The following is a 57,671-nucleotide window of genomic DNA, read 5'->3' as shown; positions in this document are numbered from 1 at the left end:
TTAATGGAAATTTTCGCATCTTGGCGGAAAAATTTAGAATTGAATAGTGATGTCAATGATGAAGAAGTAAAGGAGTTAATTATGAGTTTATCACCAGCATATCTTAAACAACGGGAAGAATGGAAACAAGAGGGAATAGAAGAAGGACAACAAGACGGACAGCGTTTGATGGTAGAGAGTTTGTTAGCAGTGCGTTTTGGTAATTTAGATGAGGAGTTATCTGCTATTGTTGCGAAGTTGATGGAACTTACTTTAACAGAGAGAACGCAGTTGTTACTGAATTTATCTAATCTTTCTCGTGAGGAATTATTAGCTAGGTTTAAAGTTGATTAGATGTTCTGGAAAAAAGAGGCGTTTTAGATTAACGTCTCTTTTAATCTTCATCATCAGAATCTTGTTGTAAAATACGACTGTTCAATCTTTCATATTCATCTTCTAGTAGCCACATTTTAGCGGCTTCATAATTGTCACTAGCAAAGATGATTTTATAGTTTTGTGCAGGGTTATGAATACAGAATTTTCCTGATTGTTCTTTGACTAACATCAGAATATAAGGAGGAGATATCAGAGTATCTACCCAGATTTCTGCAAATTCCCATTCAGTTTCTTGTTTTGATGTTTGTTGCAGCATTTTCAAAAGTTGGAAGTTGAAGAAATTACCTTAACCGTTTGCCATTTGTTGCACTCTTTTGATAATTCTCCTCACTGTCTCAGCATCGGGAGATTGAATACGCTGTAATATCTCCAAAGACTGCTGTAAATATTCTAATGCAGTAACAAAATCTCTTTTTTGATATGCTAACAACTGACCCAACATTGCTAATGTTCTTGCCTTTAGTGTGAAATTCTCATTATTTTCATGAAGTTCTAATGCTAATAATTGCTTAAATTGAGTGATTGCTTCTTCAGTGTTACCCTGTTTAGCATTAATAGATGCCATATTACCCAGTGTGGTAGCCTGAGCATTCACATCTTGAATATATTGTGCAATTTTAAAAGCCTCCTCAAAGCAAATTATTTTCTCATCAAATCCATCTTGTTTATCGTAGGTAAATGCCATACTATTTAATATTGCAGCCTGGATATACATAGCACCACTATCCTTTGCATTTTGCAGAGCTTGAGAAAGAATAACTCTTGCATACTTATGGTTTCCTTGTCTTTGATAGATATTGACTATGTTATGTAAAGCTGTAATCTGACCCTGAATGTCATTTTGATTTTTAAATATTGCAAAAGACTTCTGAAAATATTCGAGTGCTTTTTCAAATTGATCTTGTTCATAATAAATATTAGCTCTACTATTAAATGTTTTTGCTTTGCCCAAAAAATTATTCTGACTTTCATCAATTTGAATAATTTCATCAAGGTTTTGGATTGCTTCTTCAAAGTTCTTATTAGCTATATTAATATTAGATATATTGTGTAGAATCGCAGCTTGACCATTAAAATCACGGATACGCTTTGTGATTTCTAAAGATTGAGAAAAAAGATTAAGAGCTATGTTTACTCGACCTTGCTGAACGAAAATATTAGCCAAATTATTAATAATAGCAGCTTTTGTTTTTTCATCTGTTACTGGACAAAGTTTTAGTGCTTGTTGATAATGTTGTTCTGCTTGTTCAATTTCTCCAAGTTCTTGTTCAGATCGTGCTAGTTGATGCAAAATATGATAATCGTCAACAATATTTAAGGTAGATTTGCAAAGATACAAGGCTTCACGAAATCGGCTTTTCTTCCTCCAATTACTTGCCAAAACCGATCCAACTTTTGAGGCAATTTCTCCTTTTTTCGCAAGCAACGCTAACCGATGAATTTCTAACACTTCTTCTTCTGTTCTGGTTTCTCCTTCTTTCCACCACAGACGACATAACACCTCAGCCCCTTGTTGATGCAAGGTTTCTACATGAGTGGATAACGTCAACGGCAAAATTCTCGGTACTCGTAACGACTCATCAGGACTAACTTCCAACAATCCCAAGGCCACTGCGCGATTGATATAATTTTCCAAATTGGGGATATTTTCACAAACTGCGGTTAATGCTTCCCTGGGGACTGGTAACTCAAACACCAAACCCTGTGACAACATTTCCCCCATCGTTTCATCCATTTGTTGCAGCAAAGCTTCAGCTAAAACCTGTTCTCGCAACTCCACCGCATCAACTTCTAAACGATTGAGAATCACCACCACATCAACATCAAAACTCTTATCCCCCCTCCTCGCTTGCGGGGAGGGGGCTAGGGGGTGGGGTGAGTGGGGTGCTTGCAAAATCTTATCCAACCATTCCAGCAACCGGGGATTACCATCAGCTAACCTCCGTGCTTGAGATTTCAACGCCTCATCTACCTGAGATTTTGCCCCAAAAGCCTCAAGACGACTACACTTTTTTCTTAAATCTGCCCCCCGCATTCCTTCCAAGGGCTGTTTATAGAAATACCGCAACTGGCTAAATTCAAAATCATAACGACAGGTGAGAATTAAGCGATGATTGGTGTAAGTTTCCCGAATCGCCCAAACCAAAGCCGTTAAAACCTCTGCGGCTGCTGTTTTCAGGACAAAGCTATCCTGACGAGGTTCTAAATTATCCTCAAAATCATCCAACACCAACAAAAACGGCTTTTCCCCAGCGTCCGACAACTGCTGAAATACCCGCTTGAATCTAAATCTCAATTCCTCATCAGGATTTTGTAGTTGTTTGCGTTGTTCGTTATCATCCAACTTTTTCACTAACTCACTAACTAAACTCGGTTCATCAATTCTCCCCACCAACACAACACACTGAAAATGGGGGAGTCGGTCACATAGTCTAGCTGCTAAACTACTTTTACCTAAACCACCCATGCCATAAATTAATACCCCTATCTCTTCCGTTGATTGTGTCAGCGTCCTTAAACAACTTTGTAACTGACGACGACGACCAACAAAACTCTCACGGGTGGGGACTTTCACCCTTCCTGCAGGATCGAAAAATTCCGTACTCACAGAAAGCAGTGGTGCTGGTTTCCTTCCCGGAGTCCGCAATGGTGTCACCAATTCTCCTGGTAAACTATCGGCTGCATATAATCGCAACAAATGCCAATCCCGCGCCTTATTTTTGATTAATGTTTGATAGGTACTGGCAACTGCTTCGGTGATTTGCTTTCCGGCGGCTAATTCTTTATATAATGTCGCTGCTGCTTCCGTTGCATCAGATTCTAAAACTTTTTGTCCCCATCCCAAAACGGCTTTTGCACCTGCTTTGAGTAATTCTTCCGCCATTGAAGGCACAGAACCATAATTATCATCTTTACTACCAGCTTGTCCAGTGCGACAACCAGAAAGGAAAATCAGTTTGGGTAATCGGAATTGTAGTGCGGTAGCGATATCTTCTGCACTGGCATTATAAGCCGCGCCGGTTTCGGTTTCGGTAATAAATTCCGGTTGTCCGTTGGTAATTGTGGCATGACCGGTAATATGGAAAATATCAAAATAATCTTTACCGTAATAATCCACTAAATAGCGCAATTCTGATAAACAACCGCTTTCTTCCACTGTCAAAGCTAAAGGTTGTCTTCCCGTCGCTTCTAAAATTCGTGCTTCTTCTGCTTCATAATCTAATACAGGTTCTACTCCTTGGGGGGAAGTAGCCATAAATAAGACTTGCAAAGCGCGGTTTTCTGGGTTTTTTTCCACAGACAATGTTTTTACAGAGTCCGATGATACCCACCGTATAGGAATAATTGACCGTTGAACGAGAAAACTATTGTGATCGTGCAGAACTTCCCAAGGTAAATGGGCGAGTTTTTCGGCTGTTGCAATGGCTAAAATGATTCCTTGACGCTGATATTGATTGATGAGTTTTTGTAACCATCTGTCACTCCCATCTAACCAGTTATACAATCGAGATCCTGTAACTGCGTAATCTTCCGCAAAGGAGGAAACGTAATAATCTCTTTCTGCTATCTCGATTAAATCAGTAATTTCGCTCAGGGGGAGTGTGCGTTTTTCGTATTTGTTGTAATTATCGGTAAAGTAGCGTAACTCTACGTAATTACCTGCAACGGCTTTCAGGTCAAGGTAAAGAGTTATCATAGGAGATTGACTATAGCGGTTGTAAAAAATAAAAGTATTATCAAGTATCGTATCATCAAGCCAGGGAATCTAGCCAGGGAATAAATTCCCTGTCTGAAAGCTAAAGTCGGTTAAAACCGACTACTTTATGGAAAATTTTTTATAGCTGAAGCGACGCACTCCAGCAAAACCTAGTTATGATTCTAGAATTTGGCGAATTTGCTCAATTGTGGCATTTTCTAACAGTAGTCGTCTACCATTGCGGCCAACAATCAGGACTTTAGCAATTTTTTTACCAGATTGTTTTTGTTTATACTCTTGATACCATTTGCGAATTTGTTCTGCTATGGCAATTGTCCCACCCACAAGACCAACTATAGTACCAACAGTAGTAATGACTGGTTCTTTTTTGATTTCTTCTGAATTTATGGTATAGTTCCCAGTTATACCTTCAATTGCCAAAAATTCCTCTGTAGCGGTGATCGCCTCTTCACCCTCAATAGAAAATTTAATTTCTGTCATAATTTCATTTACAATTTATCTACAAAGACTTATTTTATAACTAAAGATGTCAATTTTAATTAGTTTATCAACATCTAACAAAACCAAAATTATAATAACAATTCTGCAATCAAACTACACAGATCAATATACTCACTTCCCTCTCACCCAAAATGCAAATTACCCAAAGTCTCCACACCGCCATCCTCATCACCAACTTAGAACGCTCAGAACACTTTTATGGAACAATCTTAGGACTATCAAAAATAGACCGCACCCTTAAATATCCCGGTGCATGGTATCAACTCGGTAACTATCAAATACACTTAATAGTATCCTCATCCGTCCCCACCGAAAACCAAAACAAAAAATGGGGACGTAACCCCCACATTGCATTTTCTGTTGTGGACTTAGAAGCAGCAAAAATAGAATTACAAAGTCATAATTACCCATTTCAAGCAAGTGCTTCCGGTCGTCCTGCTATCTTCACCAAAGACCCCGATGGAAATATTATTGAAATAAGTCAACAATAATTTAGGGATAAGGAATTGATTTGTTAGCTGCTAAAACCACCCGGAAATCAATTTCCGGGCTAATAGCTAAAGTGCGTTAAAACGCACTCTCGTTAACTGAAAATAAAATCACAAAATAAAATCAAAATTTATTCTTAGGTAGTGGTAATTCATGAATTATCCGTAAGTCCTGAATAGAAAAATAAAAGTAACATAGTCGGTTTTAACCGACTTTAACTTTGAGACAGGGAATTTATTCCCTGGCTTTGAAGATTGCTAAACTTATAACTGATAACTGTACAAACCAACATGATGTAAAATAATCATCTATTTGCAAACTTGTAGTCGAAAAGCAACAGGGGAACTATGACGCGTCTAGCATTGCTGAGTGTATCTAACAAAACTGGTATAATTGACCTAGCCCGCAGCTTGGTTGAAGAATTTGGCTTTGATATTATCAGCAGTGGGGGAACAGCCAAAACCCTGAAAGATGCGGGAATCCCTGTTACAAAGGTTTCAGATTATACAGGCTCACCAGAAATTTTAGGCGGTCGGGTGAAAACTCTCCATCCCCGCATACATGGCGGTATTTTAGCACGGCGCGACGTTGCCCAAGATGTCACAGATTTGGAAAATAACCAAATTCGTCCTATTGATTTAGTCGTAGTTAACCTTTATCCTTTTGAGGAAACCATTGCTAAAACCGGTGTCACCTTAGCAGACGCAGTAGAACAAATTGATATTGGTGGCCCTGCAATGTTACGCGCTTCATCAAAAAACTTTGCCCATCTGACTGTATTATGTAATCCTGATCAGTATGATGAGTATTTGCAAGAATTACGGCAAAATGGGTCAGCTTCTTTGGAGTTTCGCCAAAAATGCGCTTTAAAAGGATTTTTACACACTGCAAGTTATGATAACGCCATTGCAGCTTATCTCGCTGGTACACAAAGCGAAGGTTTACCAGAAACCTACACTGTTTCCGGTACACAAATTCAATCTTTGCGTTATGGAGAAAACCCCCATCAACCCGCAGCTTGGTATCAAACGGGAACTAAACCTACAGGTTGGGCAGCAGCAACAAAACTGCAAGGTAAGGAACTCAGCTATAATAATTTGGTAGATTTAGAAGCTGCACGGCGTATCATTGCTGAATTTACCGCAACTCCCGCAGCGACAATTATTAAACATACCAACCCCTGTGGAACTGCGGAAGCGGAAACAATTTTCGACGCTTATCAAAAAGCCTTCAATGCTGATTCTACCTCGGCTTTCGGTGGTATTGTAGCTTTAAACCGGGCTATTGATGCAGTCACAGCGACAGAATTAACGAAGACCTTTTTAGAATGCGTGGTTGCACCTGGTTGTGATGAAGAAGCGCAAGCAATTTTAACTAAGAAAGGTAATGTCAGAGTTTTGATTTTACCAGATTTGCTGACTGGACCAAAAGAAACGGTGAGAGCGGTCGCTGGTGGTTTCTTAGTGCAAACTGCGGATGATATCATTGCAGATACAGCTAAATGGCAAGTTGTCACCGAACGTCAACCCACCCCCAGCGAGTTAGCAGAATTATTGTTTGCTTGGAAAGTTTGTAAACACGTTAAATCTAATGCTATTGTCATCAGCAAAGATAGGACGACTTTAGGTGTCGGTGCTGGACAAATGAACCGCGTTGGTTCTACGAAAATAGCTGTAGAACAAGCAGGAGAAAAAGCTCAAGGTGCAGTTTTAGCTAGTGATGGTTTCTTCCCCTTTGATGATACCGTCAGAACCGCAGCCGCAGCGGGAATTACTGCTATTGTCCAACCAGGGGGAAGTCTGCGGGATAAAGACTCTATCAAAGCCGCTGATGAACTGGGTTTATTAATGGTTGTAACTGGTGTGCGGCATTTCTTACATTAAAGAATATCCCCCACTTGTTAGATCATTCAGGGTTCTAAAACACATTCTTAAATTATCATGCAATATACTTGCCATTTTCTAACTTGAGTGATATGGTTGTTTTGTGTGAGGAGCAATGTTGAATATAAGAAGCGTTTGGGGTGGAAACACGGTAACACTCCCAGGCGCTTTTTATTTTGGCAACAAATGACGTATTTAAATTACTAATATAAGATTTAAGGAAAACACTTGCTATTTAATTGAACCAGTGATATAGTCTATTTGTGTGTGAGGAGCAAAGTTCAAAAAGCGTTTGGGGTGGAAACACGGTAACACTCCCAGGCGCTTTTTGCTTGCATAGGTTTTCCGATATTACGCATTTCATTGTTCAACAAAGGCTTTGAGGTTTTCTAAGCAAATCATTTGGGCTTGTTGAAACATCTTCTTTATGGCTACGTTGAAAAATAAATATGCCAAATAATTTTTCATTTTAAATTCAAACTGCCAGATGATTTGTGTTTCTGAATTTACGTTTGAGTATAACCACTTTCCCGAAGCGGAACTGACTAACCAAGAAAAGGGTGGCTGAAAACCCCGCATTAATTCGTATTCTTGAATTGTGGGACGTTGTAGATTGATAATAATTTCTTCTATTTCTGAACTATCGCTATTTTTAACAATTCTCATGCTACCTTGATGGAGAGGCAAACCATCTGTAGTTTTCGCATGAATAATTGCAGGTATAGATTTATAACCAGTGAAAAATTTGGGTAAATTTTGAGACTCAATTGAGGAATCAAATACATCCTCTATTTTACCATTGATGATAATTTGGGCGGTAGTTTGGATTTGCATAATCAGTGATTTAATTATGGCTAGTTAGCAGTTGTTGAAAATTTCTAACCATTCATTTTCTGTAAGTGGACTAACTTCTACCTGCATATTAAAACATTCACAGGCCGCAACCACTAAAGCATTGATGATTGTTTGTTGGTTTAAATTTTCTGGTAGTTTGACGGGAGTAAAAGCATCTTTCCCGAAAACCTGTTTAAATAAATCTACATCTGGGTGTAAAATCATAGAACCATGTTGTAGGATTGCTTCGCCTTTTCGCAGTTGGGCGCTACCAATTAATTTACTACCATCTGCTAAAATTAAATCTGCACCTGTGGCCGTGCCAAAACAGTTAGGATTGTGGATATAACCCCGGCCAGCTTGACCGTAGTTTAAGTCTACACCGAGCGATCGCCAGCCTTGAATCAAAAACTCACAAATCTTTGCATACACCTGTAAACGACTTCCCGTTATTCCTGAAGTTATGACAGCATAAGTTAAATCACCTTGATGTAAAACTGCCCTTCCACCGCTAGGACGACGTACCAAATCAAGTTTATCATCATGCCAAGTTAAATTTGGCCAATATTCAGGATATCGTTTTTGATGATAACCCAGAGAAATGGCAGGAGGCGACCAAGTATAAAACCGCAGGGTGGGAGGATGCTTTCCTGACTCGTGCTGTTCCAGCAACCATCTATCAACTGCCATTTGGACATTACCAGCAGCTGCTAAACAAGGAATTAGTCGCCAAACCTGTTTTACCACAAAATCTAAAATCCAAAATCCAAAATCCAAAATTGCCTATGCTGCACCAAACTCCTCTACCAAAGCTTCATCATTATCATCAGCGATGGTAGCAACAATGGTAATTATGCGGGAAATTTCCCCTGGTGACAACTCTGCTAAAGTGCGTGAGGAAATGACAACAACCTGATTTTCACTAATGCCAAAACGAGCTTCAAAGGTACTGGTGCAGTTCAACTCTAACAGATGACGCATTAATTTGGGTTCATTTTTGGCGGGTAACTTCAGCACCACAGACCAAACCGTGATAGTATCTTCATCAGTAGAACCTGTGAGTTGTACGAATACTTCCACACTGCCATATTTAAACTTCCACAGATAAGCGCCCCCTGGGGTGTGGCTAACCATTGCGCTGTTATCTTGTTCTAGCGTACTGATAACGTTTTCAATTACTTCTATATGGTTGGGGCTTGATGTTTCGGAAATGAGTTCATCAACCAATTCATTGGGAGTTAGGGTTTCTTGGTAGCTTGTCATACAGACTTATTCCTCAATATAGTTACTGCTTTAATCTACAACTACTTTATCGTTTGTAGCCCAAATTGGCTTGAGTCAGAAGCTTAGAACCCGGACTTCTTAGGGAAGTCGAGGATATTGTTGTTCGAGGTTAAATAAAAGTAAAAAGCATTACTTTTAATAATTCTTATATTATATCTTTGAATATACCTAAATCTTCACATATTATGCAGCAAATCATACCTGAATCTACCTCCCCCATCTCTCCTACTCTACAAACTGGTGTCCGCAGATTGGGAATAAATCCTAATCATTGGTATGTGGTTGCACGGACTAGCGAGGTTATAAATAAGCCTTTGTCTGTAACGATTTGGAAAAAAGCGATCGCACTCTACAGAGATAGTACCGGAAAAGTTCACGCTTTAGAAGATCGTTGTCCCCACCGTCAAGTTAAACTTAGTCATGGGCAAGTGATAAACAATGAATTAGAATGTGCTTATCATGGTTGGCGCTTCAATAGTGAAGGTGAATGTGCAGCGGTTCCCTATTTAGCAGCTAATCAAAAATTGCCAACTTGTAAAATTCACCATTATCCAGTTAAAGAACAAGACGGTTTTATTTGGTTATTTCCCGCAGATGTAGAACCAAACATAGAACCATTGGGTTTACCCGAATGGGAACATTTAAATTATATTGCCACAGTTTCCGTCATTAATACTCAAGCTCATTATTCTTATTTAATTGAAAACCTGATGGATATGTATCACGGACATTTACATCAAGATCTGCAAGCTTGGGCTGAAGCCTCACTACAAAATATTGACGAAGACGAAAATAGTGTTCATGCCCATTATACAGCCCAAAGTTATTATAAAATAGATAAAATTTGGTCTATATCCCAGTTATTTTTTCCGGCTTTGCGACGCTTACATCCTGAACCTTTAGATGTAAGTTATGTTTATCCCCATTGGGTATCTACCTTGGGTAATGATTTTAAAATTTACTGTTTATTGTGTCCCGTGAATGAGACAGAAACAAAAGCCTATTTAATTCACTTTACCTCACTCAATGCCTTTTGGAGATTACACAAATTACCTGTATGGTTTCGCCGTTTTATCAAAGATAGCTTATTTGGTGCAGCGCAGAAATTACTTGATGGTTTGGTGATTCAAGATGTGAAAATGATTGAAGAAGAACAACAGGCTTATTTACAGAATTCACAAATACGGAATTATGAATTAAATCGAGCTTTGGTAAGTGTGCAGAAGCTGATGAAGACTCAAATTGAGAAATTGGGGTAAGTAAGCTTTGATAAGTAGTTGAGTAGCTGAGATATTAGGTAGTGCTGAGTTTTGGAAAATTTTGGCAACCAGGCAACAATCTCTAAAACTTTAGCGTCTACCTTGAGTATACTCAAGCAACCAGATACCCTACTTTTTCAAGAAGTCGGGTATCTCAATTCCGTAATGGTTATTTATTTGTTGTATGGCAATAGTAACCAATGATTTCTGAACATACCTTCAAGCAGTAATTTGTTTATGGTGAATATGAAAAACTTCTCTACCTTAAAAACCAATATCAATCCAAGGAAAATAGCAGCTTATTTGATGTTAACTGCCATTTTATCTATAAGTAGCGGCTTAACTATCATCAATAATAATGCTGCTTCTGCAAATTCCATCAATGCCCAAAATAGAAACATTAAAAATAGCAAAATCCAACCTGTAGCAATTCCTGAAAACGAATTACCACCACCTTTAGATCAAGGTATGGTATTCCGGGAAATTTCCACAGGTGGTTTTACTGGGGCAACCTATCAAACAGTTTTAATGAATGATGGGCTGTTGATGCGTGTGCGTATTGGTGATGCTAATGATTCTGAACGTAGCGTTCGCAGAGTTTCTTTGCAAGAGGTAACACAATTTGAAAAGATGTTGAATAAAAAGAACATTGCTAAATTCAAAAATCTCAGTTATCCAGCACCTAGCGGGGCGGCTGATTTTATTACCTATACTCTCACCAGTCAAGAAGGGACATTTCAGTATAACGACATTTCTCAAGATGGACTGCCAAAGAAATTACAGTCTGTAGTTTCCGCTTGGAATCAGATTAAAACTAACGCCCAATCATTATAAATTTGTTTGTTGAGAGGGATAACAATAAGATCCCTAATTTATTGAAGAAATTGGGGATCTGATAGGATAAATTTTGATATTGGGTTGTATAATAAATTTTTAATTTTTTATTCAAAACTGCCAGCGATAGATGAGTAATAAAACTGGAGAAACAAACCACAGTTGGGTGCAACCTCAAAATCCTGCCAAAGTAGAGTATCAACTGCAACAATCGCTACCAACAGAACCGACGTTTTATTATTTTGCCTATGGTTCGTGTATGTGTCCAGTCGATTTAAAGCGATCGCTTGGTGAAAACACCCACCCTTACGTCATCGGACCAGGAATATTAAAAGAATATCGACTAGGATTTTATGTTTATTCTCCTAATCGTAAATGTGGTGTTTTAGATGTGGTGAATGATAGTAAATCCATTGTCAAAGGTGTCCTTTATCAGCTACCTTGGCGACTGAGTGAACACTTAGATAAACGTGAAGGTGTTTCCCAAGGACTTTATCGTCATGAAATAGTAGACATTCACTGCCAAAACCAAATATACAAAAACGTTCGTACTTATGTAGTAGTGAACAAGCTAAAAGAAGAAGTTGCACCTAACGATTGGTACTTTAACGTTGTGCTACGGGGTGCGATTACCTGTGGATTACCAGAGGAATATTGTTGGCATTTGTTTAATCATATGTACCATTTACAACAGTATAATCAAAAACAAAAGAAACGCTCGGCTTAGTAATTGCAGATATCTAATCTAATTCTCGACGACCTTCTAAAGCTCTAGCCAGTGTCACCTCATCAGCATACTCTAAATCACCACCCACAGGTAATCCAAAGGCGATACGTGTGACTTTAGTAAATGGTTTCAGTAGCTGCCCTATATATAATGTTGTCGTTTCCCCTTCTACACTGGGACTAATTGCCATAATTACTTCTTGTGGTTTTTGTTGACTGACTCTGCGTACTAAAGCTTGAACTGTCAACTGTTCCGGGCCAATACCGTCCATTGGGGAAATTACTCCACCTAAAACGTGATACTTACCTTTATACTCGCGGGTTTTTTCCAGTGCAATCACATCACGAGAATCTGCAACTACACAGATAGTTTGATTATCTCGGTTGGGGTTGCGGCAGATTTCACATACAGGTTCAGATGAGAGGTGATAGCAGACTTGACACAAGCCTATCTGTTTTTTTGCGTCAATCAGTGCTTGTGCTAAGGCTTCTACTTCTGCTTCTGGACGCTTCAAAATGTGCAATGCTAGACGTTGAGCGGATTTAGGTCCTACTCCAGGAAGGCGTTGCAGTTGCTCAATTAACCGGGCTAAAGGGCGTGCGTAAACCGTGGTCTTGTCTCCAGTGTGTTTTTACCTTTACTATGATGACATTTTTAGGGAATTTTGGTCTTTGAAAATCCAAAATCTTATTCTGCTGGCTTTTGGGCTGTAACTCCTACAGTTGCGTATTAAATAGCCCATGTGTTGAGGTCATCTGCAAATAAACCTCTAATATGGATGAGAACTTAACGTGCATGAACAAAGTCAAAAGAGTGATGTTCCAGTGGAATATTTAGGATATAAGCTTCTATAACTTCAACATTCAATGATTTGACGCTGGAGAGAAAACGAGTATTTAAATCAACGGCCACAACTTTACCCCTTTCTCCCACAGTTGCTGCCATCCATTTTGTAATTGAACCTGCTCCTGCTCCCACTTCCAAACATCGCCACCCCGTTGTAAATTAAAGACGTATTGAGACTTTGACATTGATATCTCTAAGGGAATTCCAAATAAAAAATATCCCATCACTTTGCAAAGCCCAGAACCCCAACTTCTGACATCAATTCATAATTTATTTACGAGATAAAAAAGAAGTTGGGGATATTATTATATTGCTATAAGTAAGTCGGCGGGAAAAAACCGAAGTATGTAACAAAAAGTAAATTCACCAAAACCCTCTTCCCCGTTCCCCGTTCCCTCTTCCCTCTTCCCTTGTCATAACGACAATTTTTAACGCCCACTTACTTAGTTACCTAAACAGTCACGATTCCCAGCTATTTTGGCGACAAATTACCAAAAAAGTCATAGTGATCTAAAGCTTCCAAAATGCCCCAAGCATAATGACCTTCAGCAAAATAAATCTGCGGATAACCACGTAGTTTTTCAATTTCTTGGCTGTAATTCCCCACCACAACTCCCAAAGTTTGACCACCAAGCATGGTTTCATCATTACCTGATGCCCCTGCTACTAAAAAACGTTGCACAGGTAAACCCCATTTTAAAGCCACATAGCGAATCGCATCTCCTTTAGAAGCCCGGATAGGCACTAAGTCAAGATACATATTGTGGCTATAAATCCCTTTAACAGGAAGTTGATGACGACGCAAATGGCGGATAATTTCTCGGAAGTTTGGCGCTTTAGCTTCATCCACAAAATAGCTGATCTTAAACTTGCGTTGAGATTCTGGTGGTTGCAATTCCACACCAGGTATATTCTTCATTGCTTGCCGAATTGCTTGCGCTTGCCATTGATAGCCAATGTGTTTTTGCCAACTTGTATCTGTGACAATCTGCGGACCATAGTAGATTTCACTACCTGCTGATGTAATTAACAAATCTGGCATGGGGAAGCGCCATTCTTCCAACATACTCAAGGTACTTTCTAGACTGCGGCCTGTGGCAATCCCAACCCCGGTTGTATGCCCTTCACTGCGAATGCGATGAATCAATTTTTCTAGGGCTTCTTTATCACCCAACAGCGTGTTATCAATTTCACAAACTAGGAAACGATCAGCCGTTGGTAGACGGTTGGTATCAGGTATATTCCAGTCTGGATGATCAGCAGCTGGAGATGCGGGTAGAGGACTGAGTAAAGATTGAATTCGTCGTTGAGGAAATAGACGGATTTTTTCCAGATATTTTTCAACGTGACTAGTCCAGGAAAAATATTTGCGGACATTCACCAAGCCATTATTAGACCAATGTTGCCATTTTTCAGTATCCGTTAGGGTTGTGCGTAGAGCATCTTGTATTTCTTTAATATTCAGAGGATCAATCAGCAAACCATTCTGGCAAGCTGCCAAGATATCCCTTGGTCCGCCGTCAGCAGTAGCAATAATAGGCACTCCACAAGCACTAGCCTCTATTAAAGTTAACCCAAAAGGCTCGGTTAGTGCTGGATTAATAAAGACTCCTTTGGTTTTAGCCGTCAGTCGATATAAATCTGGAACATCATCAGAATTATGGTGTTTGGGGTAAGCCATAAGACCATAAAGGTCGTAGCGGTCTATTAATTGCAATATCTCGATAAATACCTGACGCGGACCTGATTCCATCGTCATGATGTCATCTCGTTTTCCCAGTATAATTACTAAGTTAGCCAGTTTCCGCAACTCAGGATCTGAGCCATAGGCTTTAATCAGACTACTGACGTTTTTCCGAATTGCTGGGCGAGAAATAGCCATGATCATCGGCTTTTGCGGATCTTTGAGGAAGCGATCTAATTCTTTTTGAATGGGTGGGTTGTGCCAATTATCTGCTGCTGAGTAAAATCGATCCAAGTCCACACCAGGAGGAATTACCACCATTCTTTCTGGTTGATAGCGATCATATACACTGTACTGTTGCTCAACTTCTTGATTCGTACTGGCTATAACTAAAGCTGCACCACCAAGGGTGATTTCTTCTGCTTCAATTCTGGTACTGATGTGAAAATGTTCTTCAATAGCTTCCTGCTTAGTTCCCTGTTCTAATAATCGTTGCTGTTTGACTCTTCCCAAGGAATGACCAGTATGCACAAGAGGCGTTCCTAACCAACCAGCAACCCGACTGCCAACATATCCAGCGTCGGCGTAGTGTGTATGAATTACATTGGGTATTCTTCCCACTTTGCGGATGTGTCGCAGCAATTCATCTGCAAAGGTATCTAAATGTGGCCAGAGAACTTCTTTGCGGATATAGCGACGTGGTCCGCAAGCAAGGCGAATAATTTGGGCTTTGTCTGAAAGTATTTCTATTGGTTGGGCATAGTCAGGACTAACTTTAGGATCATTGACCAACCGAGTCACTAAATCAACTCTTTCTACTTGCGAGTTTTTGGCTAATGTATTGGCAAGTTCGACCACATATTTTGTTTGTCCGCCAGTATCGGCATCTCTTCCTAACTCTAGATTATGACCTCTAATTAAACCGTGAACACTGACGAGTATAATGTACAGTCCAGGGCTGTGTGACATTTGTCTTCCTCGATAATTGACTGTATGGCAAGCTGTATCTAGCTTTTTTATACTAAATGGACTGTGCGGTTACAAGTTAAACACTTATGAATACAGGGAAGTGGAACAATTAATTTGCCAAATTTAGCTAGAATTTTTCTATTTTTTACTTCATAAGCTTAGTAACAATTAAACCAGATTGAACTGCTAGTATGAACTGGCCTAAAGTCAGATTTCCTTGATTTTATAGTTGAATATATATGTCTGCTATGTGATGAGAAGAGCCGTCGACTAGTTTATTTTCCATGTACAAAAGATGTCCTATTTGACACTCCCCGACCTAAAGGTGCGGGGATTCTTGGTTCAGAAATTTTTGTTTGTTCCAAAAAAAATGTTAAATTAATTTTGCTCAGGTACTTACCTGTGTAGGCAGGCAAGAGGATTTTAGAAAATTAAGATGTACCGATTTTTGAACAAAAATCAAATAAGAGTTTTATATCTATATTTCTATCTAAATTTTTACATAAGATAAACAGCGTGGGCAGTTGCAACCCAACGGCAGCTTTAATAATGTTGAGTTTCGTCAAGCCAACCTAAGTTTGTTTTTCTCGCCCAAAACAATAATACCCCCCATTTATGGGGGGTATCTTTTAATTATCTGAATCTTTCAGATTAGCCGTTGATTGCAGGAGCAGTCAAAGCAACAGGAGCAACTTCACCAGCAGCCAAGTCTAAGGGGAAGTTGTGAGCGTTGCGCTCGTGCATTACTTCCATACCCAAGTTAGCGCGGTTGATTACATCAGCCCAAGTACCGATTACACGACCTTGAGAATCAATGATGGATTGGTTGAAGTTGAAACCGTTCAAGTTGAACGCCATGGTGCTGATGCCCAAAGCGGTGAACCAGATACCAACTACTGGCCATGCAGCCAAGAAGAAGTGTAAGGAACGGCTGTTGTTGAATGAAGCGTATTGGAAAATCAAGCGACCGAAGTAACCGTGAGCAGCAACGATGTTGTAGGTTTCTTCTTCTTGACCGAATTTGTAACCGTAGTTTTGAGATTCGGTTTCGGTTGTTTCACGAACCAAGGAGGAAGTTACCAAAGAACCGTGCATTGCAGAGAACAAGGAACCACCGAATACACCAGCTACACCCAACATATGGAAGGGGTGCATCAAGATGTTGTGTTCAGCTTGGAACACGATCATGAAGTTGAATGTACCGGAGATACCCAAAGGCATACCGTCGGAGAATGAACCTTGACCGATTGGGTAGATCAAGAATACTGCGGTAGCAGATGCCAAAGGTGCAGAGTAAGCTACACAGATCCAAGGACGCATACCTAAGCGGTAAGACAATTCCCACTGACGACCTAAGTAGCAAGCGCAACCGATCAAGAAGTGGAAAATTACCAATTGGTAAGGACCGCCGTTGTACAACCACTCATCTAAGGAAGCTGCTTCCCAGATTGGGTAGAAGTGCAAACCAATAGCGTTAGAAGAAGGAACAACTGCACCAGAGATGATGTTGTTTCCGTATATTAAAGAACCTGCAACTGGCTCACGGATACCGTCGATGTCAACGGGAGGCGCAGCGATAAATGCAATTATGAAGCAGGTAGTAGCAGCTAACAGGGTAGGAATCATCAGTACGCCGAACCAACCGATGTAGATACGGTTTTCGGTGCTGGTGATCCACTCGCAAAAGCGATCCCATACGTTAGCGGTTGAACGCTGTTGAATGGTTGTGGTCATTTTATGAGTGCTTTATTTTCTTATGATGTTGATAGGTTTTTTTGCCTATCTGTATTTAACATTAAAATATAAGTTGATTTTTGTAAAGATAATTAAAATTAGTATTTATTATATCAGTTATATGTTTTACTAATGTATTCAGATTTACAGAAAATAAAACGCTAATCAAAATCACCTTCACCTCCACATCCCTTGGAGCGATCGCCAAAAGCTATAGATACAGCATATGGCAGGTAAATGAGCTACAAATTGTCATCAAAAAGCCTTGCACTAAAATGAAGGCTGCTGTAAATATTACTAAAAATCAAAATAGATATAAGGTAAACTGCCTTCAGGAGCTAGTAACCATACGGCGTAGAAGCATAAAGGGACAAAAACAAGTTTGATAGGCCAGCTAAACTCTAACTTCATCCCTCGCTTAAAGGCATAGGTTATACTCATAAATACAGCTAGAACTACCAATAACAAACATAGTTCCTGTTGGTTACTGTTCAACGCTTCAACATAGACTTTTTCGGCAAATTGTGCATCAGCAGTATGACCCCAAAGGTGCTGTACGACTAAAGCAGAATCTTGAAGGTTGGGAAGACGGAACCAAATCCAGGATGTGAAAACCATAAACTGGGTTAACAACCAAGCGAAAATAATACCTAGTGGGTTTTGCCAGAAGAGATTCAGGATTTTAAAGCGATCGCTCATGGCATCTGTCAGACGATGAACAGCTAAGGCTATACCATGCAACGCGCCCCAAATCACAAAACCCCAAGCGGAACCGTGCCAAATGCCAGCAACTAGCATCACAATTAATAAATTGATACAGGTAAGCATCAAACCCTTACGGGAACCGCCCAAAGGAAAGTATAGATAATTACGTAACCAGTCACCCAAGGTGATATGCCAACGTCGCCAAAAATCTGCAATGCTGGTGCTGAAGTAAGGAAAATCAAAATTTTCAGGCAGAACTAAACCAAAAAGTAAAGCACTACCACGGGCAATATCTACATAACCGTTAAAATCTAAATATAATTGCAAGCCGTAAGCAAAGGTAGCTAACCATAAATCTGTACTACCTGCTCTTTGCAAATTACCGAAACATAAATCAACAAAAATTCCCAGATTATCTGCCAGAATACCTTTTTTAACAGCACCTCTAGCAATTAACCACAACGCCTCTGCCCATCTATCAACATTAGGAAATGGTGCTGTATTGAATTGAACTGCTAAGTTATGGTAACGAGTAATTGGTCCGGAAATTAGTTTAGCGAAAAATAATTTGTAGGTAGCAAATTTCAAAAATTGCTCAGTAGCTGGCGCACCACGATAGACATCTATTAAATAAGCGATACACTCAAATGTAAAAAAGGAAATTCCCAAGGGTGTAATTAATTTAAAAGGTACATCTGGTGAGTTTAAAGGTATGTTAAAAATCCATTTTAATAAAATAGGTAGATACTTAAAACTTAATAGGAGTCCTACATTTAAGATTACACCAAACCACAAAAGCTTAAGACGGTTCAGATTCCAGTCAGATTGGGATATTTGCCACTCTTCATTAGAAATTTGCCAGTCTTGGGAATGTTTACCTGGTGAGGTATTTTTGCCAATTTCTAGACCTATACGAAAGTTAATAAAAGTAAGTACCAAAAGTAACGGCAAGTATTGAATATGCCAAGATGAGTAGAATACTATACTAGCTACAAGTAATGTCCATAATCGTAACTTTTGTTCGGCTACAGTCCAGTAAATTCCCAGAATACTCAGCAGAAAAAGCCCGTAAAAAATTGATATAAACTTCATCAGTTATCAGTTGTTAGTTGTTAGTTGCAAGAGGCAAGAGAAAGATAATAATTTATTTCCTGTTTCCCCTGCGCCCCTTCCTCTTCAGAGTCCCCATTTATTTAACAGTCCAGGGAATCATGGGGTCAGTAGCCAGCTTTTTAGAGACTTCATAAGCTCCGTAGCGGTTGAGGTGACTGGGGTCAGAAAAGTAGTCATTTGCTTTGAGCCAGATTTGACTTAAATCACGGTAGATCAAGTTGGTATGAGTAGTAGAAGTATCTAACATATATTTTTGAAATTCTTGCTCATATTTTGTCCGCATCGTGTCTAAGTAATCTGCTGTGAGGGGCATATTCACAAATACTAGGGCTATTTTTTGAGTATTAGTAAACTCTATAACTGATTGTAAAGCTGCATCTTGTTCACCTCCTAGTTGAAAAGATTTATAGTCATTGTCGTAACTTCCAGATACTTTGGGATGATTTTGATAGTATGTAGCAGGATTAAAACGAATAGATAAGGGCAAGAAGCCATCAAAATCAACCCCTTGTGCGGACTGATATTCTTTTAGGTCGCTAGTCAATTTAATGTTTGAGTTAACTTGCTGATAGTTATGAATAAAAGGTAAATATTTGAGTTGTTTTTGCAATAATGCTTTAATTTTGTCTCGATTCTCGTAGCTGGCAGACATACCAACTAAAGCCTGGTTTAACCATTCGTTAGCAACTTGATAGCTATTAAAATCTACTGTTTTATCTTGATCATTTTCATCTTTTACTGTGTTTAATTTTTGCGGGGATAAATTATTGTTATCGACAGGTTTTGTGGCTTTTTTTAAGACTTCTTGATACCCTTTGGAAGCAGCAATAGTATTAAAAGTGATATCTTCACGTCCATTATTGAAAGCTCTAGAACCATCTGCCCAAATAATAAGTTTTGGTAATTCTGAAGGTTCTAAAACTTGACGAATGATAAAGTTCACAACTTGGGCTGTAGCACCATTAATACCAAAGTTAAATATGTCAATTTTTGGATAACCTTGAGTTGCCAATGCTTTAGAAAGGGCGACGGGATCAACTCCTCTCAAGGCACGAGAAGAACCAATAATTAGCACATCTGGCGGTTTTTTAGTTGTTGCCAAACGCTGTTTATAAAGTGCTAATTGTTCATCTAATTGCCTGGCATTAAAACTGGGCATCTGTGACCGTGCGGCTAACAGAATAGCAGTGGCGTTAGCTTTTTGTTTCAATGGCGCAGCTGGCAAATTTTCTGATGGGCTATCATTTTGGGTAAAGCCAGAAGCATTAAAGGCCGAATTACCAAATTGAGAAGATTTTGTGTTATTGGTGCTAGTAAAAAAGGCTGATTTTTGATCTTGATTTTTTCCTGATGTTAAAGATGCCTGGGACTGTGAGGATGAGGAAGATAAAGCACTATTATCTGGGGGTGAATTTTGTATAGTACGAGTAATCACGTAACCTAACATCCAATCACTTTGGATTGTGAGTATTAATCCCAAGGCTACCCAGACTACACTTACCCATAGTCCTTGTTCATCATGGTTATGGTCAGCTGACTGGTTAGTTTCTGCAAACAGTTGTGTTGCTAAAAGTAGCTTTCTGACTTGTTTGTGAGCAGTTTCTACCCAGTCTTGTGCTACTTCAGTCACCAAATTTTGAACTTCCTGGGTTGTTAAGTCAGGGCGCAGAATTGGCTCGTTAGCTTCATTGTTATTAAGTAAATCGCTGACATATTCAGCTGTAGCAGCAAATTCTGGTGTAGCTTCTGGTACTAATCGGTGGCGTTGTCCAAAATCAACTCCGTGATGCCAAACAGGTTCATGATCTCCAGCACGACGACCATAAACTCTCACACCAGTAACGCCGACAATGTGGAGTTGGCGAATAAATTGAATGACTTTGATGGCTACTTGTTGGCGTGTGGGACAATTGGGTGCATCACACATAACGTGCAGTAAATCACCCTTATGTAGCAATAATACGCGGATACCGCCTGTTTTTAACCGCCAATCCATATCTTGATTGATCAGGCGCTCCAGTAAGAAAATGATAGCTGGTTCATCCCCAGTAGTACCTAGATCCAGGGTGGTTGTTGCCAAGGCGGGATGCTGTGCAGCTGGTAAAGACAACCAATCTACCCAAACAGGTTGCTTATCATCTGTTTTTTGTCCGTATACAGCTGCTGCCAGAATACCTTGGGGTGCAATCTTTTCTAACTGGGCCAGAATTACCGGGGAACACACCTCTTTATCTGGTGCGGGAGCAGTTTTTAGAGGGTCAAATGCAGGAGTGCAAAAGATATGTAGGGTAAATTCTTTGAGAGAAGCTTGAACAGCAATTTTTAAATCTGACAATACCTCAGTTAACAAGCGAGCGATCGCTTGCACATCCCCCCACCGCGCCCATTCTTTGAGCATGGTTTCCGGTGGGGTTAAATCTACCCGCAACCGCCAATCAGGCTCACTCTCACCCCGGACTTGGGATACAATAACAGCATCTTCATAGCCAGCCAGCTTGAGATGTCGCAACTGTTGGGCTACTGGTTCAGCCAGTAATGTAGCATCAGGGCTATAAGTTGATTGGCAGAATATCCAGAGACGATTACCTGTTTTTTGGGAGTTGGCTTTAGACTCGTAGGGCTTGCTTTTAACTTGTACAGCCACACCCAACTTACTCAGGTTTTCACTCAGATAACGAGCGATCGCATCGGGGTTGCCTTGACGTGCCAAACTTTCATTAGAGACAATCAGCGCCCCTCCAGGTAGTCTGGATTTTTTGGCTTCTGCTAACAGTGCTTGCTCTACCTGCTCTAGATGGCGATCTAATTGATTTAAGTAGACCCGATGACACCATTGAGGACGGTGTTCTCCTTTCTTCCGACCATAGACCAATACTTGGTATATTGAGGATTGTTCCTCATTTGTGAGGCTATCTAAATCTGTTTGCCCAAGTGCTTGTAGCAAGTCAGAAAGAGTTTGCCAACGTTGTGGGCAGTCTGTACCTTCACAAAGGATATGCAGTTCATTTCCCAGCAACCGGACTTTCACCCCGAAAGTGCTGATTCCTGTTGCTTGGCTTACCCATTGCACTAAGGTTTGCTGGCGATCTAGTAATAATGTTTTCATTATGAAGCTAATTTTAACAGGAAGCGAGTGTTGGGGGATTTTGCCTGTACTTGTAAACTAGAACCATAGATTTATCACATTTTGCAGTTTTTTTTTAACAATTTTGTTACCTTTGGAGCTTGCAAAATGGGCAAAGATAGTCTTATCAAGGTTACATATCCTCAGAAGATTGAGTTTTGCGTCAATACTTGTCGGTGCGTGGGAAAGAAAAAACCTTTACCCTTTACCCAAACCAATAATTTACAACTTTCAGACTCTTAAGCAAGCAGTATTGAGTTTTGCGTCTATTTTACTCATCTGGCCATCACTAAGAATTAGCAATGTCACCTGTAACCCAAAACCCCTTACCAAGCCCAGGATTAAATCTGATTTTGTTTAGTATTCCCCAATCTTGTCTCCTACAAATAGCTACAGCATCTATGCTACTGCTACTTGTAGCAGATAAAGCAACTGGTCAGGCACTGGAAGCTTTAGGATCAGCCAGTGAAGAAGTATTTAGAGGCGATCGCCTCCCCCTTCTCAACTTTCCAGATGAACAGGAACTAAACCAAAGCTGACAGTTATATATAACCATTTATTGGCTTCGGGTAATCCTATAAACCAACCAGCACAAAACTAAAATTGTAAACAGTAATTGGCTTTACTAGAGCGGAGAATATGGGTTCCCTTTTATACTCTTCATCGCCAGCAGCGAATATCTACCCTATGTCTGAATTATTCTTGCGTCATCGTCTACAGGTAGTAGAGGAATTGTGGGAGTCGGTTCTTCGGCAGGAATGCGGACAAAAAATGGTGGATCTATTGCGGCAGTTGCGCGATTTGTGTTCACCTGAAGGACAAGCTACAAATGATCATGCCTCCTCAGCAGTCGAATTGATCGAACAGCTAAATATCAACGAGGCTATTCGTGCTGCTCGTGCTTTTGCTCTTTATTTTCAGCTGATTAATATCATTGAGCAGGAATACGAACAAAAGCAGCAGCTAACCCGCTATTCTGATTCAGGCATCATAGATCAGGAACATCTCGCCAATATTATTTATTCGACTAACCAAAGGGAAGATGACTTACCTGTCACCAAGGAACTAGGAGCAGATTCATTATCACAAAGTTGGACAGACACAACGCCAGTTAAACAAAAGGGTACATTTGCAGCTTTATTTCCCCTGTTATTCAAACTGAATGTACCACCTCAGCAAATTCAACGTCTGATTTCTCAACTGGATATCCGCCTAGTTTTCACTGCACACCCCACGGAAATTGTTCGTCACACTATCCGCGATAAACAGCGACAGGTAGTAAACCTCTTACAACAGCTAGATAGTTTGGAAAATCGCTCTGGTGGTTATCCTTGGGAAGCAGCAGAGGTAAAAGAGCGATTATTGGAAGAAATTCGCCTCTGGTGGCGTACTGATGAACTGCATCAATTTAAACCAACTGTATTAGATGAAGTAGATTATGCGCTACACTACTTCCAGGAAGTTTTATTTGATGGTATTCCCCAACTTTATAAACGCCTCAAATATTCTCTAGCACAAACATTTCCTTGGTTAGAACCACCTAGTACAAATTTTTGCTCTTTTGGTTCTTGGGTAGGTTCAGACAGGGATGGAAATCCATCGGTGACACCAGAAGTAACTTGGAAAACTGCTTGTTATCAGCGCAAGATGGTGTTAGAGAGATATATTCACTCGGTGAAGCAGCTGATTGAATTATTAAGTGTGTCCATGCACTGGAGCGATGTGCTGCCAGATTTGCTGGAATCGCTAGAGTTAGATCAATCTACTTTGAGTGATGTATACGATGCGCTGGCCTTGCGTTATCGTCAGGAACCTTATCGACTTAAACTTTCTTATGTGCTAAGAAGGCTGGAAAATACACGCGATCGCAATCTGGCTTTATATAATCGGGAAACGCCAACAAATGAAGATTCCCCCATGTATCGTTCCGGGGCTGAATTTTTGGCAGAACTACGATTAATTCAGCGCAACTTGACAGAAACAGGTTTAAGTTGTCGAGAGTTAGAAAATCTCATTTGTCAAGTCGAAATTTTTGACTTTCACCTGACTCAGCTAGATATTCGTCAAGAATCATCTCGTCACTCTGATGCGCTCAATGAGATTCTTGAATACTTGCAAGTTTTACCCCAATCTTACAACGAACTATCAGAAGCTCAAAGGGTGGCTTGGTTAACTGGAGAACTGCAAACGAGACGGCCATTAATTCCCGCAGAATTACCATTTTCTGAAAAAACCAATGATGTAATTGAAACCTTCCGCGTCGTGCGATCGCTGCAACAAGAATTTGGCCTCAACATCTGCCAAACTTACATTATCAGTATGTGCCGCGAAGTCAGCGATGTTTTGGAAGTTTTGCTTTTAGCCAAAGAAGCGCGATTATTTGACCCCGCTATAGCTGTAGGTTCAATTCGAGTTGTACCGCTATTTGAGACTGTAGAAGACTTACAACGCTCTAGAAGCGTCATGCGGCAGCTGTTTGGACTCCCACTTTATCGCGCTTTCTTAGCGGGTGGTTATGAAGCAATTAATCTAGAAAATACCTCCCCATCTTTCCAATCCCCCAACTCCCCATCTTCCCCCATCCTCAACCCTAACTTGCAAGAAGTGATGCTGGGGTATTCTGACAGCAACAAAGACTCTGGTTTCTTAAGTAGCAACTGGGAAATTCATAAAGCTCAAAAATCACTGCAAAAAATCGCGGAAGAATACGGCTTAAACCTGCGAATTTTCCACGGACGAGGTGGCTCTGTCGGTCGGGGTGGTGGACCTGCTTATGAGGCGATTTTGGCTCAACCAGGACACAGTATTAATGGACGGATCAAGATTACTGAACAAGGGGAAGTTTTAGCTTCTAAATATTCTTTGCTGGACTTGGCCTTGTACCACGTAGAAACTATTACCAGTGCAGTAGTCCAAGCTAGTTTGCTGCGGACTGGGTTTGATGATATTGAACCCTGGAATGAGATTATGGAAGAATTAGCAGTGCGTTCTCGTCAGCATTATCGCGCTCTCATTTACGAACAACCCGATTTTATCGACTTCTTCCACCAAGTCACCCCCATCGAAGAAATTAGCCAGTTGCAAATTAGCTCTCGTCCAGCACGGCGACCATCTGGTAAGAAAGATTTAAGCAGTTTGCGAGCTATTCCTTGGGTATTTAGTTGGACACAAACTAGGTTTTTGTTGCCTTCCTGGTATGGTGTGGGTACAGCTTTACAAGAGTTTTTAAACGAACAACCAGAAGAACACTTGAAATTACTGCGTTACTTTTATGTCAAGTGGCCTTTCTTCAAAATGGTAATTTCTAAAGCAGAAATGACCTTGGCTAAAGTAGACATGGAAATGGCGCGTCATTACGTACAGGAATTGTCCAACCCAGAAGATAAACCCAGGTTTGAGAAAGTTTTTGAGCAAATTGCCAGTGAATTCTATCTCACCAGGGATTTTGTCTTAAAAATAACTGGGCATCAGCGACTTTTAGACGGTGATCCCATCTTGCAGCGTTCAGTACAGTTACGTAATGGCACAATTGTACCGCTGGGATTTATCCAAGTTTCTCTGCTCAAGCGCCTACGACAGTACAAGAACAGTAGCACACCAGGGGTAATTCACTCCCGTTACAGCAAAGGGGAGTTACTAAGAGGAGCATTGTTAACTATTAACGGTATTGCAGCAGGAATGAGGAATACAGGTTGAAGAAGGTGACAGGTGACAGGTGACAGGTGACAGGTGACAGGTGACAGATAGGGGTGTAGCAGAAGAGAAGATAAAAGATAGAAGATATTATTATTTCTCCTCTGCTCACCATCTCCCCGTATTCCGAATTACGATGACTAAGAAACGGATTCTAATTTGTACTTTTGTGGCACTATCATCCGGCTTTTTTGGTGGTTTGATTGGTGGACAAATCACCTCAATGCTTCATAATCAAAAATGTCAAAATCAAGCCTGGGGCTTGAAAATGATGTGTAATACTTTGGTAACACCTGGAGCAATTTGGCAAGGCAGCATAGCTGGAATGTGGACAGGTACAACATTAGGGGCGTTTGTTGGTGGGTCAATAACGCGCAAAAATTATTAGTAATTGGTGATTGGTGATTGGTGATTGGGAAAAATAGAATTGATTCCCCAGTCCCCAGTCCCCAGTCCCCAGTCCCCAGTCCCCAGTCCCCAGTCCCCAGTCCCCAGTCCCCAGTCCCTAGTCCCTTGGGGTAGTAGATGATTGCAACTTATTTAAAGATTGCCAAGTATTTGTGCTGGTATCAAAACAGCGCCAATTTCCTTTGCGTTCGTCTTTGTAGCAAAATAAAGTGCGATCGCTATCATCAAAGTTATCAGTTAAAAAGTATACCATTCCTCGAAACGGATAAGTTTTACGACTCAGGCGCTTTGCTACGGCTTGATTCGGACATTCAACGATAAAAACGGATTCTCCATTGATTTTAGCGAGGGAGAAAAAACACATCCGCAAAATTGCTCTCAGCCAACTTTCAGAATTCTCGAAATAATCATCGATAATTTTGTTAGTTAGAGCTTGTTCGAGGCTGCGGTCTTTGTTACGAGGAGTGTGGGCATCAGACATAGCATCACCTAAATTGCTATACCGCTGGTTTGAGATTAAACCAAAATTTCCAAAAGTGACAAGTGTAGGAGGCAGAAGGCAGCGAAGAGGCAGGGGAGCAGGGAGCAGGGGGAAGTTAATAACCCAATGTCCAATGACCTGGTAATATATACCTATAAATCTGAGAATATATTGCCATGACTACCGAAACTAATGTAGGGAATCAAACTACTACAGGTGCTGATGCTATTGATGTAGCGATCGCACAAGGAATTGATTTTGATGGTTCTCCTATTCCCTCCGCTAAGTTAGAACTGTATAACCAAGTCATGGGATTAGAAGCAGGTAGACAACGTAGTGGTGTATCTAATACCATGCGTTCTCGCATCGTCCGCATCGGTGCCAAGCATATCCCCCAAGCAGAACTAGACCAAAAGCTTGTTGATGCTGGTTTTGCTCCTTTGAAAGAAAAAGAAATTGCCTTTTTCTACGGCGGTAAGTAATTTTCTTATTATAGTCTCCGAACAAATGTAGAATCGTAGCGATCGCTTGACATCAAGATAGTCGCTACGTAAATGCATAACTTCAATTTTCCAAAGTTCTCACCGTCACCACCTGCGGAGGGGTAGAATCAGGCGGATAAATGACATCTAACTGGACCATGCGTTTAGTCCCCGGTTTTAACAAGACTTTCACTAAAGGATCTAAAACCTGACCAGTACGATGCCATAAATGCACATAGCGTGTTTGTTGCTTACCATCATCATCCGCATAACGTAGCCGTACAGTACCTCGGAAAAAGGGAAAATCTAAAGACGGTTTGCGGAAACGTACACCGTTTTGAGATAATTTATCTTCTTTCAACGGAGTTTCTAAGGTCACACTCACAGTTTGCTCTTTATTAGTATTATTACTTAAAGGTAAACTGAGACTGTATTCTACGCCATAATTGCCATGTGCTTCATAAGCCGTATCTGGATAACGTACCAACATTTTTGCAGTTTGGCTTTGTTCAGTTCCTAACCTACCACTCCGTAAAGTTGCTATGGGATAGGAAATAGCTTTACCAGGTTGGGGAATCATCAAAGTTTGGGTTTTTGGGTTATCCACCAGGTTTGCTTTCCAAGTCGCACCCTCAGATACACCAGCGACCCGTCCGTAAATTAACTGACCTCCTTTAGCATCGGGCGGTGTGGGAATTTTATCCCTGGGTCCTGCAAAATTACCGTTATTTAATAAATCTTGCCATTCGGCTAAAGTTGGCGCACGGTCAGTACCATCAGTATTTTTCTTAGCAAACATCGCTAAACTAGCCGTATAAACTTTCCCACTACTACGCAAACGGAAAAAGCTAGACCGACCATTTACAGGTTTTTCTAAATTTCGCACGGGGATAGGATGATTTAATAACATCCGACTTCCCCCAGCAGGAATTACCAATTTAGCCGGAAAATCCTTTTGACGTACTCCCCTCAGCACATCAGCTACTGCCCTATTTCCTGGACCGGCAAAGGCTTTACCATCGTTATTTTCTACATAGGGTGCTAAAGTTACAAAAGGTGCATCTACCATCAAATAACTTGCACCTTGTAAAATATCTACAGTAATAGGTTTTTTACCAGGGTTATGGAACATTACACCCAAATAAAGCGTTTGCAAATCTTTGGGAGTGTGGGTATAGTGGTGAGCAAATAAATCAAATCGTCCTTGAAAGGGGAAATTGAGATGTGCGGCTGGAACTTTTTTACCATCAGGTTTAAAAGTAGAAAGTAAAACGCCTTCAGTTTTAATCCATTCGGGACTGTTGCTGTTAAAAACGGGTATTTTATCTAAGCTACCAGGTAAAGGACGAACTTCTCCACCTTGAACAATTTCTTGGGGTGCTGGTTTAGGTGGTGTTTGGGCATCTGCTATATTTTCACTATTATTGGAATTGAATGTTGTACATCCAATGGTTTGAGTAATAGCAAGTCCTGATATGAGTATGAATACAGGTTTGATGAGTTGATTTCTGAGTTGACTAATTTGCATAAATCTGAATTTTCCAGAAAGCTATGGTGTTGAAGATGTGCAGTTATAGATACAAGTTCTGGAAAGTGGATTTCTGATGATCATAAATGCTATATTCAATTTTCTGGAATTAAGGTAAATTTAGAGTAATCTTGGACTTTCGACTCAGGAGTTAAATTGATGGATATACTCATTGAATCGACAAAGGATTTTGAAAAAGATTTAGAAAGATTTACAGATACGGAGAAGTTTAGAATTATTAAAGAAATGAATCGTAATTTTGAACTTCTCTCATCTGAAAATAATTCTTTTTATGAACATAGCGAACAACTGCGAAATATCAAACTTAATCATGACTATGATTCTACTATATATTGTCTAAAAATTAATGATGACCACAGAATAATTTTAACTATTGATGATGATCCAATTTTTGGTTGTATACTAATCACTTTATTTAGAATAGTTAATCATGAAAATGCTCAAAAAGCTTATAATGCTGTTGCAGAGATGATTTATCAAGATTTCACTGTGGAAGAAAATCAAGATTTACAAGTTAATTGTTGTTAATGGCACAAATTAAACCTCTGCTAGATGAATATGGTGTGATTCATGAAGCAATGAAAATGTTGCCCGATGATTTGAAAACTGATTTTCTGGAAGCTTTAGCTGAATTAGAAGATAATGAATGTCACAGAACAAGAACGTTTCCGAAAACGAGATTACATAAGGTAACGGGTATTAAACAAGCTATCTACCGTGCTGATATTGATAAAATATCAGGTTGGCGTATTCATTTACAGTATATTGATGGAAAAATTCACTTGAAAGATATTATCGGTGGTCAACATCACGATAATGTGATGCAAGTGATTAAATTAAAAAAAGATAGATATGATTAATTGGTAATTGGTAATTGGTAATTGGTAATTGGTAATTGGTAATTGGTAATTGATTTTATCCTAAAATACTCTCAACTGTTAAATTAATTCCAGGAAATGCTAAAATATCTACAATATCGCCCAAATGGAAAGTTTTGATTTCACTATAGCCATTTGCAGTAGGTTGGCGATAAACTATAATTAGTTGTTCATAAATATCGACTAACCAAACTTCTGAAATACCGCTACTAGCATAAAGAGGAATTTTGATTTTTCTATCATACTCAATGCTGCTATCTGCAACTTCTATTAATAAAAATGTATCCTGTGCTTGAGGAAGTCCAGATTCATAAAAATCTGCACGGGGTTTAAGTAATGATATGTCTGGTTGGGGTTCTGACAGATTATCTAAAATTATGGGATTTTGTACAGCAACAATTACTCTTTTACCTAGTAACTGTGAAAAAAGAAAATTTAAACGATTTACACAAGCTGCGTGTCTTCTACCAATTGGTGACATTTCAATAATTTCTCCGTTGATTAATTCCACTCTATCATCTTCTGTTAAAATACCAGCTTCATTCATTTGATGATATTGTTCAACTGTGAAACGTCTGGTTACTAATTGAATAGACATAATTCACTCTCTTTGTTGATGATATTTGTTAATTATAGCAATTCTCTTTATTTTCTGAGATAGTTCCCCGAATTATTGGATAATTCGCAATACTTGTCGGTTAAGCTCAGAACCATGAAATTATGTAGGTTGGGTTGAGGAACGTATCCCAACATTTACAACGGTTTGTTGGGTTTCACTTTGTTCAACCCAACCTACTAAAATTCTTAACCGAACAGTATTGGGATAATTCGGGGAATTGAGTTTACAAATAATCAAAAAATACTTCTGGTACTAATCTTAATTCTCCTGATTTAAATTTGGCAATTTCTACCCATAAAGCGCGATGTTTCTTTTCTGGTGTTTCGGAAAAGGTTAAACTTTCGATTTTGTAAAATTGTGGATCTGCAAAATCGCATTGATAAAGTTGGATAATTTCATGTCCTTGTTTACCATCGAAGCTAAACAGGTTTTCTATACAATTCAAGTAACGAATATTAGTTAAATCGGCTTGAATTTCTTCTTGAAATTCTCTTTCTAAGGCTATCCGACTGGTTTCACCAAATTCTATACCACCACCTAAAGCGCGGTAAAATGTTGATTGTTTAGTGGGGTCGTATCCTTCAGAAACAAAAATTCTGTCCCCATCTCGAATTAATGCTAAGACTATGACTCTAATTTCACCTGGGTTATTCATTTTGGCTGTTAGTTGTGATTAATTAAGTAGAAATGTGCAAAAAACAGAAGTATGTAACGAAAAGTAAAGTTGCCCACAAACATCTTCTTTTCTGCCTTTTGCCTTGTCATAACGAAAATTTTTAATGCCGACCTACGTATCGTAAATTGAGTAGGCACGAGTTTCACTATCTTCAACTGGCCAATCTTCGTTTTCACCACCGATATATAGGGCTTCAATGGTGACGTATTCTTCACTTAATTGAGTGAGGGCGTTGATGAGAATATCTAATGCGATCGCATCACTAGTTCCTAAATCAAACCAGCATCTTCCCCATTCTCCTTCATATTCAAACTCACCCATATTGTGCATCAAAGCCACCAGGCTTTTATCATAACCTTTTGCATCATAATCCATGTAACTGAGTTCTAAACCTGTTTCTTGCACTTGCAGATTTTCGGCATTGAATCCACCTAATTTACCTAGATAAAACCAGGAATTGAAAACTTCTTCTACATATTGTTTTTCACGTCCAGAGGGAAGGGTGCTGAACTTCAACCAAATCCAGACATCAAAAGGATTAACTTCGCGGAATTGAATGTACATTTTTGGAGATTGGGGAGATATATGAAGTCAAAAGTCAAAATTAGAAACCTAATGACTAATGACCAATGACTAACAACTAATTATCATAGATTATTCAGGCGCTGTTTAGCCTGGTTGCGTTCATATTCAATTTGTTTGACGAGACTAGCAGGAAGTTGGGATTTTTTAGCCAGGGCTTTGTCAAAATTAGCTATCGCATCCTTAACCAAGTTCTGGCTTTTTTCCTTTTTACCCTTTTCGTGCAGGATTTGTGCTTTGAGATAATAAATTTCTGGGTTGTCCGCAGTCGTTTTTAAGGCGCGATTGACATAATCTAACGCTTGAGGATATTTTTTCAAATCCCGGTATGCTAAAGCAATACCCCTATCTACCAAATACCCAGGTGCAGCATTTTGTTCTAGTTCTTCAATCGCTTGATCTGGACTAATAAAAGGCAAATTAACGGCTAACATTAAATTCATATAGCCCTTAATTAAGTTTAACTCTGGATCATTGGCATCAATAGCTTCTGCTTTGTCTAAATATTCATAGACTCTTGTCAATCGACTCAAGGCTTGTGAGACACCATTGACATTTCCTTTACGGGTAAGAATTACCGCACCTTCTAAAAAGTTGCCCACTCCAGTGTATAAATTACCACGCAAAGGGTCACTAGCAATCAGCTTTTGTCCAGCTTCTAAAGTTTTTTTGCTGTACTTCTCCAAGCTAACTAAATCTTGATTATTGTATGCTAAAGATGCCTTCAACGCATAAGCTAAAGGTTCATTTGCTTCATCCGAGATGGCTTTTTGCAGATACTCCTCTGCTGCTGGATAATTTCCCTGTTGGAAAATCGCCTTAAACGCTGCTTCCGTGCGATCGCCAATTTTATGGGGTTCGCTGCGGCGAAACGGATCACCAGCTAATGAGGGATTTACACACAAATTGAGGATAATGCTAGTAGCCAAAGCAACGTTGCAAACTACAGGAAATCGAAACAACATTGTTAATTGAGGAATCAAAAACAGTTTAGACATGGAAATCCTCAGAATAATTACGGTTGAATTTGTCGTATGTGTTACTTAAAATGCAAAAAAATGGTTAACTGAAAAATGCCTCTATATACTGCCAAAAAATCTACTTGATTAGGACTTACGCAAGATTGGACTAAAAACCTGATTCTTGCGTATGGGTAATTCATGAATTACTCCTACTTTCGTTCTGTTTTGCGTAAGTCTTGTTTATGTAGACTGTGGTAATTGATTCAGGTTTCCTCGCTTGTTGTAGCGATTTTTTCGTGTAAGTCTGCCACAATAGAAAAAAAGTGAATGATTCTTGCTGCTGGACTAGGTTGTGGTTACTTAACTTTGCGTCTAGTCCATCAGTTGTCTGCTGACTTTTTGGTAATTTTAACAAATGCTCTATCTCAGAAATCTAACTTATCACCCCACCGCTTGCCCGTCAGCAATTCTCAAATCCATTAACCTGGAATTACCTCCCCAGCAATTAGGTCTGATTATTGGTCCTAGTGGTTCCGGTAAAAGCACTTTATTAGAAATTTTATCAGGACTGGCTGAACCTACCTCTGGTGCGGCTTTTTGGAGAGAACAGGAACTGATAGCCGAACAGCTACAACAGTTGGCGGGGATAGTGTTTCAATTTCCAGAAAGGCACTTCTGCGGTGGTACAATTTTAGAAGAATTGCGTTTGGGTCATCCCGAATTAGGGACAGAGCGGGTTCACCAGGCATTAAGCGAAGTTGGATTAGAGCATTTATCCCTATCTACACCACCCCATGCTTTAAGCGGTGGACAACAAAGGCGTTTAGCTTTGGCGGTTCAATTAATTCGTCAACCGAATTTATTATTATTAGATGAACCTACAGCGGGTTTAGATTGGTCAATGCGCCGTCAGCTAGTAAATTTATTAGCGAAATTGAAAAAAGATTGGACATTGTTAGTTGTAACACATGACGCTGGGGATTTGTTGCCAATAGCAGACCGTTGTTGGACATTAAATCATGGTGTTTTAGAAGCGGTTGAGCCTAAAACATTAGAAAAGAAAATTGCGGAAACAGTCGTAAATTGAAAAGTTAAAATGTTTCACGCAGAGGCGCAGAGGCGCAGAAAGGAACGTAAAGAGTTTAAAATAATTTATTGAGTCAACATGAGTTTAGAATCTGTATCTAGTTTACCAGAAATGGTGCAATTTTGGCAAAAAACATTAAATTGGCAACCTACAAATCAGCAACAAAATCAATTTCAACAACTGTATGAATTAATTATTGAAGGCAATCGGCAATTTAATTTAACTCGAATTACTGAACCTGAAGAATTTTGGGAAAAACATCTTTGGGACTCTTTACGGGGAGTTGCACCAAAACAGCATTTTATTGATTCTCTTGATCAAGGTGCATCTGTAATTGATATTGGTACTGGTGCAGGTTTTCCTGGTGTACCAATTTCTATGATTTTTCCAAGTTGTCAAGTAAGTTTGTTAGATTCTACGCGCAAAAAAATTAATTTTATTGAGACGATATTAAGTAGTCTTTCTCTAACTAATGCTAAGACTATTGTAGGGAGAGCAGAAGAAATTGGACAGGAAAATAAATACAGACAAAGTTATGATTTAGCTTTAATTCGTGCTGTGGGTACAGCTTCTGCTTGTGCTGAATATAGTTTACCTTTGGTGAAAAAAGGCGGTTTAGCTGTAATTTATCGGGGAAGTTGGACTAAAGAAGAAAACCAAAGTTTAGAAAATGCAGTTAAGCAGTTAGGGGGAAGAGTTGAATTAATTGAAGAATTTACAACTCCTTTAAGTAATAGTATTCGGCATTGTTTATTTTTGCGAAAAGTAGGAAATACACCTGCTAGTTTTCCTCGTGCTGTGGGTGTACCGACGCAAAAGCCTTTGTAATTTATGAAAATAGGGATTTAAAAAAGGTGATTTCAAAACCTCTCTAGAAATAAAAGCTGCTCTTTTTTCCCTACCATTGTAGGGGAGAGGTTTTTCAAGTCCAAACAGCAACAGTTGATACTCCTACCCAATCACCACTATGGGTATTACCAATAGCGTATAGGTGATAAAGGGAATAGGACCCAATCACATATTCTCGTAAATTTGTGAGATTTAACTGCAACAGTTGATCTAAGGGATGGATGTAACGGAAAAATTCACGATCTTCATCTTCTGCTACTGAACCAAAGGGAGCAAAAGAACAAGTAATCACGAAATCAATTGCATCAAGCAACTGATAAATTGTTTGCTCTTGAGAATTAGCAGATGTTAAGTTAAATTCTCTATTACTAGTGCCTGGAGTGGTCGCAAACTCCAAGCCAGTTACTATAGATTGTAAGGTATTAATTAATGTTTGGTTGGTGGACACAGGAGTAAAGTTTGTGGAGATTTGGATGCGCTCAGTATCGGTTCTAATATCTTCAATAGAGCCAATTTGGGGAGCAATTCCCAACCAATTCCCATCATGATTTTCACCTACAATAATATGAAATTCATCGAATTTTTGTTCAGGTAAGATCGGATCAAAGTGCTTGATTTTATAAACAGAGATGTTTTTACACTGCATTCGCAATGTAGTTTCTAACATTTGACATTTATGAGCAATTTCTTCAGGATTCAGATTTGCTTCTAAAGCTAAATCGCTGGTGAGATTACTGCTATTAGTGATGACAGCCGCTAAAAAATCATCCCATGCAATCGACTGCATAAATCCCTCTGCTAAAAGCAGCTTGTCTATAGTAAATTCTCCTTGATTGTCTACTTTCCAAACAAATGTTTTAAAAGGATAGTCACTAGATTCACTCTCATAAATTTCTAAACCGGGTAGCACTACTGCTAAACGATTTACTAATTCATCTGTTGCTAAATTTTGTTCATGCAAATCGAAATCAAATGAAAGCGGTTCTAATTCTTCTTCCTCTTCCTCTTCCTCTTCCTCTTCCTCTATGAGTTCAGTAGGTGATGAATCTGTTGGCGGCTGATAACTAGGGTTTTCCCTGCGGATAGTTGTTTCATAAAATTCCAGCGCCTCGGTTTCGGTAGCCAATTCATGGGTTTCAAAAGAGTAGGCATTAAAACCAACACCGTCTGTTGTGATGCTGACTGTACAACCTGACAGAGTAATCGTCCTGATATAGTCGTATTTTCCATCATCAAACCTGATCTCATGACTAGGCATAAGTTTTAAATAAATCAATAGTTTCAATACTTTGGTAATAGTATTTTTGCACAGATCAACGACTATAGGTAAAAAATTTTATAAATGTAAATGTTATACTTGAACCCCATTTGGATAGATTGTCAACCAAACCTGATGGAATCTCAATCTATTAAATCTATAAATATAAGGTAGTTAGAAAGATAGCGATCGCCACCATCAAAGGACTAATTATACATATCAAAAACAGCCCCATACCCAACCATGCAACTCCACCCATTGAACCTGCTTCTGGAGGAGGAGAATTGCGATCATGCTGCCATGCTAGTATTCCAGTTAAAAAGATTGCGAAAATCGCGCCAATTATTAACCCTAAAAAACCAGCTATAACTAATAAACTCAACTTCCAGATCAAAGCCAATTTCACTACTGCTAAATAGTTCTTTTGGGTTAAAAATAAGATAGAGGCAAAAAGTTTCATATTTTGTAAATGTAGTTTTTAAAATTGAAATAGGGTTAGTTTATGGTCAGGATTCAGCATAGCATTTAGATCCCCGACTTCTGACAAGTATGAAGTTCTTATTGATAAAATTCAAATAGAAGTCGGGGATCTTACCCCACATAAATTACCCTATTTTACTTGCATCTGCAAAACGTTGATTAATTTCATCCCAGTTAACTACATTCCACCAAGCTTCTAAATAATCAGGTCGGCGGTTTTGATATTTGAGATAATAGGCGTGTTCCCATACATCATTACCAAAAATGGGATAATTACCTTCCATTAAAGGACTATCTTGATTTGCTGTAGTTGTAATTTCTAACTTACCATTTTTATTGCGAACTAACCAAACCCAACCGCTACCAAAACGGCTACCACCAGCTTCATTAAACTGCTTTTTAAAATCTGCAAAACTACCAAAATTATCTTTGATTGCGGTTGCTATTTCTCCGGTAGGTTCACCACCACCATTAGGTTTCATGATTTTCCAAAACATTGAGTGGTTAACATGACCACCACCATTATTTCTGACTGTAGTTCTAATATCTGCGGGTACATTATCAAGATTTTGCAACAGTTCTTCCACAGTTCTATTTTTCAGTTCTGGGTATTTGTCTAATGCTTTATTTAAGTTGTTCACATAGGCCGCATGATGTTTATCGTGATGGAACTGCATTGTTCTAGCGTCAATATGCGGTTCTAGTGCATCGTAAGCGTAGGGTAAAGGGGGTAGTTCAATAGCTGATGTTCTTGGGGGAGAGGTTTCTGCAGAAGCACAACCATCTAGAAGAAAAGCACCCGCACTAGCACCCAGTAAAACCAAGAAATGACGACGATTTAAACTCATAAGCCTTTTTGCAGTTAAGTTTTTGTAAATTTACGCACATTTTGCACTGTTTTAGATCATAACTGCAAAAGCTGATTTAGAAATGGTGAGTTTTATCCCTCCAAAGTATGAGGTGAGTTAGTAACGCTATAACCCACCCTAAATTCATTATTTGACTTGGGAAGTTTTCACAGTTGGATTTATGTGACTTGGAGATAATTTCAAAACAGCAATAGGTATTGCAGTTGCTATAATTACCACAGCAATGGCTAAAATCACAGCAACGGGTTTACCTCCAGATGTAACTAAAACCGTGAAAATGTTCTCTGTTGTTTTTGCTGCAACTTCACTTAATTCAACTGTTTCTGATTTAGTGATACTCTCAACTATCTTCTCCGCAGTGACTAAAATATTGGTGGTGTTGTCTGTTGGTTGTTGAGACATTGTTTTCACTCCTCAGATGTTTGTCTTTTGTTTACTTCTCTATCATCACCTGGAGTCTATGCTGAGTAGGTTGGGTGTTGTAGGTAATTTTTCTGAAAAATTTATGTAGGTAAATGCAGGCAGATGTAGGTTTGTAGGGTAGAATTTAAAATCATTAGCTAAGTGCTTAATTTAACCTGATCACTCAAAATATGCCTAATGGACTCTAAAGAAGCGTTAAATTTTATCAATCGTGTATTGTTAGAAAAGACAAACCAAGTCTTAAATGAGTTAGAACAAGATATTTTGGTAGGTAGTTGGGAAGGTTTAGATTATAAAACCATTGCTGCAAATACTTTTAAAGCTGAAACAACCGTGAGAGAAGTAGGTGCAGATTTGTGGAACAAAATCACACAAGAATTAAATATAAAAGTCAGTAAAAAACATTTAAAAAATCCAATACAACATTACAAAGATTCTTTAAGCATTTCATTACCTCCTGTAATACCCACTAGAGAAACAACTCAAATTAAAATCAGTCCACCACAAAATAATCAAAATCCTTTTGTTCCCACAACTGGAAGAATAGAGAACTTAGAAAAGTTTTTGGGTAGACAACAAGAAGTAAAGCAAATATTTGAACTTATCAATAACTCTAGTAGTGTTGCCATTATTGGTGAACCAGCAATTGGTAAATCATCTTTATTATATGCAGTTTACCAACAATCAGAAAAACTTTTACAATTACCACGACAACAAGTTTTTCTAGATATGAATCTTATTCATAATCAAGAAGATTTTTATTTTGCTATATGTGAAAAACTTGGTATACCAGACAGTAAAGGTTATAGATTTACAAGAAATTTGGAAAATAAAAAAGTCTTATTATTATTAGATAATGTTGGTAAACTCAATGGATCAGGATTTACAAGGGATATGAGGGATCATTTACGGGGTTTATCTGAAGGTGAAAATGCTTGTTTAAAATTAGTTGTCGCTGCCAATGAACCTTTAAGAACATTATTTAATGATAGTCAAAATAATGGTAACACATCACCATTAGAAGATATTTGTCAACAAATAGATATTCTTACTTGGAATGATAATATTATCCTTGATTTTATTGCCAAGCGGTTACAACCAACCAACATTAATTTTATAGACGCAGATATTCAAGAACTGATTCAAGAAAGCAGTGGACATCCACAAAAATTAACCCAACTTTGTTATAACTTGTATAAAAAATATTCTGAATCAAATAATTAAAAATATATTATGACTACAAAATCTCCTGTACCTCGTTTAGATTTAGCCCCAAAATTACGCCGTCCTCTGTCTTTGTGGAATCCTTTAGATTATCTACTGTTGCTGTATTGGGTATTTTACTTTCCCCAGGCTTTGCGGTGGTATGTGGATAATTTTGGCGGGGGTTATATTCCTGAAAAGGAAATGAATTGGAGTAAAGGACTGAAGATACTACGTCAAAATTCTATTCAGCGTCAACTGCTATTGCAAGGAGTTGTTTTAACAATAATTGCACCAGTATTGACCTGTTTATTTTTTGAAGCATTAGGCTTACGTATTAACTGGGGAGATGTGGCGTTCAATGTGGCTTCCTGTGTGGCGGTAGGTGTGGCGGTAGGTGTGGCTTCCGGTGTGGCTTCCGGTGTGGCGTTCAATGTGGCTTTCGGTGTGGCGGGAGGTGTAGCTTCCGGTGTGATGAGAGGTGTGGCGGTAGGTGTGGCTTTCGGCTTGGCTTTCGGTGTGGCGAGAGGTGCGGTGAGATGTATGGCGGGAGGTGTGGCGGTAGGTGTGGTATTCGCTGTGGCGTTAGGCGTGGCGTTAGGTGTGGTATTCGGTGTGGCGGTAGGTGTGGCGGTAGGTGTGGCGGTAGGTGTGGTATTCGGTGTGGCGGTAGGTATGGCAACCTTACGTTTAGAAAATCGGTTGTTTGGCTTGTCTTTTAACCTGCGTTACCTCATAAATGGTAGTTTTTTATTACCAAGAATTACTATTATTTCTCTACCTGATTTAGATGTTTGCTTAAAAACCTGGTTATTACAGGACTGGGAAAATGGCATACATAATGTTAATCAACTCTTAGCATATACCATGCAATTTATTCCTGTAGTGCAAACAGTGAATAAGGTATTGAATATACTACCATCAGAACAAATAATTTGGTCGGTTTCTCAGTTAGCAGAAACTACATATTATTGGGAATTAATACATTTTCTCTCTGCTTCTCTCAGTGAAAAACTTAAATCAGAAGCAATAAAAGGTTTTTTATTACGTTTCCCTGGTAAAAAAAGATTGCAGGAAAGTTTGAATACAGATACCCGTCTTGATACTCCTCCCCGTGCTGCTGCGGCTGGTTTTTGGTATCTGCATGAAAAACAACCTACTAAGGCAACAGAAGCGTTTGTGGTGGTGCGTTCTCTTCTCTATGGGGAAGAAATGTATATCCTTGCCCAAACTTTAGCAGCATTTAACGAAGCTAAAGAATTAAACTCTATTGCTAACCTACAATTACCTACATTCCCTACATCAGGTTTATTACGTCCTAACACTTGGCAAACATTAGATAGATTTTTGCGAGTAATTGAAGATGTGAAAATCATCAATCGCAGTGTCTCTCGTGTGTCTCGTTCTTCTGCTTTAAATCGCGCATTAGGTGAACTGACAACTATTTTAAATACAGCCGATACTTTACCCAAAGCAGAACAGGGATTAATTATAGATATTGCCGAGAATTGGCGAAAACAATTATTACAAATTGCTGGGGAAGTTGGGGAAGTTGTTATTAATAAAACTGTAAATAATCCTTATGTTATCGGCGATCCTGTAATGGGTAATTTATTTGTTGGCAGAGAAGATATTATTAGACAATTAGAAGAACTTTGGTTAAGAAGTCCTCAACTCCAGTCAGTAGTAATTTATGGTCATAGACGCATGGGTAAAACTTCGATTTTACGCAATGCTGCTAACTCTTTAGATAATCAGGTAAAAGTTGCTTATGTGAATTTACTCAAGTTAGGAGATGTAACCCAAGGTGTAGGGGAAGTATTAATGGCTATTAGTGATGAAATTTCCCAAGTTGTGAATATTCCCACTCCCAATGATGATGATTTATTAAAATTACCTGTTCCCACTTTTAACCGCTATTTTAAACAAGTAATTAAAAATTTATCTGGTGGTTTAATTATTGCCTTAGATGAATTTGAAAAAATTGAAGATTTAATCAAAGATAAAAAAATTCCTGCTAATTTTATGGATTTATTGAGAGGTTTATTACAAGAATCTCCTCAAGTTGCTTTTGCTTTTGCAGGGTTGCACACTTTAGATGAAATGACAGCAGATTATTTTCATCCCTTTTTTGGTAGTGTGATTAATATTCGTGTTGGTTTTCTAGGACGTGATGCAACTGGTCAAATTATCGCTAACCCAGCTATTGAAGATTTTTTATTAGACTACACACCAGAAGCACTGGATAAAATTTATGATTTAACCTACGGACAACCTTATTTAGTGCAGTTGATAGGTTTTCATTTAGTCCGACTATATAATGATTTTGTGTTTGAACAAGGAAGAAACCGCGACCCAGTTTTTACCGTGGAAGATGTAGAAACAGTTGTGAATAAACCAGAATTTTTTAATAATGGTAGTCGTTATTTTAATGGTGTTTGGGGTCAAGCTGGAGAGAATGGTAATACTCAACAAGTAATTTTAAGTCATCTGGCACAACATACCGAGGGATTAAGTGTAAATGAGTTAGTTGGGATTATAAAAATAAATGAAACCGATTTACAGACAGCTTTAGAAACTTTAAAACGTCATGATGTGATTGCAGAAAATCAGGGACACTGGAGAATAATAGTAGAACTATTTCGGCGTTGGGTTGTGAAATCACATTCTTAGAGGATATTTTCAAAGTTTGAAATATATAAATAAACCCCTCTCCAAACCTCTCCCCTACAAGGGGAGAGGCTTTAAAATCCCCCTTCCCTTGTAGGGAAGGGGGGTAGGGGGGTTAGGTCTCTGGAAATTATTAGTTTAATACTATACTTTTCAAAAAACCTCTCAAACACATCCTTAAATTGAATATATTAATAACAATCTAAACTCAAAGTAAATCCTGGTAATATGTCTTCACCTAATAATTCTGTGGGTAAATTGCGTAATTCCGCATCTTGTCCTAAACGATAAATTTCTACTTGTTGCTGTTGAGGATTTATCAACCATCCCAGTTTTACCCCTGCATTCATATATTCTTGCATTTTCTGACGCAGAGTTTCTAAACTATTTGTTGCTGACCTTAATTCAATGACAAAATCTGGTGCAATGGGGGGAAATTTTCGTTTTTGTTCAGGAGTTAATGCTTCCCAACGTTCTTTTTTAATCCAAGCTGCATCAGGAGAACGGTCAGCACCATTTGGTAATTTAAATATAGTAGAAGAACTAAAAGTATAACCGAGTTTTGTTTGCCGATTCCAGATACCTAAATCTATAATAAATTCTGCTTCTCTATTTCCGCTTTCCCCTTCCACTGGTGGCAGAATAATTAATTCTCCGGTAGATGTGCGTTCAAATTTTAGATTACTGTTTTTTTGACATAGTTGATAAAATTGTTCATCGGTTAAATTAACAGTGTCTAAGTTGAGTTTCAAAGGACTAATAACCATAAGAATATCTATTCTCCTGAATAGGATATATTACTATTATGACTCAGATAGGTTTTTTAGACAATTTCTCAATCCTGTTCATCCTTTAATCCTGGATATCCTGATTCTGACAATTGATAATATATCCCCGACTTCTTGAAGAAATCGGGGATCTGGATACTCTTTAGTTAATAGAAATTAACCAAAATTAACCGAAATATTTGATAATTGCGTCAGCAAATTCAGAACATTTCAAAGGTTCTACAGGTGGTTCAATCATCCGCGCTAGGTCGTATGTCACTTGACCATTGGCTATGGCTGCACTTAAACCTTTTTTAACCAAATCTGCGGCTTCTTGCCAACCCATAAACTCCAGCATCATCACACCGGAAAGGATCACAGAACCGGGGTTAATTTTATCCAACCCAGCGTGTTTTGGTGCTGTACCATGAGTAGCTTCAAAAACAGCGCAGGAATCGCCAATATTCGCCCCTGGACCCATGCCTAAACCGCCAACTATCGCCGCAGCAGCATCAGATAAATAGTCACCGTTCAGGTTCATTGTAGCCAGAATAGAATACTCATCTGGTCGAGTTTGAATTTGTTGAAAAATACTATCGGCAATGCGATCATTGACCATGATTTTCTCTTTCCATTTGCCATTTCCATGACTTGCCCAAATATCATTAAGAACTGTTTCCACTTCCTTGACAATTTGCGCTTTTTTCTCTGGAGTTAAAGCATCAAAACCAGGATCAATCATGCGGGCGTTTTCTTCTAAGGAAATGTTGGCGTTTTTCTCCTTATTTCCTAATATCCAAGATTCTCTTTCTGTGACGCACTGTTGCCGAAATTCGGTGGTTGCTAGTTCATAACCCCAATCTCTAAAAGCGCCTTCGGTGTATTTCATGATGTTGCCTTTATGCACCAAAGTCACTTGTTGTTTTTCTCTGGGCAACGTCAAAGCGTGTTTGATGGCACGTCTCACTAAACGCTGAGAACCGGTTTTACTGATGGGTTTAATTCCTATACCAGCATCAAGGGGAATTTGCTTTTTACCGTGTTCTGGGGTAGCGGGAATCAGTTCCTCGTTGAGAATTTTAATAAGGCGATCGCCTATTTCACTTCCCTGTTTCCATTCAATCCCCAAATAAATATCTTCCGTATTTTCCCGATACACAATTACATCCAATTTTTCAGGATTTTTGTGTGGAGATGGCGTACCAGCGTAATAACGACAAGGACGTACACAGGCGTAAAGGTCAAAAATTTGACGTAATGCCACATTTAAAGACCGAATCCCCCCACCAACGGGTGTAGTTAGCGGACCTTTAATAGCAACGCCATATTCTTTAATAGCCGTGAGAGTATCTTGGGGTAAATACTGGTATGTTCCATATAAATCACAGGCTTCATCACCAGCATAAACCTTAAACCAGCTAATTTTTCTTGTACCTTTGTATGCCTTAGCAACCGCAGCATCAAGCACTTTTTCAGTTGCAGGCCAAATATCTATACCTGTTCCATCACCGCGAATAAAGGGGATAATGGGATTTGCTGGAACAACAGGTTCACCATTTTTGAAGGTAATTTTTTCGCCAGTCGTCGGGGGGGTAATCTTTTCGTACATAGTTAACACATTCCAAATAGAATAAGTTCAGAAGGCATAAGGCAGGAGGCAGAAGGCATAAGGCAGGAGTCAGAAGGCATAAGTTCTTTAATTTTGACTTTTGACTTTTGACTTTTAATTTTCCTCCCCTGCTTCCCCTACTTCCCCTGCTTCCCCTTCCCTTTCTTTGAGGCGCAGATCATCCCCTGCTTTAGCTGGTAAATTATTGGTAGCTCAGACGTAGGTTTCAGTTAAATCGGCGCTACTTTGTCCGGTCAAAAATAGTAAACTACTTTTCGCTATCTGTGCTTCATTTTGTAGAATGCCCAATAGCTGATTCGTTTTTTCACTGTACCGCTAACACGAGTAATGGCATGACAGACCCAATGATTTTATCAGGCACTGCAAATGACATCGACTCCCTGCGCCAAAAGTTAATCGCTGGGTCTCAAAAAGTCCAACAACAAATCATCCCACAGTTAGCTGATTTGGGTAATGAGGGATTAGAGGTGTTGCAGGAATTTTTACTGAAACGTCGTGACACTCCAGCAACTTGGATTGATGGTAAAGCCTACCAAGTAATCTACAACTCTGATGCACCTACAGCCAAGGAATTTATAGAAAATAACTTTCCTGAAGGAATTGTACCTCTAAAATCAGACTGTGGGATCAGTTACAATTCTTTGCAACAATTACTCACCCGTCAAGAGTTCCAAGCAGCTGATCTGTTTACTATCCAAACAATGTGCGAAGTAGCAGGACCACAAGCGGTACAAAGGAAATGGTTGTACTTTACGGAAGTGGAAAATTTCCCAACTCAGGATTTACAAACTATTAATCATCTTTGGGTAGTTCACTCAGAAGGTAAATTTGGCTTTTCTGTACAGCGAGAAATTTGGTTGAGTTTGGGTAAGAACTGGGAAAGTTTATGGCCAAAAATCGGCTGGAAGGATGGCAATAAATGGACGCGCTACCCCAACGAATTTACATGGGATTTAAGCGCCCCTAGAGGTCATCTACCCCTTTCTAATCAGCTACGAGGGGTGAGGGTTATGTCTTCTCTCTTATCCCATCCTGCATGGACTTAGGGGAGCAGAGGAGCAGAGGAGCAGGGGCGCAGGGGAGCAGAGGAGCAGGGGCGCAGGGGAGAAATATTATCTTTTTTTTGCCTTTTGCCTTTTGCCTTTTGCCTCTTGCCTCTTGCCTCTTGCCTCTTCCCAATGACTAATGACCAATGACTAATAACTAAATATGGCTAAAGTTCTTTTAGAAAATATTAAGCGTAGATTTAACAATGTCACCGCTGTCGAGGATATCACCTTTGAAATTCCCGATGGTGAATTTTGGGTGTTGGTTGGTCCTTCGGGGTGCGGTAAGTCTACGATTTTACGGACTATCGCTGGTTTGGAAATGGCTACATCTGGTAATTTGTTTATAGGCGATCGCTTGGTCAATGATATCCCAGCAAGGGCGCGTGATGTGGCGATGGTATTTCAAAATTATGCCCTTTATCCCCATAAAACCGTCGCCCAAAATATCGCTTTTGGGTTAGAAATGCGAAAGGTGGACAGGAAAAAGATTCAAGAACGAGTTTTAACGGTTGCGCGATCGCTGTCTCTAGAACATCTATTAGACAGAAAACCTAAACAACTTTCTGGAGGACAGCAACAACGGGTAGCATTAGGAAGAGCGATCGCACGTGAACCACAATTATTTCTACTTGATGAACCTTTATCGAATTTAGATGCTCAATTACGAGATGATACCAGAGCAGAATTAAAACAACTACATCAACAATTGGGCATTACTACAATTTACGTCACCCATGACCAAGTTGAAGCCATGACTTTGGCTGATAAAATTGTGGTATTAAATCGGGGACGAATTCAACAAATTGGCGATCCTCAAAGTATTTATGCTTTACCTGCTAATGAAATGGTAGCAAGTTTTTTGGGTAATCCACCAATGAATATTTTACCCGCGATCTATAAGGGTGATAATTTTGATATTAGCGGACAGTTATTAGCTATTCCTGAAAATATCAAAGCAGGTTTAAATTTGCACCCTGAACAAATTTGTAATTTGGGGATTCGTCCTGAACATATTAGTATTGGAAATATTAACGAACCGCAGAGACGCAGAGAACGCAGAGAGGAGAATTTAGAAGGTTTATTTGTTGAGGTGAAGGTTGTTGAACCTTTGGGTAGAGAAACTTTGATTCGTGTTTCTTTACCCGGTTCTTCTGGTTTTATAAATGTGCAGGTTGGTGGGGGTGTGCGTTTACATCCTGGGGAAAATTTGCATTTGCATTTAGATTTAAATCATTTGTTTGTGTTTGAAACTGGTACTGGTGAAAGAATTTTTCCCGTTGTTTGAGGATAATTTAAAATTTAAAATGTAAGTTGGGTTGATGCAAGGAAACCCAACTGACAAAAAACTGTCACCTGTTAACTACTTTAATCCTGTAGCTTTGAGAATTTCACTATCACCTTTTCTCACGATGAGGGTTTGAGGAGCATTTCCATCTTCTGTAATGGGTTGTTCTAAAATGTAGACATAATCTCCATTTGTCCACCCTGTAACGCATATTCCATCACGACAAGAAACCCTACCTCCAGTTAATTCAATACATTTACCTTTTGCATCACATCCTTTATAAGTCAAGTTTCCTGTATTATTCACTCCTGTCCAAGAGTCATGATTACCTGTTGTAATTGTCCACTCACCATTACTGATAGTTTGGGTTTTACTTTGTGTTTTACTTTCTTGCGGTTTTGTTGCTGATTTATCTTCCAAAACTTCCATTTTGGTAATGATAGATTCTTGACGAGTTTTTCCACAAGGTTCTGCACTTTCGCAATCACTTACTGATTCTATTGTGGAAACAGCGCGTACTTTCTTGTTTAAGAATTTTCCTTCTTCTGCACAAATCTCAAAACTTGCACCAACGCGGTTTTCTTTACCTTGTTCATCTACTAAGGTGACATAACAGAGTAAATCACCATTTACTAATTCTTTGACTGTACCAATTTGTGGTTTTTTGGGTGTTTTGGTTTGTGGTGATTGACTTTTTTTGGTGGTGTTGCTGACAGTTTGAGGTACAGATTTTGTTTTAGCTTGAGTATCTGTTTTTGGTTTAGTTTCTGTTTCCGGTTCTGGGGAATTTTCCGGTTGAGATTGTGCAGTAGTAGCAGTATTATTAGTTAATGTTTCTGTGGTTGTATTAGTTGGTGAATTACTACAACTTGCAAAAGAGATGCAGGAAAGAATTAAATAAATTGTAGTAAGTAAATTTTTCATGGGGATTTTTTCTACTTTGTAAATGCTAGATTCAAGTTTTTGACAGAATTGAATAATTCTATTAGATTTATATATTTAAGATATTTAAGGTTACATCTAGCATCGAGTTGTATGGCACTAATGTAACCCCAAAGCATAATGGTAAAATTCTTCATTTTTAATGTAATCTCTAGATTCATAGAGCTTTTGCGCGGTTAAGTTAGAAATTTGAGTAGCTAAACTTACTCTAATAGCTCCACTTTTTTTTGCGTATTCTTCTGCAACATTCATCAATAAATTTGCAATTCCTCTCCGACGATACAATTCTTCCACATACAAATCGTTTAATATCCATACTCGTTTCATCGACACTGAAGAAAAGCTGGGATAAAGTTGAGTGAATCCCACTAATTTCCCATTGTCATTAGCTGCAAACACAACTGAGTCATTATTATTGAAACGTTCTTTGAGAAAGTCTTTGGCAGCTTCAATGTTTGATGGCTGATTGTAAAAAACACGATACTTATCAAATAGTACCGAAACACTTTCAAGATGATTAATATTAGCCAAGAAAACGTCCATTGATTGTCCTCATCAAGAATTTAACTATAAATTTGGTGCTGTTGTTTTAGTATCGTCTCCTGTTACTGAATAGACTATAACTAAAAAATGTCCAGAATTTATTGAATATTTATTGAGAAATAGTATGACACTTTACCAACTCACCAGGAGCAAAAGCACCATTTTCTGTAATAATGGCTGTAATTAATTCTGCGGGAGTTACATCAAAAGCAGGATTATAAAACTCTACTCCTGAAGGTGTGAGAATAGTATCACCAATCTGATATATTTCCGATGGATGACGTTCTTCAATGGGAATTTGACTACCATTAGATAAGGTAAAATCGATGGTAGAAATAGGTGCTGCAACGAAGAAAGGAATATTATGAGCTTTAGCAACAATTGCTAAACTGTAAGTACCGATTTTATTAGCAGTGTCCCCATTCGCGGCTATTCTATCAGCACCGACCACAACCGCATCAATTAAACCTTGTTTCATGCAATGGGCAGCCATATTATCAGTAATAACTGTAACGGGAATACCTTCTTGCACACATTCCCAAGCGGTGAGTTTTGCACCTTGTAAACGGGGACGAGTTTCATCTGCAAATACTCGTGTTAAACGTCCTTCTCTCCAAGCGGAACGCACTACACCTAAAGCTGTACCATAACCAGCAGTTGCTAAAGCACCGGCGTTACAGTGAGTCAGGATGATTAACTTTTCTGGGGTTTTGGGTAAAGCTGCTAAACCATGATCACCTATGGCTTGACAAGTTTGGATATCTTCAGCGTTGATAGTTTGGGCAGTTTCTAAAAGAATTTGTTTAATTTGTGCGATTGTTCCCAGAGTTTCATAGGCAGTTTGCATCATTCTACCTATAGCCCAAAATAAGTTTACTGCGGTGGGACGGGTAGAACGCAATAACTGGGCAACTTCTTCTAATTGGTGTAAAAATTCGGTGCGATCGCTGGTTTCAATTTCCCTTGCACCCAAATACATCCCGTAAGCAGCAGCGACACCAATAGCCGGCGCACCTCTAACAATCATAGTGCTTATCGCTTCGGCCATGTCTTCGCAGCGATGAATTTCTATTACAGCATACTCATTTGGTAAACGGGTTTGATCGATGAGTACAACTGAGTTATTTTGCCAAACAATAGGATAAAGCATAAATTGGTGATTGGTGATTGGTGATTGGTGATTGGGGAAAAGGTAATTTGTAATTTAGTAATGGGGAAAAATATTACCCAGTCCCCAGTCCCCAGTCCCCAGTCCCCAGTCCCCAGTCATCTATAACTGTGGTAAATAAACAATCATCATAGCAACTTTGGGGTGATTATGAGCGATCGCTTCGGGAACATGACCAAGTAGCGAAAATATCTGGCCTTTTTGGGCGACAGACCCATTTAACAACAATAAATCATTAGTTTTCAGTAAGCGTGACACTTCTTTAACAAAATTACCCCGCACTTTTTGTACAGGTGTATCCGCTGGTATGACACCCTCAGTTAAATCAATATCTATTCCTCTGGTGGGGACGACTTGTAATAGTTGTAAAGATGCTTTCAGTTCTGCTGCTAAAGTTTGGGCTAATTTGATGCTTTGTGCAAAGGAACTAGCTTTGGCTTGTTGACTGGTGAAAGCCAAAAATACTCTTGATGTATGTTCGATAGGTAAGGGAAAGCGAGTTACTAATACAGGTACAGAACTACGGTGGACAATTTTATCAATTACACCACCAAATAAATTTTCTTGGTAGGTAGAGTAACCTTTCCAACCACAGACTATCACACTGGCTTGCTTTTCTTCTGCTACTCTGGCAATTCCTTTATCAATGGATTCATCAATTCTGCCAATGGGTGTAACTTTGGTTACTGCTGCATGGGCAATCATTTCTGCGTTGGCAAGTAACTGATTTTGCCTAGCTTTGTCTGCTGGGGAAATTGGTTCGCCTTCTTCAATTAAAATGTGTAGAGGTAATAAAGTACCGGCTGCGGATTTTGCTAAGATCATTGCTAACTGTAACAGGTTATCTTCAGTGTTAGGGTTAGCAACAGGAACTAAAACGCGATCGCCTAATTTTCCTTCTGCACTTTTTTGGGTAGTAGTATCTTCTGGTTTGAGTTTTTGTCCCCACTTTGCTGTCACCCAAGGAGAAGCAATGCAGGTAACTAAAATCATGGCAATTGTCCCATTTACCGTTAATTGATCTACTAATTTGATATTATAAGCTACGGTAATTGCAGCTAAGGTAGAAGCAGCTTGTGCCACTGATAAGCCAAACATTAGCATGATATTGTTATGGTTGAAACCAAATAATTTACCCGCACCCCAAGCAGGTAAATATTTAGCGATAATAGCAACTGTCACCATCACACCAGATACTATTAATGATTTTGGTTCTTGGATCAAAATTTTGGGATTTACCAACATTCCTACAGAAATTAGGAAAAATGGCACAAATAGAGTATTACCAATAAATTGAATTCGATTCATTAAAGGGCTAAGTTGGGGGATTAATTGAGTAATAGCAACTCCCGCTAAAAAAGCGCCAATAATCGGTTCAATTTGAACTATATCTGCCCCATAGGAAACCACAAACAAAGTAGCGAGAACAAAAGTAAATTCTGCCCCTTCATCATGTCCAAATTTGCGAAAAAACCACTTTCCTAAGCGGGGAACACCCCAGAGGGTAAGGAAGGTGTAAATAATCAGGGAAGGAATTAAAAATAACCAAAACTGCAAGGTTAAATTACCTTGATGCGCCCTGACTACTACAGCTAATACTAATAGTGCCAAAATATTAGTAATTAATGTACCACCAAGAGTAGTAGTTAAAACTTGCGATCGCATTATTCCCAATTTACTCACCACAGGTAAAGCCAGCAGCGTATGGGAAGCGAAACAAGAAGCAACCAAAATAGCAGGTAAAAACCCATATCCTATCGCTAACATTGCCCCTGTACCCAATATCATCGGGACTGCAAATGTCAGTAAACCAAATATTACGGCCTTATCAGCGTTATATTTCATGTCCTCTAGGCTGGTTTCTAAACCTGCCATAAACATGAGAAACAATAAACCCACAGTTCCCAACAGGACAATAGTATTATCCCGTGCTAACAGTCCCAACCCATTTGGACCAACAACAACCCCAGCCAGAATTAACCCCACAATACCTGGTAGGCGGATTTTTTCAAATAATAGGGGTGCAATTAGCATTATCCCCAAAATTGTCAAAAATACGGGTACAGGTTCCTTAATGGGCGTAGAAACCATAGCAGGTAAGAGAAAGGCGATCGCATCAGCTTTCATAGATATTTATCAGGTAGTACGTTGGCACTCCACTAAAATATCTAGTACCTTCTCACAACACAAATGCCTTTGGTAAGTATTTTTAGATATATTTTCGGGAATTAAGCAAGTTCTTCCTTTAAAGACTCCACTAAGGCTGGTAAATATTCTGTGGCCTTACCCTCAAGAACATTAAACCCATCCAATACCTCATAATTAGGATTAGGATCTATAAAATATTTTGTAGGTACAGCTTGAAAAAACTTTAATAAATTAGCAGCGGGATAAACTTGTGCGGAAGTCCCCACCACAATAAACACCTCAACCTGAGATTGAATTTTATATAAATCATCAACTCGCATATCCACCGCTTCCCCAAACCAAACCACATCAGGACGTAAATGTTTACCGCATTTAGGACATAAATCACCCCATTGCACAGGTTTATTAATTTGCGCTTTATAATTACATTGCCATTGGGCATACATAGGAGGGATATCAAAATGCCATTCACATTTTTCATGATCTATTCTCCCGTGAATGTGCCAAACATCTTTTACTCCTGCTTTTTCTAACAGAGTATCAATATTTTGGGTAATGCAAACCACATTAAAATGATTGGCTAATTCAGCAATAGCAAAATGTGCAGCATTTGGTTGACATTGCTGCATTTTTTCAAAACCTTGGGTGTAAAAATCTAAAACCAACTTTTGATTTTGCATCCAACCCAAAGGGGTAGCGACTTCTTCTATTTTGTATCCTTCCCACAGTCCCCCAGCACCTCTGAAGGTGGGAATACCGCTTTCTGCGGAAAGTCCTGCACCACTAAAAACTACAATCATATTATTTCTGTTATCGTTCCCAGTCTGAGACTGGGAATGCAATTTTAGAGTCTCTGACTCTAGTGTAAGCGTTTTTTGTCTGAATCAAGATATCCAGGATTTTAGGATTTACAGGATGTTAAGTAGTCGTGCAAAATAAATTTTATATTTGGGAGAGGGAACTCTTAACAGGGAACTCTTAACAGTGAACAGATAAGGAATACAGAGATTTTTGTTTGTTCCAAAAATGTTAAATTAATTTTGCTCAGGTATGATGGTTGGTTACGCACAAGTCACTGAAGAATAAACCACGTTCCCCGAAGGTGTTCCCAAAGGGTAGACGCGAAGGATACGAAGGTAAAAGGTTTTAAAGAGATTTGACAATCTCATCCTGTACATCCTTTCATCCTGGTTATCCTGATTCAGACAAAAAAATTTTGACTTTTGACTTCCCGCAGGGGTGTCCTGATCCAGACTATTATGAATTAATGCTGATGGACTTTTTCTAACAACCACAGAGAAGCTACAGTACCGATAAAATGAGCGAAAATGCCATTAATATTCGCAACTTCTACAAACACATCCATTGCGCGAATAATTCTGTAAGGGTCAGTAATGGCGACTCCTGGAGGTTGAGATACAGATTTTGCAACCAGCACACCTACCGTTGCACCTGCACCTAAGATACTAATTAAAATCCCCACCAAACCCACCATTATTCCCAGTCTGATAGCTCTAACAGTATCAGCCTTGCTAGGATGTAGAGCAGTATTAGGATTTAGCAACTGTTTACCGAGGCGCGTGTAACTATAATTCCAATAAACACTGAACAACAGTGCTAAAATTCCGCAAAACCCCCAAAATATCCCAATTCCTAGACCAGCATTTGGTTGTTGAGCAAAATCACGACCAGTAGAAGCAAATAATAACGCCAACCCGCAAACGATCGCCAGTCCCAGTTGCACCCATAAAGTAATCCAACCTGTGAAACGAATAGTGTTCCCAATATCTTGTAGCTTAGGTGCAAGTGTTGGCTGCTGGTGGTGCAGTCGCACTTCAGATTCAGATTCCGTGTGCATAATAATTACTGCTGGTTACTTGGCATATTTCCCATTTATCAATCTTAGTTTCATCGACTAACCATATATCCCCATCTCAAGACATAATTACCACAAAATATTTCAGCATAAGATAGAGATTGGTAATTCGTAAATCTTAATTCTTAATTCTTAATTGGGATATTTTCCCCAATCCCTAAGCTGTATAATTAGTTATGAGAGTCAGCACCAAGGACAGGAAAGAATGATTAAATCTTGGATGGTAATCGGGGGTGTGGCTTTCTTAGTAGCCTTGGCCAGTAGCCTGATTACACCGAGCGATCGCCAATGGTTCAGACATTTACAAAGACCTAGATGGCTGACTTTTGAAGCAGCAATTCCCCTCATCTGGACAGTAATATTTATTTGTGGCGCTTGGTCAGCTTATATTATCTGGGAACATAACCCAGGAACAGGTATAACCTGGTTAATGATGGGTTTCTACCTACTGTTAGAGATATTTACTATTGCTTATACACCTGTAATGTTTCGGCTTCGCAGTCTCAAAGTAGGTACAATTATTGGTGGCACAGGTTTCATCATCTGTCTTTTAGTCACCTTCGCAGTTGTACCTATTTCTATTTGGGCTGCATTATTACTAATTCCTTATTTACTTTGGAGTCCTATCGGTACATATACAACTTGGGAAATGATTCGTCTCAACCCACAGGATGCTTGACATATTAGGAATTAAAACCAGCGAGTGATTTCATTCCACATCCTTAGTTGTCAGACTTGCAATGTACATCTGAACAAACTACACAGGGAGGGTGAACCATGATTCAATCTTGGATGATTATTGGGGGTATAACTTTACTAATTGCCCTTGGTAGTTTCTTCATCACACCAGGGGATGTAAAATGGTTCACGCGCTTAAGTCGTCCGCAGTGGTTAGTTTTTGAACCGCTTATTCCCTTGATTTGGACTGTGATTTTAACTTGTGGTGCAGTGTCAGCTAATATAGTTTGGCAAAAAAATCCGGGCAGCATAATTACCTGGATGCTGATGGGATTGTATCTTTTAGCAGAGATAATCACTGTCGCTTACATACCTGTGATGTTGAGGTTTCGCAGTCTCAAACTAGGGGAAAAAATCGGGTTAATGGGTTTGATTTCCGCTGTAGTGTTAGCAATCTGTGTCTTACCAATTTCTGTTACCGCAGCCTTATTGCTACTTCCCTATCTGGTTTGGAGTCCCATCGGTACTTACACCACTGACGAGTTGCGAGAACTCAATCCCCAAGACGCATAATGTTGCTTTTCTGAGTGGTCACTTTTAGATAGTCATCACCAGCGATCACTCAGAGACTCCATCATCTTTCAGGATTTTTGCAGATTTATCTTGCAATTTGAACGTCAAATTAAACGTCCATAACGTGCAGTTACAGGATGATCAGGATTTGATAGATTACACAACCAAGCCCACATTTGATCACCAAAAGAAAAATGCCACCATTCTCTAGGATTGCGTTTAAATCCTGCCTTTAACATGACATCTAGTAACAATTCTCGATGGTGATTGTATTCTTGATTTCTATTAATATAATAATCAGGGTGCGATCGCTCTGACATTTCATCAATAGGTGAACCCATATTTACAACTTCCCAATTTTCATCTACTAGGGTAATATCTACCGCAGCACCCGTACTATGAGGAGGAGGAGTATTCATATCTAAACTTGGTACAGCCCAAATTTCATAAACCGCTTTCCAAACTTCTTCCCTTTCTTCCACTGATAAATTAACCTCAATTAAACCCCTTTCCTGCAAAGCTTGTGCAAAGCTATAATCTACCATAAATTGCTGCACAGCCACAGGACGATAAGCATCAAATATCTGAATATACCAACCCGGACGCAACAATTTTAAATAATTCTGTGCCTCAATTAAATTTTTGATCACACTTTCACGCAGAAAATAAGGTGAGTATCCCCCATAGTTAGCACCTAACTTTTCATAAGGATGGGGAGTTTCCACCGCAAACAGTTCTAGAGGAATATTAACTAAAGGTTCACCACATTCAATAATTGGGATTTGGTGATATGGACGCATAATTTATCAAAGATATCTTTACTGAGTGCAAGAAATTGTCTGTTGACATCTGGCGTTTTTTCTAAGCTTTTACTTCTGAATTCTGAATTCTGAATTCTGACTCCTGCTATATTACTCCCGATGTTCGCAACAAGACTTTTCTGGTACAGGATCATAACCACCAGGATGGAACGGATGACAGCGTAAAATGCGCCAAATGGCCATCCAACCACCACGGAACACCCCAAAGCGTTCAATAGCTTGGATAGCATACATCGAACAAGTTGGTTGAAAGCGACAAGTCGGGGGAAACAGAGGAGAAATGAACAAGCGATAACCCTTAATTAACCAAATCAATAATATTTTCATACCCAAATCATTTAAAGTAGTATCAAAGTCCCAAAATTCTCAGTTGCATCATTGTTGACTACATTTCCCGGTTTAGAATCTATTCTCCCATTGTGGCTGCAAATTTCCACAGCTGCGGCTTGGGTATTACTTGTTATCCTCATCGCTTGGGGAGTCAGTCGCTTTACCAACAGCGAACCCGAAATCATCCGCAAAATCGTGCATATTGGCACAGGTAATGTAATTTTACTAGCTTGGTGGCTAAATATCCCCGCTATCGTTGGGATTACAGCTTCAATTTTAGGCAGTATCATTACCTTATTATCCTATATATTCCCCATTTTGCCCGGAATTAATAGCGTCGGCCGCCAAAGTTTAGGAACATTTTTTTATGCTGTCAGTATTGGTATTTTAGTTGCTTGGTTCTGGTATTTACAGCAACCCCAATATGCAGCATTAGGCATTTTAACTATGGCTTGGGGAGATGGACTAGCAGCTTTAATTGGGCAAAGATTTGGTAAACATAAATATAAAATTTTTGGTTCAAACAAAAGTTGGGAAGGTTCTTTAACAATGACTTTTATTAGTTTCCTGATTAGTATGTTTATTTTACTGGAAACACAAGGAAATACTTGGCAAACGTGGGCGATATCAATAGTCGTAGCCCTAGTAGCCACAGCCTTAGAAGCTTTTTCATTTTTGGGTATTGATAATTTAACAGTTCCTATCGGTAGTGCAGCCTTAGCTTACTTCTTAACTCAAATACTGGTGCTTAATTCAATAGCTAAATACTAAGTTGTATATTACTATATTCTCTCTAGCCTAGTATTTATAATATTAGTTATACCCTCAAAAAACGGAAAAATATATATAGATGTAGCAAATAAATTCAAAAATATCAAATATTCAATATACCCCCTCTAAGGGTATGAATATATCTGTAAAAATTAAAAGATTTTATATCTACTTTGAGAAGTAGAACTACCAAATTTGATTTCTACCCCTAGATTTATGAATTACCGAGCAAGAATGCTTATAGTTGGGTTGTTAGGTGGTGATTCACCTAATTTCGTAAGTGAGGCTAATAATTATGTCAAATCAAATAAATGCGTCCGCTTTGTTTGTTGTCTTATCTGATCACCAACAAGAGTTTGTAACTGGTGGTGCTGACTTTGAATTAGCTGGCAGTAACTACGCCAACAGAACAGCCAACCTGCAAGGTACCACAGCTTCTGGTCCTAATGGTAGCACCGGTAACTCCATCGGTACAAGTGCTGCTGTCAACACCGCAGCCCAAGACTTATTAGGATTGGGAGCGCCCATAGTTCCTCAAGTTGGTGCGTTGGGTGCTGCACCCGTTCTCAATGGACAAGCAGCACCTATTGCAGTCCCTGGTGGTCCTGCTGGTCCCGGTGGTCCCGGTGGTCCCGGTGGTCCCGGTGGTCCATTCGGTCCTGCTGGCGGACCATTTGGCTAAATCAGCCCTGCCTATTAAGCACTCCTACAGGTGGTCAAAAAATCAACTTTCACCACACCAGACCGCTTCGCCTATCTAGGCTGGTAATGGTGCGTGGGGTAATCAAAGAATCAAATGCCCAGGTTCTTCTTGATACCCCTCCTTAAAATCTGCAACTGTTATTCCCAATAACTAACTGATGATTGCAGAAGTAACATTATTCAGTATTCAGTTACATTAAGCAGCATCTCCATCTCTGCGGTACTGCTGGTACTGATTAATATCACGGGATCTGGGTTTCTTGTCCTTGGGAGTTAGTAATTAGCGGATTCTAGAAGCGATGATGTTTGTTTTCTTTTTGCCCAAAAGAAAACAGTAAGAAATCAGTTCATGTTCTGGAATCCTTTGTTTAAAAATTACGTAAGTGAGGCTAAAAATCATGTCCCATCAAATCATTTCGTCTGAATTGTTTGTTATCTTGTCTGATGAAGCACAAGAGTTTGTAACTGGTGGTGCTGACTTTGAGTTAGCTGGTAGTAATTACGCTAATAGACTAGCAAATTTACAAGGTACTACAGCTTCTGGTCCTAATGGTAGCACCGGTAACTCTATCGGTACAAGTTCTGCTGTCAACACCGCAGCCCAAGACTTCTTGGGATTGGGTGCGCCCATAGTTCCTGATGTTGCTGCGTTGGGTGCTGCACCAGTTCTTAATGGACTAGCAGCACCTACCCCCTTAGCTGGTGGTGCTGGTGGTGCTGGTGGTGCTGGTGGTGTTGGTGGTCTTGGTGATCTTGGTGTCTAAGGCAGCTTCAGTTCTGTGCTGGACAGCTGCGTTTTTTAAGCATTTCCACAGGTGACTAAAAATCAACTGTGACACCAGATGGTTTCATCCATCTATATTTGAGAATGGTGCTTGGGGGTAATTAAAGAATCGAATTATCTGGTTCTTCTTGATCCCCCTCACTAAAATCTGCATAGGAAGTTAGTTGGGCTACGCGCCGACAGCTTTGAACAAGGACTATTGAGAAGCCAAAAAAGTGAACAGCTTTAAAAGAGTCTGGGGACTGGGTTTTCAGAAAAAATTGCATCTATGATTTAGTCTCTGGATTCTTTTATGTTGGATATTACGTAAATCAGGCTAACAATCATGTCATATTATACCATCATATCAAATTTGT

General features: G+C 39.2%; 55 protein-coding genes and 1 pseudogene (2 of these 56 cut by a window edge). 24 read left to right on the top strand and 32 right to left on the bottom strand.

What is annotated here, in order from left to right; all coding sequences use genetic code 11:
- Positions 1-333, top strand: the end of a protein-coding gene (locus H6G06_RS12075; RefSeq protein ID WP_190560366.1) for an RpnC/YadD family protein. The gene continues 573 nt to the left of window position 1, outside the view; 333 of the gene's 906 nt are visible here — the last part of the coding sequence; its start codon lies off the left edge, out of view; its stop codon occupies positions 331-333.
- A 40-nt stretch (positions 334-373) separates the two neighbouring features.
- Here H6G06_RS12075 and H6G06_RS12070 read toward each other — a convergent pair whose 3' ends face one another.
- From H6G06_RS12070 to H6G06_RS12060, 3 genes are all read right to left on the bottom strand, one after another.
- On the bottom strand, positions 374-631 hold the full coding sequence (locus H6G06_RS12070) for a hypothetical protein (protein WP_190560364.1): 258 nt from the start codon (positions 629-631) through the stop codon (positions 374-376).
- Positions 632-661: 30 nt separating this feature from the next.
- Entirely contained in the window at positions 662-4,072 is a 3,411-nt protein-coding gene (locus H6G06_RS12065; protein ID WP_190560362.1) for a tetratricopeptide repeat protein, read from the bottom strand.
- Between the two features lie 174 nt (positions 4,073-4,246).
- Entirely contained in the window at positions 4,247-4,573 is a 327-nt protein-coding gene (locus tag H6G06_RS12060) for a hypothetical protein (protein ID WP_190560360.1), read from the bottom strand.
- Positions 4,574-4,725: 152 nt separating this feature from the next.
- On the opposite strand from H6G06_RS12060, the gene H6G06_RS12055 reads away from it, so the two are divergent.
- Together H6G06_RS12055 and purH are read left to right on the top strand one after the other, a co-directional pair.
- Positions 4,726-5,085, top strand: a complete 360-nt coding sequence (locus H6G06_RS12055; protein ID WP_190560357.1) for a VOC family protein — start codon at positions 4,726-4,728, stop codon at positions 5,083-5,085.
- 345 nt (positions 5,086-5,430) lie between these two features.
- Positions 5,431-6,966, top strand: coding sequence for a bifunctional phosphoribosylaminoimidazolecarboxamide formyltransferase/IMP cyclohydrolase (purH, locus tag H6G06_RS12050; protein WP_190560355.1), 1,536 nt, complete (start codon positions 5,431-5,433; stop codon positions 6,964-6,966).
- A 360-nt stretch (positions 6,967-7,326) separates the two neighbouring features.
- Here purH and H6G06_RS12045 read toward each other — a convergent pair whose 3' ends face one another.
- From H6G06_RS12045 to H6G06_RS12035, 3 genes are all read right to left on the bottom strand, one after another.
- Positions 7,327-7,800 (bottom strand): SRPBCC family protein, encoded by a 474-nt coding sequence (locus H6G06_RS12045; RefSeq protein ID WP_190560353.1) that lies wholly within the window; start codon positions 7,798-7,800, stop codon positions 7,327-7,329.
- Positions 7,801-7,824: 24 nt separating this feature from the next.
- Positions 7,825-8,490, bottom strand: coding sequence for a lipoate--protein ligase family protein (locus tag H6G06_RS12040; protein WP_190560439.1), 666 nt, complete (start codon positions 8,488-8,490; stop codon positions 7,825-7,827).
- A gap of 93 nt (positions 8,491-8,583) precedes the next feature.
- Positions 8,584-9,063 (bottom strand): YbjN domain-containing protein, encoded by a 480-nt coding sequence (locus H6G06_RS12035; protein ID WP_190560352.1) that lies wholly within the window; start codon positions 9,061-9,063, stop codon positions 8,584-8,586.
- 206 nt (positions 9,064-9,269) lie between these two features.
- On the opposite strand from H6G06_RS12035, the gene H6G06_RS12030 reads away from it, so the two are divergent.
- From H6G06_RS12030 to H6G06_RS12020, 3 genes are all read left to right on the top strand, one after another.
- On the top strand, positions 9,270-10,343 hold the full coding sequence (locus H6G06_RS12030; protein WP_190560350.1) for an aromatic ring-hydroxylating dioxygenase subunit alpha: 1,074 nt from the start codon (positions 9,270-9,272) through the stop codon (positions 10,341-10,343).
- 237 nt (positions 10,344-10,580) lie between these two features.
- Entirely contained in the window at positions 10,581-11,177 is a 597-nt protein-coding gene (locus H6G06_RS12025; protein WP_242039669.1) for a hypothetical protein, read from the top strand.
- Positions 11,178-11,307: 130 nt separating this feature from the next.
- Entirely contained in the window at positions 11,308-11,904 is a 597-nt protein-coding gene (locus H6G06_RS12020; protein ID WP_190560348.1) for a gamma-glutamylcyclotransferase family protein, read from the top strand.
- A 13-nt stretch (positions 11,905-11,917) separates the two neighbouring features.
- Here H6G06_RS12020 and recR read toward each other — a convergent pair whose 3' ends face one another.
- The 6 genes and pseudogenes from recR to H6G06_RS11990 all read right to left on the bottom strand — a co-directional run bounded on the left by recR (position 11,918) and on the right by H6G06_RS11990 (position 22,061).
- Positions 11,918-12,475: a recombination mediator RecR gene (gene recR, locus H6G06_RS12015; RefSeq protein WP_199306677.1), complete on the bottom strand. Its 558-nt coding sequence runs from the start codon at positions 12,473-12,475 to the stop codon at positions 11,918-11,920.
- A gap of 215 nt (positions 12,476-12,690) precedes the next feature.
- A pseudogene (locus tag H6G06_RS12010) lies at positions 12,691-12,891 on the bottom strand (class I SAM-dependent methyltransferase); the annotation flags it as partial.
- 331 nt (positions 12,892-13,222) lie between these two features.
- Positions 13,223-15,403, bottom strand: coding sequence for an HAD-IIB family hydrolase (locus tag H6G06_RS12005; RefSeq protein ID WP_190560344.1), 2,181 nt, complete (start codon positions 15,401-15,403; stop codon positions 13,223-13,225).
- Positions 15,404-16,054: 651 nt separating this feature from the next.
- Entirely contained in the window at positions 16,055-17,137 is a 1,083-nt protein-coding gene (gene psbA, locus H6G06_RS12000) for a photosystem II q(b) protein (RefSeq protein ID WP_190560342.1), read from the bottom strand.
- Positions 17,138-17,434: 297 nt separating this feature from the next.
- Positions 17,435-18,934: an MBOAT family O-acyltransferase gene (locus tag H6G06_RS11995; protein ID WP_190560340.1), complete on the bottom strand. Its 1,500-nt coding sequence runs from the start codon at positions 18,932-18,934 to the stop codon at positions 17,435-17,437.
- A gap of 97 nt (positions 18,935-19,031) precedes the next feature.
- Entirely contained in the window at positions 19,032-22,061 is a 3,030-nt protein-coding gene (locus H6G06_RS11990; RefSeq protein ID WP_190560338.1) for a DUF1574 domain-containing protein, read from the bottom strand.
- 320 nt (positions 22,062-22,381) lie between these two features.
- Between H6G06_RS11990 and H6G06_RS11985 the strand changes: the two genes are divergently transcribed.
- The 3 genes from H6G06_RS11985 (at position 22,382) to H6G06_RS11975 (ending at position 26,160) form a co-directional block, all read left to right on the top strand.
- Complete coding sequence (locus tag H6G06_RS11985; RefSeq protein ID WP_190560336.1) at positions 22,382-22,618, top strand: hypothetical protein; 237 nt, start codon at positions 22,382-22,384, stop codon at positions 22,616-22,618.
- 100 nt (positions 22,619-22,718) lie between these two features.
- On the top strand, positions 22,719-25,775 hold the full coding sequence (gene ppc / locus H6G06_RS11980; RefSeq protein ID WP_190560334.1) for a phosphoenolpyruvate carboxylase: 3,057 nt from the start codon (positions 22,719-22,721) through the stop codon (positions 25,773-25,775).
- Between the two features lie 133 nt (positions 25,776-25,908).
- Complete coding sequence (locus tag H6G06_RS11975) at positions 25,909-26,160, top strand: hypothetical protein (RefSeq protein ID WP_190560332.1); 252 nt, start codon at positions 25,909-25,911, stop codon at positions 26,158-26,160.
- A 117-nt stretch (positions 26,161-26,277) separates the two neighbouring features.
- Here H6G06_RS11975 and H6G06_RS11970 read toward each other — a convergent pair whose 3' ends face one another.
- Positions 26,278-26,661 carry a hypothetical protein gene (locus H6G06_RS11970; RefSeq protein ID WP_190560330.1) on the bottom strand — a complete coding sequence of 128 codons (384 nt, stop codon included), beginning with the start codon at positions 26,659-26,661 and terminating at the stop codon, positions 26,278-26,280.
- A gap of 176 nt (positions 26,662-26,837) precedes the next feature.
- Here H6G06_RS11970 and H6G06_RS11965 point away from each other — a divergent pair, with 176 nt between their 5' ends.
- Positions 26,838-27,143: a small RNA NsiR4-regulated ssr1528 family protein gene (locus tag H6G06_RS11965; protein WP_190560328.1), complete on the top strand. Its 306-nt coding sequence runs from the start codon at positions 26,838-26,840 to the stop codon at positions 27,141-27,143.
- Positions 27,144-27,225: 82 nt separating this feature from the next.
- Here H6G06_RS11965 and H6G06_RS11960 read toward each other — a convergent pair whose 3' ends face one another.
- Positions 27,226-28,671, bottom strand: a complete 1,446-nt coding sequence (locus tag H6G06_RS11960; RefSeq protein WP_190560326.1) for a DUF3370 domain-containing protein — start codon at positions 28,669-28,671, stop codon at positions 27,226-27,228.
- Between the two features lie 159 nt (positions 28,672-28,830).
- Between H6G06_RS11960 and H6G06_RS11955 the strand changes: the two genes are divergently transcribed.
- A complete protein-coding gene (locus H6G06_RS11955) occupies positions 28,831-29,220 on the top strand; it encodes a hypothetical protein (RefSeq protein ID WP_190560324.1) in 390 nt (129 codons plus the stop codon).
- Complete coding sequence (locus H6G06_RS11950) at positions 29,220-29,552, top strand: hypothetical protein (RefSeq protein ID WP_190560433.1); 333 nt, start codon at positions 29,220-29,222, stop codon at positions 29,550-29,552. The genes H6G06_RS11955 and H6G06_RS11950 overlap by 1 nt, the downstream gene beginning before the upstream one ends.
- A gap of 55 nt (positions 29,553-29,607) precedes the next feature.
- Here the strand turns inward: H6G06_RS11950 and H6G06_RS11945 are convergent, their stop codons facing one another.
- The 4 genes from H6G06_RS11945 to H6G06_RS11930 form a co-directional block, all read right to left on the bottom strand.
- Positions 29,608-30,168 carry a Uma2 family endonuclease gene (locus H6G06_RS11945; protein WP_190560322.1) on the bottom strand — a complete coding sequence of 187 codons (561 nt, stop codon included), beginning with the start codon at positions 30,166-30,168 and terminating at the stop codon, positions 29,608-29,610.
- A 244-nt stretch (positions 30,169-30,412) separates the two neighbouring features.
- Positions 30,413-30,844: an NUDIX hydrolase gene (locus H6G06_RS11940; protein WP_190560320.1), complete on the bottom strand. Its 432-nt coding sequence runs from the start codon at positions 30,842-30,844 to the stop codon at positions 30,413-30,415.
- 132 nt (positions 30,845-30,976) lie between these two features.
- The gene (locus H6G06_RS11935; RefSeq protein WP_190560318.1) at positions 30,977-31,429 is read right to left on the bottom strand and encodes a DUF3531 family protein; all 453 of its coding nucleotides are present in this window, start codon (positions 31,427-31,429) and stop codon (positions 30,977-30,979) included.
- Between the two features lie 83 nt (positions 31,430-31,512).
- On the bottom strand, positions 31,513-32,445 hold the full coding sequence (locus H6G06_RS11930) for a Sll0314/Alr1548 family TPR repeat-containing protein (protein ID WP_190560316.1): 933 nt from the start codon (positions 32,443-32,445) through the stop codon (positions 31,513-31,515).
- Positions 32,446-32,824: 379 nt separating this feature from the next.
- On the opposite strand from H6G06_RS11930, the gene H6G06_RS11925 reads away from it, so the two are divergent.
- Together H6G06_RS11925 and rsmG are read left to right on the top strand one after the other, a co-directional pair.
- Positions 32,825-33,496, top strand: coding sequence for an ABC transporter ATP-binding protein (locus H6G06_RS11925; RefSeq protein WP_190560314.1), 672 nt, complete (start codon positions 32,825-32,827; stop codon positions 33,494-33,496).
- Between the two features lie 78 nt (positions 33,497-33,574).
- Positions 33,575-34,324: a 16S rRNA (guanine(527)-N(7))-methyltransferase RsmG gene (rsmG, locus tag H6G06_RS11920; RefSeq protein ID WP_190560312.1), complete on the top strand. Its 750-nt coding sequence runs from the start codon at positions 33,575-33,577 to the stop codon at positions 34,322-34,324.
- A 94-nt stretch (positions 34,325-34,418) separates the two neighbouring features.
- Here the strand turns inward: rsmG and H6G06_RS11915 are convergent, their stop codons facing one another.
- From H6G06_RS11915 to H6G06_RS11900, 4 genes are all read right to left on the bottom strand, one after another.
- On the bottom strand, positions 34,419-35,603 hold the full coding sequence (locus tag H6G06_RS11915) for a nuclease A inhibitor family protein (protein ID WP_190560310.1): 1,185 nt from the start codon (positions 35,601-35,603) through the stop codon (positions 34,419-34,421).
- Between the two features lie 157 nt (positions 35,604-35,760).
- On the bottom strand, positions 35,761-36,063 hold the full coding sequence (locus H6G06_RS11910) for a hypothetical protein (RefSeq protein WP_190560309.1): 303 nt from the start codon (positions 36,061-36,063) through the stop codon (positions 35,761-35,763).
- A 145-nt stretch (positions 36,064-36,208) separates the two neighbouring features.
- On the bottom strand, positions 36,209-36,931 hold the full coding sequence (locus tag H6G06_RS11905; protein WP_190560307.1) for a superoxide dismutase: 723 nt from the start codon (positions 36,929-36,931) through the stop codon (positions 36,209-36,211).
- A gap of 147 nt (positions 36,932-37,078) precedes the next feature.
- Positions 37,079-37,354, bottom strand: coding sequence for a hypothetical protein (locus H6G06_RS11900; RefSeq protein WP_190560305.1), 276 nt, complete (start codon positions 37,352-37,354; stop codon positions 37,079-37,081).
- Positions 37,355-37,552: 198 nt separating this feature from the next.
- On the opposite strand from H6G06_RS11900, the gene H6G06_RS11895 reads away from it, so the two are divergent.
- Entirely contained in the window at positions 37,553-38,599 is a 1,047-nt protein-coding gene (locus tag H6G06_RS11895; RefSeq protein WP_190560303.1) for a helix-turn-helix domain-containing protein, read from the top strand.
- A 9-nt stretch (positions 38,600-38,608) separates the two neighbouring features.
- The gene (locus tag H6G06_RS11890; protein WP_190560301.1) at positions 38,609-41,251 is read left to right on the top strand and encodes an AAA family ATPase; all 2,643 of its coding nucleotides are present in this window, start codon (positions 38,609-38,611) and stop codon (positions 41,249-41,251) included.
- 188 nt (positions 41,252-41,439) lie between these two features.
- Here H6G06_RS11890 and H6G06_RS11885 read toward each other — a convergent pair whose 3' ends face one another.
- Positions 41,440-42,015: a Uma2 family endonuclease gene (locus H6G06_RS11885; RefSeq protein WP_190560299.1), complete on the bottom strand. Its 576-nt coding sequence runs from the start codon at positions 42,013-42,015 to the stop codon at positions 41,440-41,442.
- Positions 42,016-42,202: 187 nt separating this feature from the next.
- On the bottom strand, positions 42,203-43,624 hold the full coding sequence (locus H6G06_RS11880; protein ID WP_190560297.1) for an NADP-dependent isocitrate dehydrogenase: 1,422 nt from the start codon (positions 43,622-43,624) through the stop codon (positions 42,203-42,205).
- Positions 43,625-43,977: 353 nt separating this feature from the next.
- Here H6G06_RS11880 and H6G06_RS11875 point away from each other — a divergent pair, with 353 nt between their 5' ends.
- Positions 43,978-44,691, top strand: a complete 714-nt coding sequence (locus tag H6G06_RS11875) for a GUN4 domain-containing protein (RefSeq protein ID WP_190560295.1) — start codon at positions 43,978-43,980, stop codon at positions 44,689-44,691.
- Positions 44,692-44,854: 163 nt separating this feature from the next.
- Complete coding sequence (locus H6G06_RS11870; RefSeq protein ID WP_190560293.1) at positions 44,855-45,979, top strand: ABC transporter ATP-binding protein; 1,125 nt, start codon at positions 44,855-44,857, stop codon at positions 45,977-45,979.
- Between the two features lie 75 nt (positions 45,980-46,054).
- Here the strand turns inward: H6G06_RS11870 and H6G06_RS11865 are convergent, their stop codons facing one another.
- The 6 genes from H6G06_RS11865 to H6G06_RS11840 all read right to left on the bottom strand — a co-directional run bounded on the left by H6G06_RS11865 (position 46,055) and on the right by H6G06_RS11840 (position 52,638).
- Positions 46,055-46,903, bottom strand: coding sequence for a hypothetical protein (locus H6G06_RS11865; protein ID WP_190560291.1), 849 nt, complete (start codon positions 46,901-46,903; stop codon positions 46,055-46,057).
- Positions 46,904-47,020: 117 nt separating this feature from the next.
- Positions 47,021-47,464 carry a GNAT family N-acetyltransferase gene (locus H6G06_RS11860; RefSeq protein ID WP_190560289.1) on the bottom strand — a complete coding sequence of 148 codons (444 nt, stop codon included), beginning with the start codon at positions 47,462-47,464 and terminating at the stop codon, positions 47,021-47,023.
- Between the two features lie 109 nt (positions 47,465-47,573).
- Entirely contained in the window at positions 47,574-48,614 is a 1,041-nt protein-coding gene (gene mtnA, locus H6G06_RS11855; protein ID WP_190560287.1) for an S-methyl-5-thioribose-1-phosphate isomerase, read from the bottom strand.
- 120 nt (positions 48,615-48,734) lie between these two features.
- Positions 48,735-50,759: a cation:proton antiporter domain-containing protein gene (locus tag H6G06_RS11850; RefSeq protein WP_190560285.1), complete on the bottom strand. Its 2,025-nt coding sequence runs from the start codon at positions 50,757-50,759 to the stop codon at positions 48,735-48,737.
- 101 nt (positions 50,760-50,860) lie between these two features.
- Complete coding sequence (locus tag H6G06_RS11845) at positions 50,861-51,580, bottom strand: SIR2 family NAD-dependent protein deacylase (protein ID WP_190560284.1); 720 nt, start codon at positions 51,578-51,580, stop codon at positions 50,861-50,863.
- A 464-nt stretch (positions 51,581-52,044) separates the two neighbouring features.
- Positions 52,045-52,638: a DUF3611 family protein gene (locus H6G06_RS11840; RefSeq protein WP_190560282.1), complete on the bottom strand. Its 594-nt coding sequence runs from the start codon at positions 52,636-52,638 to the stop codon at positions 52,045-52,047.
- 223 nt (positions 52,639-52,861) lie between these two features.
- On the opposite strand from H6G06_RS11840, the gene H6G06_RS11835 reads away from it, so the two are divergent.
- Together H6G06_RS11835 and H6G06_RS11830 are read left to right on the top strand one after the other, a co-directional pair.
- A complete protein-coding gene (locus H6G06_RS11835; protein ID WP_190560280.1) occupies positions 52,862-53,335 on the top strand; it encodes a TspO/MBR family protein in 474 nt (157 codons plus the stop codon).
- 98 nt (positions 53,336-53,433) lie between these two features.
- Entirely contained in the window at positions 53,434-53,907 is a 474-nt protein-coding gene (locus H6G06_RS11830) for a TspO/MBR family protein (RefSeq protein WP_190560278.1), read from the top strand.
- Positions 53,908-54,011: 104 nt separating this feature from the next.
- On the opposite strand, the gene H6G06_RS11825 is transcribed toward H6G06_RS11830, so the two are convergent.
- Both H6G06_RS11825 and yidD read right to left on the bottom strand, forming a co-directional pair.
- On the bottom strand, positions 54,012-54,707 hold the full coding sequence (locus H6G06_RS11825) for a M15 family metallopeptidase (RefSeq protein ID WP_190560276.1): 696 nt from the start codon (positions 54,705-54,707) through the stop codon (positions 54,012-54,014).
- Positions 54,708-54,818: 111 nt separating this feature from the next.
- Positions 54,819-55,055 (bottom strand): membrane protein insertion efficiency factor YidD, encoded by a 237-nt coding sequence (gene yidD, locus H6G06_RS11820; protein ID WP_190560274.1) that lies wholly within the window; start codon positions 55,053-55,055, stop codon positions 54,819-54,821.
- 51 nt (positions 55,056-55,106) lie between these two features.
- Here yidD and H6G06_RS11815 point away from each other — a divergent pair, with 51 nt between their 5' ends.
- The 4 genes from H6G06_RS11815 to H6G06_RS11800 form a co-directional block, all read left to right on the top strand.
- Positions 55,107-55,829 (top strand): diacylglycerol/polyprenol kinase family protein, encoded by a 723-nt coding sequence (locus tag H6G06_RS11815; RefSeq protein ID WP_190560272.1) that lies wholly within the window; start codon positions 55,107-55,109, stop codon positions 55,827-55,829.
- 295 nt (positions 55,830-56,124) lie between these two features.
- Positions 56,125-56,511, top strand: coding sequence for a CTB family bacteriocin (locus tag H6G06_RS11810; RefSeq protein WP_190560270.1), 387 nt, complete (start codon positions 56,125-56,127; stop codon positions 56,509-56,511).
- A gap of 418 nt (positions 56,512-56,929) precedes the next feature.
- Positions 56,930-57,295, top strand: a complete 366-nt coding sequence (locus tag H6G06_RS11805; protein ID WP_190560268.1) for a CTB family bacteriocin — start codon at positions 56,930-56,932, stop codon at positions 57,293-57,295.
- A 345-nt stretch (positions 57,296-57,640) separates the two neighbouring features.
- A protein-coding gene (locus tag H6G06_RS11800; RefSeq protein ID WP_190560266.1) for a CTB family bacteriocin crosses the window boundary here: on the top strand, positions 57,641-57,671 show its 5' portion. The gene runs 320 nt beyond the window's last position; the window shows 31 of its 351 coding nt (coding positions 1-31); it begins with the start codon at positions 57,641-57,643; its stop codon lies off the right edge, out of view.

This window comes from Anabaena sphaerica FACHB-251, assembly GCF_014696825.1.
Classification (GTDB): Bacteria; Cyanobacteriota; Cyanobacteriia; order Cyanobacteriales; family Nostocaceae; genus RDYJ01.
The sequence above is the reverse complement of the archived record's forward strand: the minus strand, read 5'-3'. Positions and strand labels throughout refer to the sequence as shown.

Coding starts and splice junctions, on each gene's coding strand:
- H6G06_RS12030 (WP_190560350.1), top strand. CDS start 9,270: ATGCAGCAAATCATACCTGAATCTACCTCCCCCATCTCTCCTACTCTA.
- H6G06_RS11880 (WP_190560297.1), bottom strand. CDS start 43,624: ATGTACGAAAAGATTACCCCCCCGACGACTGGCGAAAAAATTACCTTC.
- ppc (WP_190560334.1), top strand. CDS start 22,719: ATGGGTTCCCTTTTATACTCTTCATCGCCAGCAGCGAATATCTACCCT.
- purH (WP_190560355.1), top strand. CDS start 5,431: ATGACGCGTCTAGCATTGCTGAGTGTATCTAACAAAACTGGTATAATT.
- H6G06_RS11905 (WP_190560307.1), bottom strand. CDS start 36,931: ATGAGTTTAAATCGTCGTCATTTCTTGGTTTTACTGGGTGCTAGTGCG.
- H6G06_RS12025 (WP_242039669.1), top strand. CDS start 10,581: ATGGTGAATATGAAAAACTTCTCTACCTTAAAAACCAATATCAATCCA.
- H6G06_RS11870 (WP_190560293.1), top strand. CDS start 44,855: ATGGCTAAAGTTCTTTTAGAAAATATTAAGCGTAGATTTAACAATGTC.
- H6G06_RS11985 (WP_190560336.1), top strand. CDS start 22,382: ATGTCACCTGTAACCCAAAACCCCTTACCAAGCCCAGGATTAAATCTG.
- H6G06_RS11840 (WP_190560282.1), bottom strand. CDS start 52,638: ATGCACACGGAATCTGAATCTGAAGTGCGACTGCACCACCAGCAGCCA.
- H6G06_RS11940 (WP_190560320.1), bottom strand. CDS start 30,844: ATGAATAACCCAGGTGAAATTAGAGTCATAGTCTTAGCATTAATTCGA.
- H6G06_RS12035 (WP_190560352.1), bottom strand. CDS start 9,063: ATGACAAGCTACCAAGAAACCCTAACTCCCAATGAATTGGTTGATGAA.
- H6G06_RS11975 (WP_190560332.1), top strand. CDS start 25,909: ATGACTAAGAAACGGATTCTAATTTGTACTTTTGTGGCACTATCATCC.
- H6G06_RS12055 (WP_190560357.1), top strand. CDS start 4,726: ATGCAAATTACCCAAAGTCTCCACACCGCCATCCTCATCACCAACTTA.
- H6G06_RS11970 (WP_190560330.1), bottom strand. CDS start 26,661: ATGTCTGATGCCCACACTCCTCGTAACAAAGACCGCAGCCTCGAACAA.
- H6G06_RS11960 (WP_190560326.1), bottom strand. CDS start 28,671: ATGCAAATTAGTCAACTCAGAAATCAACTCATCAAACCTGTATTCATA.
- H6G06_RS11995 (WP_190560340.1), bottom strand. CDS start 18,934: ATGAAGTTTATATCAATTTTTTACGGGCTTTTTCTGCTGAGTATTCTG.
- H6G06_RS11830 (WP_190560278.1), top strand. CDS start 53,434: ATGATTCAATCTTGGATGATTATTGGGGGTATAACTTTACTAATTGCC.
- H6G06_RS12070 (WP_190560364.1), bottom strand. CDS start 631: ATGCTGCAACAAACATCAAAACAAGAAACTGAATGGGAATTTGCAGAA.
- H6G06_RS12045 (WP_190560353.1), bottom strand. CDS start 7,800: ATGCAAATCCAAACTACCGCCCAAATTATCATCAATGGTAAAATAGAG.
- H6G06_RS11885 (WP_190560299.1), bottom strand. CDS start 42,015: ATGGTTATTAGTCCTTTGAAACTCAACTTAGACACTGTTAATTTAACC.
- H6G06_RS11900 (WP_190560305.1), bottom strand. CDS start 37,354: ATGTCTCAACAACCAACAGACAACACCACCAATATTTTAGTCACTGCG.
- H6G06_RS11955 (WP_190560324.1), top strand. CDS start 28,831: ATGGATATACTCATTGAATCGACAAAGGATTTTGAAAAAGATTTAGAA.
- H6G06_RS11910 (WP_190560309.1), bottom strand. CDS start 36,063: ATGAAACTTTTTGCCTCTATCTTATTTTTAACCCAAAAGAACTATTTA.
- H6G06_RS11805 (WP_190560268.1), top strand. CDS start 56,930: ATGTCCCATCAAATCATTTCGTCTGAATTGTTTGTTATCTTGTCTGAT.
- H6G06_RS11810 (WP_190560270.1), top strand. CDS start 56,125: ATGTCAAATCAAATAAATGCGTCCGCTTTGTTTGTTGTCTTATCTGAT.
- rsmG (WP_190560312.1), top strand. CDS start 33,575: ATGAGTTTAGAATCTGTATCTAGTTTACCAGAAATGGTGCAATTTTGG.
- H6G06_RS11860 (WP_190560289.1), bottom strand. CDS start 47,464: ATGGACGTTTTCTTGGCTAATATTAATCATCTTGAAAGTGTTTCGGTA.
- H6G06_RS11990 (WP_190560338.1), bottom strand. CDS start 22,061: ATGAAAACATTATTACTAGATCGCCAGCAAACCTTAGTGCAATGGGTA.
- H6G06_RS11845 (WP_190560284.1), bottom strand. CDS start 51,580: ATGATTGTAGTTTTTAGTGGTGCAGGACTTTCCGCAGAAAGCGGTATT.
- H6G06_RS11865 (WP_190560291.1), bottom strand. CDS start 46,903: ATGAAAAATTTACTTACTACAATTTATTTAATTCTTTCCTGCATCTCT.
- psbA (WP_190560342.1), bottom strand. CDS start 17,137: ATGACCACAACCATTCAACAGCGTTCAACCGCTAACGTATGGGATCGC.
- yidD (WP_190560274.1), bottom strand. CDS start 55,055: ATGAAAATATTATTGATTTGGTTAATTAAGGGTTATCGCTTGTTCATT.
- mtnA (WP_190560287.1), bottom strand. CDS start 48,614: ATGCTTTATCCTATTGTTTGGCAAAATAACTCAGTTGTACTCATCGAT.
- H6G06_RS12020 (WP_190560348.1), top strand. CDS start 11,308: ATGAGTAATAAAACTGGAGAAACAAACCACAGTTGGGTGCAACCTCAA.
- H6G06_RS11890 (WP_190560301.1), top strand. CDS start 38,609: ATGACTACAAAATCTCCTGTACCTCGTTTAGATTTAGCCCCAAAATTA.
- H6G06_RS11950 (WP_190560433.1), top strand. CDS start 29,220: ATGGCACAAATTAAACCTCTGCTAGATGAATATGGTGTGATTCATGAA.
- H6G06_RS11935 (WP_190560318.1), bottom strand. CDS start 31,429: ATGTACATTCAATTCCGCGAAGTTAATCCTTTTGATGTCTGGATTTGG.
- H6G06_RS11835 (WP_190560280.1), top strand. CDS start 52,862: ATGATTAAATCTTGGATGGTAATCGGGGGTGTGGCTTTCTTAGTAGCC.
- H6G06_RS11825 (WP_190560276.1), bottom strand. CDS start 54,707: ATGCGTCCATATCACCAAATCCCAATTATTGAATGTGGTGAACCTTTA.
- H6G06_RS11925 (WP_190560314.1), top strand. CDS start 32,825: ATGCTCTATCTCAGAAATCTAACTTATCACCCCACCGCTTGCCCGTCA.
- H6G06_RS11875 (WP_190560295.1), top strand. CDS start 43,978: ATGACAGACCCAATGATTTTATCAGGCACTGCAAATGACATCGACTCC.
- H6G06_RS11895 (WP_190560303.1), top strand. CDS start 37,553: ATGGACTCTAAAGAAGCGTTAAATTTTATCAATCGTGTATTGTTAGAA.
- H6G06_RS11915 (WP_190560310.1), bottom strand. CDS start 35,603: ATGCCTAGTCATGAGATCAGGTTTGATGATGGAAAATACGACTATATC.
- H6G06_RS11965 (WP_190560328.1), top strand. CDS start 26,838: ATGACTACCGAAACTAATGTAGGGAATCAAACTACTACAGGTGCTGAT.
- H6G06_RS11850 (WP_190560285.1), bottom strand. CDS start 50,759: ATGAAAGCTGATGCGATCGCCTTTCTCTTACCTGCTATGGTTTCTACG.
- H6G06_RS11930 (WP_190560316.1), bottom strand. CDS start 32,445: ATGTCTAAACTGTTTTTGATTCCTCAATTAACAATGTTGTTTCGATTT.
- H6G06_RS11945 (WP_190560322.1), bottom strand. CDS start 30,168: ATGTCTATTCAATTAGTAACCAGACGTTTCACAGTTGAACAATATCAT.
- H6G06_RS12005 (WP_190560344.1), bottom strand. CDS start 15,403: ATGTCACACAGCCCTGGACTGTACATTATACTCGTCAGTGTTCACGGT.
- H6G06_RS12065 (WP_190560362.1), bottom strand. CDS start 4,072: ATGATAACTCTTTACCTTGACCTGAAAGCCGTTGCAGGTAATTACGTA.
- H6G06_RS12040 (WP_190560439.1), bottom strand. CDS start 8,490: ATGGCAGTTGATAGATGGTTGCTGGAACAGCACGAGTCAGGAAAGCAT.
- H6G06_RS12060 (WP_190560360.1), bottom strand. CDS start 4,573: ATGACAGAAATTAAATTTTCTATTGAGGGTGAAGAGGCGATCACCGCT.